Origin of the sequence: Pedobacter sp. BMA, from assembly GCF_001027745.1 — a bacterium.
Classification (GTDB): Bacteria; Bacteroidota; Bacteroidia; order Sphingobacteriales; family Sphingobacteriaceae; genus Pedobacter.
This window is the reverse complement of record NZ_LECU01000006.1, coordinates 692,059-749,729: the sequence shown is the minus strand read 5'-3', so window position 1 is coordinate 749,729 and position 57,671 is coordinate 692,059. Positions and strand designations below refer to the sequence as shown.

46 protein-coding genes and 3 tRNA genes (1 of these 49 running past the window's edge) are annotated in these 57,671 nt (G+C 40.6%); 15 read left to right on the top strand and 34 right to left on the bottom strand.

Features of this window, described 5'->3' with window-relative positions; genetic code table 11:
* Positions 1-944: the end of a carbamoyl-phosphate synthase large subunit gene (gene carB, locus AB669_RS15315; RefSeq protein WP_047800148.1), read on the top strand. Its footprint begins 1,894 nt before the window's first position; only the last 944 of its 2,838 coding nucleotides appear in the window; its start codon lies beyond the left edge, outside the window; the stop codon is at positions 942-944.
* A gap of 104 nt (positions 945-1,048) precedes the next feature.
* On the opposite strand, the gene AB669_RS15310 is transcribed toward carB, so the two are convergent.
* The 3 genes from AB669_RS15310 to AB669_RS15300 form a co-directional block, all read right to left on the bottom strand.
* Entirely contained in the window at positions 1,049-2,353 is a 1,305-nt protein-coding gene (locus AB669_RS15310; protein ID WP_047800410.1) for a M20/M25/M40 family metallo-hydrolase, read from the bottom strand.
* 14 nt (positions 2,354-2,367) lie between these two features.
* A complete protein-coding gene (locus tag AB669_RS15305; RefSeq protein ID WP_047800147.1) occupies positions 2,368-4,200 on the bottom strand; it encodes a M61 family metallopeptidase in 1,833 nt (610 codons plus the stop codon).
* A 66-nt stretch (positions 4,201-4,266) separates the two neighbouring features.
* Entirely contained in the window at positions 4,267-5,391 is a 1,125-nt protein-coding gene (locus tag AB669_RS15300) for a DUF4407 domain-containing protein (RefSeq protein WP_047800146.1), read from the bottom strand.
* A 127-nt stretch (positions 5,392-5,518) separates the two neighbouring features.
* On the opposite strand from AB669_RS15300, the gene AB669_RS15295 reads away from it, so the two are divergent.
* Together AB669_RS15295 and AB669_RS22435 are read left to right on the top strand one after the other, a co-directional pair.
* A complete protein-coding gene (locus AB669_RS15295; RefSeq protein ID WP_047800145.1) occupies positions 5,519-5,836 on the top strand; it encodes a rhodanese-like domain-containing protein in 318 nt (105 codons plus the stop codon).
* A gap of 166 nt (positions 5,837-6,002) precedes the next feature.
* Positions 6,003-6,146 carry a hypothetical protein gene (locus AB669_RS22435; protein ID WP_231582697.1) on the top strand — a complete coding sequence of 48 codons (144 nt, stop codon included), beginning with the start codon at positions 6,003-6,005 and terminating at the stop codon, positions 6,144-6,146.
* On the opposite strand, the gene AB669_RS15285 is transcribed toward AB669_RS22435, so the two are convergent.
* On the bottom strand, positions 6,124-7,155 hold the full coding sequence (locus tag AB669_RS15285; RefSeq protein ID WP_047800143.1) for a dipeptide epimerase: 1,032 nt from the start codon (positions 7,153-7,155) through the stop codon (positions 6,124-6,126). The genes AB669_RS22435 and AB669_RS15285 overlap by 23 nt on opposite strands.
* Positions 7,156-7,272: 117 nt before the next feature.
* Between AB669_RS15285 and AB669_RS15280 the strand changes: the two genes are divergently transcribed.
* Positions 7,273-8,409, top strand: coding sequence for a hypothetical protein (locus AB669_RS15280; RefSeq protein WP_047800142.1), 1,137 nt, complete (start codon positions 7,273-7,275; stop codon positions 8,407-8,409).
* Positions 8,410-8,546: 137 nt separating this feature from the next.
* A complete protein-coding gene (locus tag AB669_RS15275) occupies positions 8,547-9,530 on the top strand; it encodes a hypothetical protein (RefSeq protein WP_082120691.1) in 984 nt (327 codons plus the stop codon).
* Here the strand turns inward: AB669_RS15275 and AB669_RS15270 are convergent, their stop codons facing one another.
* The 3 genes from AB669_RS15270 to AB669_RS15260 are packed head-to-tail and all read right to left on the bottom strand — an operon-like array spanning position 9,531 to position 12,643.
* On the bottom strand, positions 9,531-10,145 hold the full coding sequence (locus AB669_RS15270) for a rhomboid family intramembrane serine protease (protein ID WP_047800140.1): 615 nt from the start codon (positions 10,143-10,145) through the stop codon (positions 9,531-9,533).
* A gap of 4 nt (positions 10,146-10,149) precedes the next feature.
* Positions 10,150-11,889, bottom strand: coding sequence for a M14 family metallopeptidase (locus tag AB669_RS15265; RefSeq protein WP_047800139.1), 1,740 nt, complete (start codon positions 11,887-11,889; stop codon positions 10,150-10,152).
* A 28-nt stretch (positions 11,890-11,917) separates the two neighbouring features.
* On the bottom strand, positions 11,918-12,643 hold the full coding sequence (locus AB669_RS15260; RefSeq protein WP_053058427.1) for a hypothetical protein: 726 nt from the start codon (positions 12,641-12,643) through the stop codon (positions 11,918-11,920).
* A gap of 60 nt (positions 12,644-12,703) precedes the next feature.
* Here AB669_RS15260 and pepT point away from each other — a divergent pair, with 60 nt between their 5' ends.
* Both pepT and AB669_RS15250 read left to right on the top strand, forming a co-directional pair.
* Entirely contained in the window at positions 12,704-13,963 is a 1,260-nt protein-coding gene (gene pepT / locus AB669_RS15255; RefSeq protein ID WP_047800138.1) for a peptidase T, read from the top strand.
* A 26-nt stretch (positions 13,964-13,989) separates the two neighbouring features.
* Positions 13,990-14,856, top strand: a complete 867-nt coding sequence (locus AB669_RS15250; RefSeq protein ID WP_047800137.1) for an aldose 1-epimerase family protein — start codon at positions 13,990-13,992, stop codon at positions 14,854-14,856.
* Between the two features lie 406 nt (positions 14,857-15,262).
* Here AB669_RS15250 and AB669_RS15245 read toward each other — a convergent pair whose 3' ends face one another.
* A complete protein-coding gene (locus AB669_RS15245; protein WP_047800136.1) occupies positions 15,263-15,478 on the bottom strand; it encodes a hypothetical protein in 216 nt (71 codons plus the stop codon).
* A gap of 376 nt (positions 15,479-15,854) precedes the next feature.
* Here AB669_RS15245 and AB669_RS15240 point away from each other — a divergent pair, with 376 nt between their 5' ends.
* The gene (locus tag AB669_RS15240) at positions 15,855-16,949 is read left to right on the top strand and encodes an acyltransferase (RefSeq protein WP_047800135.1); all 1,095 of its coding nucleotides are present in this window, start codon (positions 15,855-15,857) and stop codon (positions 16,947-16,949) included.
* Positions 16,950-17,174: 225 nt separating this feature from the next.
* Here the strand turns inward: AB669_RS15240 and AB669_RS22200 are convergent.
* Both AB669_RS22200 and AB669_RS22195 read right to left on the bottom strand, forming a co-directional pair.
* A tRNA-Asp gene (locus tag AB669_RS22200) sits at positions 17,175-17,319 on the bottom strand.
* A 64-nt stretch (positions 17,320-17,383) separates the two neighbouring features.
* Positions 17,384-17,496: transfer RNA gene (locus AB669_RS22195), tRNA-Asp, on the bottom strand.
* A gap of 158 nt (positions 17,497-17,654) precedes the next feature.
* On the opposite strand from AB669_RS22195, the gene AB669_RS15235 reads away from it, so the two are divergent.
* Positions 17,655-18,131 (top strand): Lrp/AsnC ligand binding domain-containing protein, encoded by a 477-nt coding sequence (locus AB669_RS15235; protein WP_047800134.1) that lies wholly within the window; start codon positions 17,655-17,657, stop codon positions 18,129-18,131.
* 38 nt (positions 18,132-18,169) lie between these two features.
* Here AB669_RS15235 and feoB read toward each other — a convergent pair whose 3' ends face one another.
* The 21 genes from feoB to AB669_RS15130 form a co-directional block, all read right to left on the bottom strand.
* Positions 18,170-20,278 carry a ferrous iron transport protein B gene (gene feoB, locus AB669_RS15230; RefSeq protein WP_082120690.1) on the bottom strand — a complete coding sequence of 703 codons (2,109 nt, stop codon included), beginning with the start codon at positions 20,276-20,278 and terminating at the stop codon, positions 18,170-18,172.
* 10 nt (positions 20,279-20,288) lie between these two features.
* On the bottom strand, positions 20,289-20,504 hold the full coding sequence (locus tag AB669_RS15225) for a FeoA family protein (protein WP_047800133.1): 216 nt from the start codon (positions 20,502-20,504) through the stop codon (positions 20,289-20,291).
* A gap of 184 nt (positions 20,505-20,688) precedes the next feature.
* Positions 20,689-23,463 (bottom strand): TonB-dependent receptor, encoded by a 2,775-nt coding sequence (locus AB669_RS15220; protein ID WP_047800132.1) that lies wholly within the window; start codon positions 23,461-23,463, stop codon positions 20,689-20,691.
* Between the two features lie 166 nt (positions 23,464-23,629).
* Positions 23,630-26,452 (bottom strand): outer membrane beta-barrel protein, encoded by a 2,823-nt coding sequence (locus AB669_RS15215; RefSeq protein ID WP_047800131.1) that lies wholly within the window; start codon positions 26,450-26,452, stop codon positions 23,630-23,632.
* Positions 26,453-26,706: 254 nt separating this feature from the next.
* Positions 26,707-27,105, bottom strand: a complete 399-nt coding sequence (locus AB669_RS15210; RefSeq protein ID WP_047800407.1) for a VanZ family protein — start codon at positions 27,103-27,105, stop codon at positions 26,707-26,709.
* Positions 27,106-27,115: 10 nt separating this feature from the next.
* Entirely contained in the window at positions 27,116-27,496 is a 381-nt protein-coding gene (gcvH, locus tag AB669_RS15205) for a glycine cleavage system protein GcvH (RefSeq protein ID WP_047800130.1), read from the bottom strand.
* A 420-nt stretch (positions 27,497-27,916) separates the two neighbouring features.
* Positions 27,917-29,371 carry an ATP-binding protein gene (locus tag AB669_RS15200; protein WP_047800129.1) on the bottom strand — a complete coding sequence of 485 codons (1,455 nt, stop codon included), beginning with the start codon at positions 29,369-29,371 and terminating at the stop codon, positions 27,917-27,919.
* A gap of 200 nt (positions 29,372-29,571) precedes the next feature.
* Complete coding sequence (sprA, locus tag AB669_RS15195) at positions 29,572-36,750, bottom strand: cell surface protein SprA (protein ID WP_047800128.1); 7,179 nt, start codon at positions 36,748-36,750, stop codon at positions 29,572-29,574.
* A gap of 11 nt (positions 36,751-36,761) precedes the next feature.
* Positions 36,762-37,346, bottom strand: coding sequence for a Holliday junction branch migration protein RuvA (gene ruvA / locus AB669_RS15190; protein ID WP_047800127.1), 585 nt, complete (start codon positions 37,344-37,346; stop codon positions 36,762-36,764).
* A 6-nt stretch (positions 37,347-37,352) separates the two neighbouring features.
* The gene (locus tag AB669_RS15185; RefSeq protein ID WP_047800126.1) at positions 37,353-39,674 is read right to left on the bottom strand and encodes an NADP-dependent malic enzyme; all 2,322 of its coding nucleotides are present in this window, start codon (positions 39,672-39,674) and stop codon (positions 37,353-37,355) included.
* Positions 39,675-39,802: 128 nt separating this feature from the next.
* Positions 39,803-41,203: a lytic transglycosylase domain-containing protein gene (locus tag AB669_RS15180; RefSeq protein WP_047800125.1), complete on the bottom strand. Its 1,401-nt coding sequence runs from the start codon at positions 41,201-41,203 to the stop codon at positions 39,803-39,805.
* A gap of 100 nt (positions 41,204-41,303) precedes the next feature.
* A complete protein-coding gene (gene gatA / locus AB669_RS15175) occupies positions 41,304-42,722 on the bottom strand; it encodes an Asp-tRNA(Asn)/Glu-tRNA(Gln) amidotransferase subunit GatA (RefSeq protein ID WP_047800124.1) in 1,419 nt (472 codons plus the stop codon).
* A gap of 17 nt (positions 42,723-42,739) precedes the next feature.
* Positions 42,740-42,940, bottom strand: a complete 201-nt coding sequence (locus AB669_RS15170) for a twin-arginine translocase TatA/TatE family subunit (RefSeq protein ID WP_197082411.1) — start codon at positions 42,938-42,940, stop codon at positions 42,740-42,742.
* Between the two features lie 11 nt (positions 42,941-42,951).
* Positions 42,952-43,293 (bottom strand): twin-arginine translocase TatA/TatE family subunit, encoded by a 342-nt coding sequence (locus AB669_RS15165; protein ID WP_047800123.1) that lies wholly within the window; start codon positions 43,291-43,293, stop codon positions 42,952-42,954.
* A 47-nt stretch (positions 43,294-43,340) separates the two neighbouring features.
* Positions 43,341-44,648 carry a murein hydrolase activator EnvC gene (locus tag AB669_RS15160; protein WP_047800122.1) on the bottom strand — a complete coding sequence of 436 codons (1,308 nt, stop codon included), beginning with the start codon at positions 44,646-44,648 and terminating at the stop codon, positions 43,341-43,343.
* Between the two features lie 256 nt (positions 44,649-44,904).
* Positions 44,905-45,699 carry a DUF4292 domain-containing protein gene (locus tag AB669_RS15155; protein ID WP_047800121.1) on the bottom strand — a complete coding sequence of 265 codons (795 nt, stop codon included), beginning with the start codon at positions 45,697-45,699 and terminating at the stop codon, positions 44,905-44,907.
* Positions 45,677-47,368: a lipopolysaccharide assembly protein LapB gene (locus AB669_RS15150; protein WP_047800120.1), complete on the bottom strand. Its 1,692-nt coding sequence runs from the start codon at positions 47,366-47,368 to the stop codon at positions 45,677-45,679. The genes AB669_RS15155 and AB669_RS15150 overlap by 23 nt, the downstream gene beginning before the upstream one ends.
* A 20-nt stretch (positions 47,369-47,388) precedes the next feature.
* Positions 47,389-48,876, bottom strand: a complete 1,488-nt coding sequence (locus AB669_RS15145) for an oligosaccharide flippase family protein (RefSeq protein ID WP_082120689.1) — start codon at positions 48,874-48,876, stop codon at positions 47,389-47,391.
* A 36-nt stretch (positions 48,877-48,912) separates the two neighbouring features.
* Positions 48,913-49,197, bottom strand: a complete 285-nt coding sequence (locus tag AB669_RS15140) for an acylphosphatase (protein WP_047800119.1) — start codon at positions 49,195-49,197, stop codon at positions 48,913-48,915.
* Positions 49,198-49,366: 169 nt separating this feature from the next.
* Positions 49,367-50,533, bottom strand: a complete 1,167-nt coding sequence (locus tag AB669_RS15135; protein ID WP_047800118.1) for an amidohydrolase family protein — start codon at positions 50,531-50,533, stop codon at positions 49,367-49,369.
* A gap of 113 nt (positions 50,534-50,646) precedes the next feature.
* Positions 50,647-50,719, bottom strand: a tRNA-Thr gene (locus AB669_RS15130).
* Between the two features lie 247 nt (positions 50,720-50,966).
* Here AB669_RS15130 and AB669_RS15125 point away from each other — a divergent pair.
* From AB669_RS15125 to AB669_RS15105, 5 genes are all read left to right on the top strand, one after another.
* On the top strand, positions 50,967-51,281 hold the full coding sequence (locus AB669_RS15125; RefSeq protein WP_047800117.1) for a hypothetical protein: 315 nt from the start codon (positions 50,967-50,969) through the stop codon (positions 51,279-51,281).
* Positions 51,282-51,398: 117 nt separating this feature from the next.
* Positions 51,399-51,713, top strand: a complete 315-nt coding sequence (locus AB669_RS15120) for a hypothetical protein (RefSeq protein WP_047800116.1) — start codon at positions 51,399-51,401, stop codon at positions 51,711-51,713.
* 68 nt (positions 51,714-51,781) lie between these two features.
* Positions 51,782-53,113 (top strand): sigma-54 dependent transcriptional regulator, encoded by a 1,332-nt coding sequence (locus tag AB669_RS15115; RefSeq protein WP_047800115.1) that lies wholly within the window; start codon positions 51,782-51,784, stop codon positions 53,111-53,113.
* Between the two features lie 55 nt (positions 53,114-53,168).
* Positions 53,169-54,089, top strand: coding sequence for a ribosome small subunit-dependent GTPase A (gene rsgA, locus AB669_RS15110; protein WP_047800114.1), 921 nt, complete (start codon positions 53,169-53,171; stop codon positions 54,087-54,089).
* 41 nt (positions 54,090-54,130) lie between these two features.
* Positions 54,131-55,084 (top strand): Smr/MutS family protein, encoded by a 954-nt coding sequence (locus AB669_RS15105; RefSeq protein WP_047800113.1) that lies wholly within the window; start codon positions 54,131-54,133, stop codon positions 55,082-55,084.
* Positions 55,085-55,140: 56 nt separating this feature from the next.
* On the opposite strand, the gene AB669_RS15100 is transcribed toward AB669_RS15105, so the two are convergent.
* From AB669_RS15100 to AB669_RS15090, 3 genes are all read right to left on the bottom strand, one after another.
* Entirely contained in the window at positions 55,141-55,827 is a 687-nt protein-coding gene (locus tag AB669_RS15100; protein WP_047800112.1) for a hypothetical protein, read from the bottom strand.
* A 4-nt stretch (positions 55,828-55,831) separates the two neighbouring features.
* The gene (locus AB669_RS15095; RefSeq protein ID WP_047800111.1) at positions 55,832-56,338 is read right to left on the bottom strand and encodes a hypothetical protein; all 507 of its coding nucleotides are present in this window, start codon (positions 56,336-56,338) and stop codon (positions 55,832-55,834) included.
* Positions 56,339-56,405: 67 nt separating this feature from the next.
* A complete protein-coding gene (locus AB669_RS15090) occupies positions 56,406-57,137 on the bottom strand; it encodes an intradiol ring-cleavage dioxygenase (RefSeq protein ID WP_047800110.1) in 732 nt (243 codons plus the stop codon).
* A gap of 219 nt (positions 57,138-57,356) precedes the next feature.
* Between AB669_RS15090 and AB669_RS15085 the strand changes: the two genes are divergently transcribed.
* A complete protein-coding gene (locus AB669_RS15085; RefSeq protein ID WP_047800109.1) occupies positions 57,357-57,656 on the top strand; it encodes a hypothetical protein in 300 nt (99 codons plus the stop codon).
* Positions 57,657-57,671 lie beyond the last annotated feature (15 nt).

Here is a 57,671-nt window from a genome sequence, read left to right as displayed (position 1 = left end):
AAATCATCGATCTGGAAAAACCAGAAGGTGTGATTGTTCAGTTAGGCGGTCAAACAGCCCTTAAAATGGCCGAAAAGTTAACCGAAAAAGGGATCAAAATCATTGGTACATCTTTCGAAAACATGGATATTGCTGAAGATCGTGGTCGTTTCTCAGACTTACTAAAAGAGCTGAACATTCCATATCCAAAATATGGTGTAGCAGAAAATGCTGAAGAAGCAATTGTGGTTGCGAACGAAGTGGGTTATCCGGTATTGGTTCGTCCAAGTTACGTATTGGGTGGTCAGGGCATGAGCATTGTCATTAACGATGAAGACCTTGAAAAAGCAGTAGTTAAGTTATTAGGTGATTTACCTGGAAACCGCGTATTAATTGATCACTTTTTAGACAGGGCTGAAGAAGCTGAGTCTGATTCCATCTCTGATGGTGATGATGTTCACATTGTAGGTATGATGGAACACATCGAGCCTGCAGGGATACACTCAGGAGACTCCTTCGCAGTACTACCAACCTTTAGCTTACCCGAAACGGTAACCAAAGCAATGGAAGAATATTCGATCAAAATCGCAAAAGCTTTAAATGTAAGAGGTTTATTGAACATTCAGTTCGCCATTAAAGATGAGAAGGTGTATGTAATCGAAGCCAATCCAAGGGCATCCCGTACAGTTCCTTTCATTGCAAAAGCTTACGATGTTCCTTATATCAATATCGCAGCTAAAATTATGTTAGGGGTGGCAAAATTGAAAGATTTCACCATCGAACGTAAATTGCAGGGATATGCAATTAAAGAACCTGTATTCTCTTATGAGAAATTCCCTGAAGTGACAAAGGAATTAGGCCCTGAGATGAAATCAACTGGTGAAGCGATCCGTTTCATCAAAGATCTCGAAGATCCTTACTTCCGTAAGCTTTATAAAGACAAATCGATGTATTTAAGCAAGTAACCTGCTTACAAACACTCAACAAATAGTAAAGGCCGGTGCAAATGCACCGGCCTTCTTTGTATAATATACTTTTTGATATTAAACCCGTTTAGCCTAATCTGCTATTACTTTAATTTAGGGATTCGCGTTGGCGTATCAGTGCCATTCACTATAGTAGTTGCACTCTTGGCAATAGCCTTTATGGTAGATAAAATATTTTCAACATCTAAAGAACTGTATTCATCCTTAACTGTATGGTATAATTTATCAATATCAATTTTATCGGTACTGATGGTATGGGCCGGAACACCTAAAGCAGCTAACGTCGCATTATCGCTTCTGTAAAATAAGTTTTGCTCAGGATAAGGATCCGGATGAAAAGTGAATTCTGTTCCGGCAAGGTTCTTTTGTAATATCTGTCCGAAGTCAGATCTTTCATACCCTGTTATAAAGGCTGTATTCTTGCCAAATTTCGAATCTTTACCAATCATTTCGATGTTGAACATGGCTACAACCTCATCGGGATTCAATTTCTCTGAGAAATATTTCGCACCAAAGCCACCAATTTCCTCTGCAGTGAAAGCAACAAAAATCAGCGTACGTTCGTTATTTTTTTGTGCCTTATAATATTTGGCAAGGGCAATCATGGCCGTAGTACCTGATGCATCATCATCAGCTCCGTTTGCAATGCTATCTCCCTCTACGCTTTTCAACACACCCAGGTGATCATAGTGCCCGGAGAAAACCACCAGCTCTTTTGCTTTCAACTTACCGGGAATCATTCCGGCAACATTAAAAAGCGGCATTTTTTTGATGCCCGCAGTAAATTCTGCATTAAAACTTGTGGCAGAAGGTATTCCTAAAACAAAAACCTGAACAGCCTGCTTGCCAGGCTCCATATCTTTTGCATCAACTATTCCGGCCCTGTTGAAACGTCCCTTGTAACGGTTAAAATATTCAGTAAACTTTTCATCTACCAGAATCAATTGGTTTTTAGTCGAGCCCATTACCGCCCGGAGCTGTTCAACAAAAGGCTTTTCCGGATCAAACCTGATCACAGCAGTATTTGACTGGTTTAACGTTACTTTCTCTGCATTTACACCGGTAGCAAAAATCTTTTCTGTTGGTATTGCCTGACCATCAATTTTTACACTACTGCTTTGTGGCGTAATCTGATACTTGTAAAAAGTCTGACGGAAAGTCTTCTCGCCCGTTAAAGGTTTTAAACCAATCTGTTGAAATTCCGATTCGATGAAGGTTGCAGCCTTATCAATACCAGGTGTGAACGTGGCGCGTCCCTGCATGTCATCAGCACTAAGTGTTTTAATCAGGTGATCAGTATATGCTCTGGTGATGATTTTATCAATATTTTGCGCCCTCAGCTGCAAACCCGCCATCCCGACAAGCGTAAATAGGAATAGTTTTTTCATTGTTGTATGTTCTGTTATTTTGATTTTATTTGCGAGTTTAACCAATTATCCCTGAAACTTTGCATAGCCGGTGTTACTGTTCCTCCGGTTTTCTCTATCGTTACGATTTCCAGCCCCGGGTCTTCGGCAAAAGTTAACCTGGTTGATTTCGATTCACCACGATAAAGATAAGTAACATCAACAACGTCGCCGGGTTTGAAATCTGCTGAAGCAGCGTTCAGGGTTGCCAGATCTTTAACTTCTTTACCACCCATTGTTAGGATCACATCGTCAGCATCCAGTCCTGCCTGGTAAGCTGGAGAGCCCACTAAAGTTTGCGGCAAACTTACTTTCCCACCTTCAACGGTTACACGCCCAAAGCCTGTATATGCTTTACCCGGATTTGCCTTGCGCAAAACGAAACCCGCATTTAACAATAATTTTGCATAGTCGTTTTTTTCCGTTCCGTAAATGTACCTGCCGAAAAAGTCTTTCGCAAAAGCGGTACTTTTTGTCAATTCACCAAGCGTTTTTTCCAGGTCGGGTACCGTATAAGCGATTTCAGGTTTGCCATAGGCTTTCCAAAGCGCCCTCATGTAATCGTCGAGCGTAAGTTTAAATTCCGAACGCAACCGAAGATCAAGCGCTAAAGCAGTGGCAGCACCATAAGTATAATAGGAAAGAAATATATTGTTTTTATTGGTTTGGTCTATTGCAACCCCTGCGTCGGCGAAAACCGCATACCTGCTTGCCTGAATCGGAGAATATCGGTTGGCGCCGGGTGAATTGAGCACTGCGTTTACCATTCCGTTAAAAGCCTGAACCGCATTGTCTATCGTCTTTAAGCCCGATCGCGTTAATAATAAACCACCATAATACTGTGTAAAACCTTCAGCCAGCCAAAGCTCATCACTGATATTGGAGTGTTCAAAGTTGAAGGGCTCCAAAGTTTTCGGCCGCAAGCGTTCTACATTCCAGCTATGGAAATATTCGTGGGAAAAGGTGCCCAGCAAATTGCCTTCGTAGCCTGCTATTTTAGGTGTTCGCTGAACGATTGACGTCGAATTGCGATGTTCCATACCATCTCCCGCATTCGCCGGATACACGTCATCAAGAAAGTAATAATGGCCATAATCGTAAACAGGAAATTCACCCCATACCGCGTAATGTTCTGCAACCATTTTCTTCAGCATTTCGGCATATTGGTTAATGGTTTCCTGACTATCATCAGAATGGGTAATCAAATGAATGGTCTGCACTTTTCCATCCCTATTTTCAACGTCCCAGCTTGCAGTTTTATAATCAGCAATTTCTGTTGGGCTATCCATAAAATACTGGAGATTGGCCGCATAAAAAGTATTGTTGCCCATTGGTTTAAGCTGTGTGGCTACCTTCCAGTTTTTTTTCCCCTCATAGTTGAACTTAACCAGGCGCGCACGTGCATCCAAGCCAAGCGGAAATGCAAACGTGGCAGGGATATTCATATGTGCATGGGTTTCATCGAAACCGGCATAGGTACCATCTATCCAATTGCCAAATAAAGTATAAGTAACTTTAACCGTATTGCCATGATCAGGAATTTCATAAACATCACCAGCTGGTTGCTTCAGTGCCAGAGCCTTCCCGTTTGGGTCAAATGCCTTAAAATTGTATACATTTTTCCCGAATTCGTGTGTAGCATAGCGTCCCGGGGAGGAGCGGCTCATCCTCACCTTTAAAGCCCCTGCCGGCACCCTCGGTATCACCATAGTAATTTCAGCCTCGTGGTGGATGGCATTTGGAAAGGAGACGGTGTAACTAATTTCATCCTGACCAAAGCAGGCGAATGACAGCACGCTGAATAAAGCGGTGCCTAAAAATTTCTTCATGGAACTAAAATTACAAATAAATCAGGATACATTTCTATCATCCAGCACTCCGGAAGTGTCTTAAGGTTATTCTTCACCCCGGTTATAGCGTTCCAGATCGCGATATGCCTTTCCTTTAATGATTTCTTTCTGCTTGGTTGACTCCGAGTCTACCCTCGTCTCGTGGATTTGATCGGCAACCTCAAAATGAAAATCCTTATCTTTTTTAGATAAGTAAACCGAAACCTCATCCCCATCAGATAAGGCAAAATCGTATGGTCCGCGGGGACTCATCAGCTTGACGAAAACAGGTAAACATTCAAAGAAAATAAACAACAGGCCGATAAAAGTAACCGCAATAGCCGTATTGTTATCACTTGAACCATCTACGTTAAACTTCAACTGACCCAGTGCCCAGTTGCGGTCCGCAAATCCCGCCACATCAGCCAGGCTGTCGAGTTGCTTTTTGGTATACAGCTTTTCGTTAAACAGGTCATCAAATTCCTTGCGCTTGTCGACAAAGGTCTCTGATTTGGCAATACCGGCTTTTAATGAATCCAGCTCCGTTTCGCGCTGCTTAATTTCTGCCTCCTTTCGTTTGGCATAGGGTCCGTAGCCCATGACACCTGACGTTTCAGTAGTTTTATTACCAAATATTTCAAAGTTAAGTTTTTGTCTGTCTGCCTTGATTCCTTTTTCCAGCGAGTCGCGCGTGGCTTTCTGTTGGTTTAAACGACCAAATTCAACCTGGTATTTGTTTTCAAAGGCCTTATTTAAAGTGTCAATTTTTGCCCGCTGTCCGTTCAGATAGCTCACCTTCAGGCGTTCCTTAATTTCCTTATCAAAAATCTTGAGCTCAATTGGCCTGGAGATCACCATACCAATCATAATCGCCAGTAAAATACGTGGGGTGGCCTGTAAAAGCTGCTTATTGGTACTGGCACTTTTATTAATGCTCGATACAATGTAGCGGTCCATATTAAATATGGCGGCACCCCATAAAAAGCCGAAAACAATTGCAAATATTACAGCCAGATTGTCGCCCTTGAAAACGAAATACATGGCATAGCCGCCAGAAAGGGCAGCAAATAAGCCTGTAAAAAAGATAGTAGCGCCAATGCCGGTATATTTATTCTGCTCTGTAGGATACTTTTCCAGTGTAGGGATATGTGCGCCAGAACAAAACCAGAAAAAACGGTTAAGTTTGTCCATTTTAAGAATTTATAGTTAAACGCCTAAGCATTAAAGTTGTTACAGTTTAGCGCAAAATTATATGTCTTTTTTTTGATCATTTCCGTAAACTTGATTTTCCTATATTTGCATAAACACAAAAATCAAAATGAAAGAGATATCGGTACAAGAACTAAAAGAGAAAATCGACAATAAAGAAGATTTTCAACTAATCGATGTTCGTGAGACATTCGAATATGAAGTTTCTAACCTGGATGGAGAGAATATTCCATTGGGCGGAATTTTAATTGAGGCTGATAAAGTTTCAAAAGACAAACCCGTAATTATCCAGTGCCGTAGTGGTAAAAGGAGCGCTGCTGCTGTGATGCAATTGGAAGCACAGTATGGCTACGACAATTTATATAACTTAAAAGGTGGGATTTTAGCGTGGCAGGAAGCTTTTGATCCGAACATGCCGGTTTATTAAATTTTGAATGAGTGAATTTTGAATGATTGAATGCAGTAATCCATTCACCTGACCAATCATTCAAAATTCAATCACTCCATCATTCTTTCATCACGCATTCAATTCAAAAACTTTGGGTAAAAAATTCGCTTTAAATATCTTTTATAACCTCGCCATTATACTTTCTGTGCTAGGGGTAGTCTGGTGCTACAACAATGCTAAATACCTTCCCGGAGGTTTTTTAATCGGTGTAGCCTGCTGTTTATTTTATTTTAAATATCAGCTTACCAAAGACATCAGGAAATCTTTTAAAGGAAAAGATCCGAAGTAATACCTTCGAGCCCTAAACCGGGGCTGTCATTCAGGACATACTTACCATTCTCAAAAACAGGATTGGCAAAAGGGTTATTTACGGTTAACCAGGGTCCGTCCAGATCTGCCCAGTTACATAATGGCGCCAGCGCCGCAGCCGCCAGCGTTGCGCAGCTCGTTTCACTCATACAGCCAATTAAAACTTTCATACCAAAGGAGCGGGCTTTTAGTATCATTTGATTGCCCTCATACATCCCACAGCTTTTCATCAGCTTAATGTTAATCCCATGATAAGCACCTTTCAAGCGCTCCATATCGCCCAAACGCTGCACGGCCTCATCTGCGAGTAAGGGAACCGGACTGCGTTGTGTAAGCCAGGCATTCCCCTCCAGATCATTTTTATCCATAGGCTGCTCTATCAAAACCACCCCCTGATCATGTAACCAGTAAATCAGGTCTATCGCCTTAATGCGGTCGCTCCAGCCTTGATTTGCATCAACATATAAAGGTACATTGGTCATGCTCCTGATGGTTTGGATAATTTCACGGTCGTTATCCCTACCCAGCTTTACCTTTATTACTTTGAAGTCTGCAGCATCCTTCAGTTTTTCCCTGATCACTTCAGCCGTGTCTATACCGATGGTATAGGAAGTAACGGGCATTTTTGCAAGGTCAGCACCATAAATTTCATAACATGGTTTGCGCTGTATTTTTCCGTTAATATCGTTCAGCGCAATATCTATGGCGGCTTTTATAGCTGGCTGGCCTGGCGCAACAGTGTCCAGATAACTGATGATCTCATCAAAATTGAAAGGATATTTAAAAGGGCTTAAATCCACATTGCTTATAAAGGCTGCAGCGCTTTCGTAGCTCTCGCCCATATATGGAACCATAGATGCTTCCCCATAACCAATTACATCTTCATATTGAATTTTCAACAGCATTAAAGGCGTACTCGTTCTGGTAAACTTTGAAATAGAAAAAGGATGTTTTAGAATCAATTCAAAAGGCTTGCAACTAATTTTCATATCTGATCGTCTAATAATAAAATCAAGGTGGTGATAGCCTTGCAAAAGTACAGTTAAAACCAATCAATGAATGAATAAATTGCACTATATTCATCCCTTGAATAAATTCGCTCAGCCATGAAAACGATTTCAAAACTCCGGTATTTTCTTTATTTATGCTACATTATTTTAGCCGGGTGTACCACGGGTAAAAATGCTTTGCAAAAAGGAGATTATGATGCTTCTGTAGCCAAAGCCGTAAGCCGTTTACAAAATTCACCAAAAAATGCAGAAGCCCAGCAGGTTTTAAAAACAGCGTATGAGTTTGCCATTCAGGATCACCTTCGCAAAATAGATGAAGCTAAATTATCAAACGATTTATTCAGATGGGAGCAGATCATGTACGATTATCAAAAACTCAACCAGCTGGCCGATGATATCAATACCTGCCCCGCGTGCTTAACCATTGTACCCAATCCGGCGAAATATATAAAAGAAGTTGCGGATAGCAGGTATAATGCTGCGGCGGCAAGATATAGTTCGGGAACAGGCTTCCTGAATGAAAACACACGGTCATCGGCTAAAAAAGCTTATTACGAATTTGAAAAAGTCCAAAACCTGCAACCCAATTATAAAGATGTAAAAGCTAAATTGGATGAGGCCTATTGGGCGGCTGTAACGCGCGTAGTGGTGCAACCTATCCTGGTAAACAGGGGCCCTTATAAATTGAGTGCCGATTACTTCCAGCAGCAGATTGATGGTTTTATAGGCAACTATTCGAGAAACAAGTTTGTGATTTTCTATTCCGAAGACCAGGCAACCGATCAGAAAATTGTTCCCGACCAGGTACTGAGCCTGAATTTTGACGATTTTGTTGTTGGCCAGACCTACGTGAAAGAAAGGGTTGAAAAAATCAAACGCGACAGTGTGGTGATTGGCGAAACACGCGAGCGTAAACCCATTTATGGAACCGTGAAAGCAACGCTGAGCATATTTGATAAAAATATCTCTTCCTCCGGATTATTGGATATGACCATTATGGATTGGCAGAGCAAAAAAGTTATCCGCCAGCAAAAGTTTCCGGGAACCTATGTATGGAGGGATAGCTGGGCCAGCTACAAAGGCGACGACCGTGCTTTAGATAAAAATCAGCTGGTACTCACCAGAAGAAAAGAATCCCTGCCCCCGCCACCAAATGTATTGTTCCTGGAATTCACAAAGCCTATTTACAGTCAGCTGGTCGACCAGATAGGCTACTTCTACAACAATTATTAAAATCAGACAGCCTAGAAATCCCCGCAGCGTTTTGATCTCGCTGCAGGGATTCAAAATAGCTTAGGCTATCGCCACAATAATTCCTTCGGTAATCCCAGCGTTAAAATAAATCATGCTTAACCAGCCCTTAAAATATAATGGCTAATATTGTACCGATGAATACCGGCTTATACAATCCCTTCCAAAAGTTTGATTTTTTATATAAAAAATGCTTCTTAAGTGGCAACACCTTCAATACGCCTGTCATACAGGCACCACTGATTCCTAAATGGCTGCTGGAGCAATCTGGTTTGACCGGCGAAGAGCAAATTCAATTTTTGGATGAAAGTATCCGTTCCTATAACACACTTGTGATTCCTGTGAACAGCGAGGTGAATGAGCAGTTTATTAACCCGCTGGAAGAAAAGATTGAGCATGCCTTTGCCAAAGGTTATGCAGCGGTTGCTGCTTTGTCTGAGCGTGATCTTTTCAACTGGATCGGTAAATTTCTCTATGGCTTTGTGTATATCGAAATGCATTCTGCCTTACGGAATGAAATGACTGCCGATGGACTAAACATGTCGCAATCTCTGATGATGAAATTTGCCAATCTGAATTTCATGCTGCAAAGCCTCTATACCAGTATCGAATTTGAGGAATTTACCCCCTGGTCTATCACAGTAGTAAAACTGGAAAATACAGAAACCCCTTTTAGCTTCCGCGATGAAATCAATACACTGACCTTTTCACTAAAGTTTAAAGATTTTGGTATTGTTGCCTGCCTGCAAGACAATGGAACCAATAAGCGTTATCATCATCAGATCATTGAAGAGATTGCAGAAAAAGCGCTTACCGCCGAACAGTTTGAGGAACTTACAGCCAGATTCTACTATTCAGCCTACCTCTTTAACCGTTTGCCTGAATATACCTTTATGCCGGTTGAAGGAACTACCTATATCGAGGCCATGCCGCTGAGAGGAAATATGAGCAAACCGCTGTTTGATGTATGGCAACACAAAGTTTACGCTCAGGTGTTGGAAAACTTCTGGAAACCATGGGGCTATGTTAAGTTCGAGATCATTAAAGATCTCGAAAACCCGATGAGCTTTTTCGAAAACCCTTGCCTGCCTGCTGCAGGATAACTATCGTCCGTTCATTATGGCAGCAATAAAATTCTGCAAAATACCAGGCACAAAGATGATGGTAAATATCAATCCTGTTAATGCCCCAAAAAAGTGAGCATCATGATTGATACCGTCTCGTGAGTTGCGGGAGGCATAGGCACAATAAATCAGATAAAGAAAGCCGAAAACAACAGCAGGTATCCCTATCGGAATGAACATGATGTAGAGTTTAGTCATCGGACTAAATAAGATGAAGCTAAAAAGCACCGCACTGATGGCCCCCGATGCGCCGAGGCTATTATAATTAAAGTTTTCCCTGTGTCTGAAAATCGTAGGCAAATCACTCAATATCAAAGAAAGAAAATATAACAGTCCGAATTGCCAGCTACCCAGCAACCTTTCCAGCGTAAAGGCAAAAGCCACAAAAGTGAACATGTTGAAGAAAAGGTGCATCCAGTCTTTATGGATCAGCCCACTGGTAATGATTGTCCATACGTTACGGCCTCTCGAAACCGTGAAAGGATGCAGCATAAACTTGCCATAAAGCGATTGATCGTAAAACGCGTACAAACTGGTTACTATAGTAAAAACAAAAATCAGTGAGGCTACAGGAGCAATATTGAAGTATTCCATGGGTTTATTTTAAATCGAGTTTCACATCTGTTAACAAACGTGCAACCGGATATCTGTTGTGTGTTTTTTCGTAATAATCAGAATTTTTATAGACAAAATCAAGTTGAGCAGCAGCGTTTCCGGCAAATTCTTTATCTGTGGATTTCTTTGCTTCTAACCGTGTTTTTAAACCGGGATTGTTTTGGAGTAACTGAGCGGCTGTATCTTCAAATACATAAGCAGAATAATGTTCTTTCTGATCCAGAATGGAATCGAAAAAGTTCCAGTTAAAAAACGAATCTGTTGCCTGGGGCTCCAGCGTCTCAACAATATAACGGTTTGTAGACTGGTTAACGTAAACCACAATATCACCCGCATAGTATTGGAGCGTTTGCAAGGTAGGGCTCAGCTTTACCCCCGAATGCAGATAATGCCCCTCATAAGGTCTGGATCCGGTTTTTAGATCACTGATATAATAACTTTCAACCGGAATTTTCGAATCTGTTTTCAACTCAAACATTTTCACATGGTTAAGCCTCAACAGATCTGTTACCTTATCCCAGGCCTTGGGAATAATGTAGGCAACAGGCTTTTGGATGATGATACCCGGTTCAAATTTATTCCATTCTTTAATGGTTTTCGTATAGGGTTTTGTCCGGTCGTAATACAAACGATCTGCTCCGCTTACCGCACTGGGTTTTTGTCCGTCTTCGTACCCTTTAAAAGAGATATCATTAACCTCCGACTTGTTCAGTTTCCAGTCTAAAGGAAAGGCCATTTGCTTCGCCACATCCTCATCTGCTTTTTGCTTATTGGCGATGATCAACCTGGAATCGCGTTGAACAATATTAATATAACTCTGTAACAGCTTATAGGTCGCATCCACACGCAACTGGTAAGATTTCAACATATGCGTTTCCGGCATAAATCCAATAGTGTTGTGCAGGGTGGTGTAGCCAGTCGAATATCTTGGCGACTCGATAAAACCAGTTATTCCTGTTTCAGGAGTTTCACCAATCGAATTTACGTAAGGAATCATCGGATAGCCTTTCTTGTCCATTGCGGCATACAAACCCGGAACCAATGTCTGGGTAAGGTATCCGGACAGAATGGCGTTTAACTTATCTTTCTGCGTCGGAATCAGCGTCATCACATATTGATAGTCGGCACCATTACTGGTATGCGTATCTACAAATATTTCCGGCTGCCAGGTATTGAAAATGTGTTGAAATGTAGCCGAATTCTTTGAATCTGTTTTGATAAAATCCCTGTTGAGGTCTAAATTTTTACTATTGCCCCTAAACCCATATGCTACCGGGCCATTCTGGTTTGCCCTTGATGTAGCGGTTCGGTTAAAACTGCCGTCGATATTATAAAGCGGGATGATACAGATTACCACATCCTTTGGCAGTTTGTCGGCTTTTAACAAATCCCTGGCCAGCATCATTGATGCATCTATGCCTTCAGGCTCTCCCGGATGAATCCCGTTATTGATCAGTAAAATGCTCTTCTTGCTTTTCCGGAGACTGGCCGGATCGAAAACCTGACTGTTCGATAGAACCAACAGGTGCAATGGCTTCCCAAAATCTGTTGCGCCATAGCTCAGTAGTCTTGCTTTTGGATAAGATTTAGCCAGGTGTTGATAATAGCTTATTGCAGCATCATAAGTAGCAGTTTCTGTTTTCCCACTCTTTTCAAATGACGTTTCTTGCGACCAAGCGTGAAGCGTCAATAGAATCAGGCCCAGCATGAAAAAATTTCTCATGCGGTAAATATAAGGATTGTGTTTGCGATTAAAGGGTTTTACGGTAGGCTTTAATTGTACCAAACATGTACCTAAACCCTATCGTATAAGCATTGAAGATATCGGGAGAATAGTTTTTGAACTTATTGCTCGGGTCATCATAACCATCCAGTCCCTCTCCAAAAGTGTAGTTTGCCTGGGCATTAATGTTGATGATATAGCGCTGATAACCATAGCCATCCGTAATAAAATAATTGAAACCAACATTGATGGGTACATGCAGATTAACACTTTTATCTTTACCAGGAAAGGTATAGCCAGGATCATTAGAAAAACTTGGCCTTTGCCGAACTACATCAGTAACTTTATTGTTAATGAAGCCCACGCCCAAACCAAAATATAACCCTCTTAAATTGTATAAAAACTCACTCTTATCGTAATACACATACTCGCCCATCATCACCTTGGCATTTAAGGTAACGCTGGTGTATTTTGTAACAAACTGCCTGTTATAAGGATCGGTATGAATGTCTCCCCCCTGAACCATTCCGTATTGTCCATCCAGTCCAAGCGTAACATAGGGGGTTAAATTGTATTCAAATACACCATAAGTGGTATAGCCTATACTTCCTTCGTAAACGTCGGTGTAGGATTTATTTATTCCGCCGCCAAATCCATATGAATATTTGAAATAGTTAGATTGCGCAAACGTGAAATTGGCAACGAAAATGAAGGTCACGGGCAGGAAAGACTTTTTCAAACGGCTTAAAATCATATCGTTTTTTTAACAAAAATAATATGTTTATTCAATATCTATAACTTTTACCTTTGAATTATGAACAAATACACCTGCTTTAACAACTCTTTAGCGAAGCGTTTTATAAAATATGCGAAGATCGACACACAGTCCGATCCTCAATCATCGACTTGTCCATCTACAGAAAAACAGAAAAATCTGGGGAGGCTTTTAGTTCAGGAATTACAGGAAATGGGCATTTCTGATGCAGAAATAGACATTAATGGTTATGTATATGGTACAATCCCAGCTAACAGTGATAAAAAATTACCGGTTATATTTTTCTGCTCCCATATGGATACCTCTCCTGACTGCAGCGGGGAAAATGTTAAACCGATTATTCATGACAATTATCAAGGCCAGGACATCATCCTTCCGGATGACGGCAAAGTTGTTTTAAAATTGTCTGAACATAAAGACCTGCAGTATCAAATCGGAAACGATATCATCACAGCTAGTGGTACCACATTACTGGGTGCAGACAATAAGGCTGGCCTGGCTGAGATTATGGAAGCGGTCAGGTTTTTTATGGAAAGCCCGGAGGTAAAACATGGTACAATCAAAGTGCTTTTTACGCCTGATGAAGAGATTGGTCGCGGCGTTGATCAGGTAGATTTGCAGAAACTGGGCGCAGATTTTGGCTATACCATTGATGGCGAAACTTTAGGTTCAATTGAAGATGAAACCTTTTCTGCCGATGGCGCATTCCTGATCATCGACGGGGTAAGCACACACCCGGGCTTTGCAAAAGGAAAGATGGAAAGTGCCATTAAAGTTATCTCAGAAGTCATTGACACACTCCCCAAAGATACCTTAAGCCCTGAAACCACCAGTCAAAAGGAAGGCTTTATCCACCCCGTAAGTATTTCGGGGCAAGTGGAGCAGGCTGAAGCACATTTCATTATCAGGGATTTTACAGATGAAAGGCTGAAGGCACACGGAGCGCACCTGAAAACGATTGTCGAATCTGTAATGGCAAAATATCCCGGCTCAAGTTACGACCTCAAGATTTCCCCGCAATACCGAAACATGAAACAGATATTGGATCAACACCCACAAATTGTGGCATACGGAGTGGAAGCTATCGAGCGGGCAGGCGTTGTTGCCAAAAAACAAAGCATCCGCGGCGGAACCGACGGCTCGAGATTATCTTTTATGGGCTTGCCCTGCCCGAATATTTTCGCTGGCGAACATGCCTTTCATAGTAAACAGGAATGGGTAAGTGTACAGGATATGGAAAAAGCCGTGCAAACCATTATCAATATTGCCTGTATATGGGAAGAGCGTGGTGAGTTTTAAATGGAATTTGTTATTTTTAGCACCTCATGATCACCATCGAAAACGATTACTTAAGGGTAAATCTGGCTGCCAAAGGCGCCGAACTACAAGGCCTTTTTAGCAAGGAAACAAATATTGAATACCTGTGGAATGCCGATTCTAAATACTGGGGAAAACACAGTCCGGTATTATTCCCTATTGTAGGCTCTTTAAAAAACGACAGCTTTATTTATAATGGAAAAAACTATGCATTGCCAAGGCATGGTTTTGCAAGGGATCATGTTTTTAGCGTTGAAAAAATAAGCGAAACCGAAGCAGTCTTTACCCTATCTCAATCGGAAGATACTTTAAAGATTTATCCTTTCTACTTCGAGTTAAAATTGAGATATAGGCTAATTGACCGGAAACTCAATTTAACCTACGAAGTAATCAACAATGGGACTGACGAGCTATTATTTTCTCTTGGTGCTCACCCTGCATTTGCAGTACCTAATACACCTGACACGACCTATAGTGACTACTATTTAGCCTTTAACAGCGATGATAAATTAACCTACTGGGAACTGAACGATGGCCTGGTAGCCAATACCACAAGCAATATCGAACTTAATGGCCACAAACTGGAGCTCAGGCATGAACTCTTCTACAACGATGCCTTGGTGTTTAAAACATTGCAAAGTAACTGTATCAGCCTGCTAAATACCAAAAATGACTTTGGCTTACATTTCCATTTTGAAGATTTCCCTTTCTTTGGCATCTGGGCGGCAAAAGATGCACCATTTGTTTGTCTGGAACCATGGTGCGGGGTGGCAGATGGTGTTGATCACAATCAGGAACTTCGTCACAAGGAAGGCATCATTAAATTAAGTCCCAACGAAAACTGGTTGCGCTTCTGGGAAGTAGAGTGCTTCTAAAGGTAACATTTCAATTTCTTAAAAAACACGGTAAAATTGAGCCTGTTTTACAGTAGGTGAAAAGGCATAACCGTTTAGTTTTTACCCAGTGCTCACCCAGTGCTCACCCAGTGCTTACCCAGTGGTTACCCAGTCAGCAACTGTTTAAGCACTGGGTAAGTTGTGTTTGATTTCACTTTAAGATTTGTGTGAGTATGCCCGATATCTTTTTTCTGGCTTACGCTTATCTTTAAAGAAGACAAGTCCAACTGATGATGCATTTTTGCAGTCATACACAAGAAATTAAAATAGCTAAGAAACTATGAGGCAAGTCGTAGGAACAGCAAACAGGAAAATTTGAATGAAATCTGCAGCTGGCAGCAAGATGTTGAAATCCGGATAAAGTGGAAATCCCGCAGGAAAAGGCTTAGTCGCCTGTTGGGGTATTGCGGTTTGGATATTTATTTACAGAAAAAATGATCCCTGACCGGGTGGTGATGGAGTAGAGTTTACCTTTGGAAGAAATGAGTGTCTCGATGTGTACAATGATATCGGTATAGCCACCTCCATCTGTTATCGCATCACCAATCTTGAGCTCGTCCAGTTTGCTTTCTTCTACATAGGGGTTTATGACTTTGATCATGATTTTCTTAAATAATAACTAAAAATAATCAAAGGCTCCCCGAACATGGCATCAAAAGATTTAAAATTGATAAATATCAAGTTCAAATAAATTTATGTTAGAATTACTGATACAAAGACCAGGGTATTTTTACCTTTTAATTGGAACAGGACTATAAAACACTTACATTTAGATCGTTATACTTGAATCAACGGGACGATTTAGATTAACACAAAAAAGCCTTTCCAAAAGAAAGGCTTTTTCTATAGCAAAAAATTTTTAAGACCGCGTTTAGCAACAGGCACTTTTGGTTTGTAACAACCATACTCCATTCCTGGAATAATCTTCACATTTTTTTTATCCTTGCAGTAAAGCCATAAAACGGCTTACTCTACCGATGAACACAATTTCCTATCGCAACAATGATACCCGGCAACACTTCGCCGTTCTTGATGGTTTACGTGGTGTAGCGGCCTTGTCGGTTGTCATTTTCCATTTCATGGAAATTATTTTTACCGACTGGACAAAGAATTTCATTGGCCATGGTTTTCTGGCTGTAGATTTCTTTTTCTGTCTCTCGGGATTTGTAATCGGGTACGCTTATGACAACAGAATGGAAAAGCTTGGAATAACAGAATTTTTCAAAGCGAGGGTCATCAGGCTGCATCCGCTGGTAGTTGTTGGATCATTTTTAGGGCTTTTGACATTTTTATTTGATCCTTTTTCTACTGCAGCTTCAGGTTATAGCCTCGGCCGGATCATAATCCTATTTATCAGTTCATTATTATTGATTCCTTTTCCTGTGATGGAAGATCGTGCATTTAATCTATTTGGATTAAACGCCCCGTCATGGTCTCTTTTCTGGGAGTATATTGCCAATATTTTATATGCTTTTATTTTTTGCCGCTTGTCCAGAAAATACCTGACCGGTCTGTTCATCATCGCAACAATAGTCCTGTTTTACGTAAGCTACACTACGGGCTCACTGATGGGTGGCTGGAGTGGTGCTACCTTCTGGGAAGGTGGAGCCAGAATTTTTTATTCTTTCCTGGCCGGGTTATTAGTATACCGTTCGTCATGGATCATCAAAAACAAACTGGGCTTTATTGTATCAGCCATCCTTTTATTTCTTGCCTTTATCATGCCGTTTATTTCAATCAGCTGGATTACGGAAACACTGGTGGTGTTCCTTTACTTTCCGTTCCTGGTTGCACTTGGAGCAGGAACTGATGTAACAGAAGGTATAAAAAAATGCTGTAACCTGATTGGTAAAATTTCCTATCCGCTTTATATGACGCATTATGGAGCTTTATGGATATTCGGAAATTATTACAACACCTATAAACCAACGGGTAACCAACTCGTGCTGATTGTTGCTATTTCAGTAATGTTACTGGTACTCATCGCCTACCTGGTGATGATATGGATAGACCAACCACTCAGGAAATACCTTCAAAAAAGATGGTTGGATACTGAAACCACGAATCTTTAAATTTTTTTAAAAAATTAAAAACAATTCAAACCGACTTGCGTTTAGTATATAGTTTGTTTGGTTTAGTTTTATCGGTGGATACTTATAAGACATTCATTTTAGCCTCATAGAGATATGGGGCTTTCTCATTTTTAAACATTTCTGTTTCTGCAAAATGGCCTGAAAATAAAAAGAGCAACCTATCCAGGATTGCTCAATTAACTAACTTATTATTCATAAAAAATGCTGTTGGGGAAGGAGTCGAACCTTCAAGGGGTAGTTAGCTACAGTTCAAAAAATTAATTTGTGGTCAACCCAATAAACTGCGTTTGTCCCATTATTCCCCACCACCGAGACAAGGAGGCGTGTCTGCCAATTTCACCACCCAACATTTAAATTAACAGTTTCCAATTAATGGTCTTACTTTTTGAATAAAACGTATATTGTGACTGCAATGGCTGTAGGGGAAGGAATCGAACCTCCAAGGAGTGGTTAGCCATTGCTGGTATTCCCATTATTCTCCGCCACCGAGACAAGGAGGTGTGTCTGCCTGTTTCACCACCCTACAGTATGTTAAGCAAATCTGTTAAAGAACGTTCCCTTTTTGTTAATTGCTTGATACAAATGTAAAGGAACTATAAATACCTTGCAAATATTTTAAACATTTAATTTTATTTTTATAATATTGATAAATATTTGTAAATTCGCTTATCATAATTCAAAAATATGCTTAAAAAAGACAATTCCAATTTAGAAATTGACAACCTCGATATCGATATATTAAAGCAATTGATGCAGGATGCCACAAAGCCTTATACAGAAATAGCAAAAGATCTGATTGTTTCGGGCGGTACAATACACGTTAGAATGAAGAAACTGCAGGAAATGGGCATTATTAAAGGTTCACACCTGATCATCGACCCACAGAAAGCAGGATACGATATTTGTGCTTTCCTGGGTATTTATTTAGAGAAGGGTATTCAGTACAAAGATGCAGTTGCCCAGCTAAACAAGATCAAGGAAGTTGTTGAATTACATTATACCACCGGATCGTACAGTATGTTCGCTAAAATTATTTGTCGCGATACTAATCACCTCCGCCATGTATTAAATGAAGAAATTCAGGCGGTAAACGGAATTCAACGCACGGAAACCTTAATTTCCCTGGAAGAAAGTATTAAACGACAGATTGAGCTGGGCTAGGTACATACCGACCCAATTCACAGATGATGCTATGGTGCCTACTTCAACAACTGGTATGCGATTAATGCGGCGAAGTAGGCCATGGCTGTCATGTAAACAATTTGAATAACCGGCCATTTCCAGCCTTTGGTTTCCCTGTAAACAATCGCCACGGTGCTCATGCATTGCATAGCAAAAGCATAAAACAACATCAGGGATATTCCTGTTGCAAAAGTATATACCGGTAAGCCTGTTCGTGAGTGAACAGAGGCCGACATACGCTCGCGGATGGTTGATGTATCTTCATCACCCCCATCAACACTATAAATGGTTGCCATGGTACCTACAAAGGCTTCACGGGCAGCAAATGAGGTAATTAATCCAATGCCGATTTTCCAGTCGTAGCCCAACGGACGAATGGCAGGCTCAATCCACCGACCCAGTATGCCTACATAAGAATTTTCTAATTTTTCGGTAGCAATCAGCGTATTGATATGTTCCGGGTTCTTTGTGGTATCTGCTAATGCACTTTCGTATTTCTTTTCAATATTCTCAAAACGGTTTCCGGGCCCGAAAGATGCCATTACCCAGAGGATAATGGATATTGCAATGATGACCTTACCTGCCTCGAAGACAAAAGTTTTCGACTTCTCATACATGGTATAAAAAACGTTCTTCCAGCGTGGCATGCGGTAAACAGGAAGCTCCATAATAAAATAGGCACGCTCTTTGGTTTTAATGATAAACTTCATTATCCAGGCGACAATAACCGCAGCAATTACACCAACCAGATACATCACCATCAGGGCAAGTCCCTGCATGTTAAATATACCCCAGACATTTTCAGATGGAATAATTAAAGAAATGATGAGGATATATACAGGTAAACGCGCAGAGCAACTCACCAGCGGCGTTACCATGATGGTAATCATCCTGTCTTTCCAGTTTTCGATGTTACGGGCAGCCATAATGGATGGCACTGCACAGGCTAAGCCACCAATCATCGGAACAACCGACTTCCCGCTCAGGCCAACTTTGCTCATAATCTTATCCATCATGAAAGTCACCCTTGCCATATAACCGGTATCTTCCAGAATGGAGATAAATGCAAACAATATGGCAATTTGAGGGATAAACACAAAGATTCCACCTAAACCGGCAATTACGCCATCCAGAGCTAAATCTGTCAGCATGCCCGCAGGCAGATATTCATGCCCCAGATCGGTGATATAACCAAAACTGCTTTCTATCAAATCCATCGGATACGATGACCAGGCGAAAATGGCGTTAAATATGACAAAGAGAATAAGTAAAAATATGGCAAAGCCCCAGATTTTATGGGTTAAAATACCATCAAGCTTATCACTGAATACAAACTTCTTGGCTGTTCCGCTATCTGATACCACACCCGACAATACTGAAGACAGGTGTTTATAACGGGCTATGGTTTCTGCAGCCTGAATCTTCGAGGATTCAAACTGATGGGATTGTTCAATCTCCTCAATTTCCTGCTGCTCCTGTTCAGTAAAGAAAGTCAGGTATTCGTGCTGGTGCAAAACCTGCAACGCATAATAATCGTTATCAGAATTCAGCTTTGATTTAATTGCATTAATTGCAGCGGGTGCCAAACTGCTCACATCAACATCCTGAAACTGGGTAGCAATTTTGTTGGCGTTGGAAATGGCTTGTTTCAGCTTATCCATGCCGATGTTATTTCGGGCAGATATGGATACCACCTGAACACCCAGCTTTCCCGCCAGTTTATCCAGATCAACTTCTATACCCTGTTTCTCTGCCAGATCGATCATATTCAATGCCAGGATCATCGGAATTCCGAGATCAGCAACCTGCGAATATAAAAGCATGTTGCGCTTCAGGTTTGATGCATCTACAACCAGGACAATAAGATCGGGGTGACTGCTGTTCTGTTCATCAGCCAATACCTGAAAAACGATACTTTCATCACTGCTTTTCGGATAGAGACTATAAGTTCCGGGTAAATCAATTATTTCAGCGTCCTTGCCATTAACAAGCTTCATATAGCCTGTCTTTTTATCGACAGTAATACCCGGGAAATTTCCTATTTTCTGATTTAACCCTGTTAAACGATTAAAAAGCGTAGACTTACCTGTATTGGGATTACCAACTAATGCGACTTTAATATCCAAACCAGCTTATTTATTGTATGATAATTACCTCAGCTTCGCTTTTACGCAAACAAAGCTGATAACCTGCCACACGAATCGCCATTGGATCACCAAGTGGAGCAAAGCGCTCCACCTCCACAACTTCGCCAGGCAAACAACCCATTTCCATGAGTTTAACCGACATGTCAAGATCTGTGAAGGCAACTATTGTCCCTTTTTCCCCTACTTTTAGATGCGATAGTTTCATCTGATGCCTTTGATTTAAGTAACCATTTTACAGTGGATCCGATTCGATTATCAGGCCCTGCTGATCCATGTGCTGATTGGGGCGCAAGTTAGCCTTTCTTTAGATTTATTCCAAATAAGAGCGCCCTTTCAGTATCCAAATTTCGGTAAATTTTACTTAAAAAGGTTGATATAGCTATAATTTTCTAATTTCTCGACCTGCCGCCGCCGAAGCCGCCACCGCCGAATCCACGGTCTCTACCCCCGCCTTCCTGATTACCCCGGATCATATTACGGCCGCCCATCCGGTTTAAGGAGTAGGTAAAAGAAAACATGAAGTAACGCTTCAAAACATTAAAACTTTCATCACGGATGGTATTGTTGTTTGCAGTACGGCTTACGCCCTGGTTTTCGTTCAGTAAGTCGTTCACTGCAGCTTTGAAAGCACCCCTGTTTTTGAAAAGCTGTTTACTGATGAAAGAGTTAATAAGTGTAAAATGCGTATCAAAATCTGCTCCTCTTCCAGTATTCTGATTGTAATCGGCATCAACCGACCATCGGATGTCCCCCGGAAAAAGATAACTTACACTTACGTTGGGACTAAAAGTATAATATCGGGTATTGGAATTTGGCTGTACGGAATAGGTAGCACGGTTTACAGATCCGCTCACACCTGCAGTTAGATCGAGTTTCTCCAGGTTGGAAACCAAACGGTAACCGTTATTAACTGACCAGCTGTTGGTTATATTTTTAAGCGAGTTGGTGAAATTCACATCCCGATCGTAATTTCCGCCTATATTAATGTGAAAGTTAAGTTTGTTTTCTTCCATGATGGGTAAGCTCAGGGAGGAGGTAATGTTACCAGAATAAACACCGTTCACATTAACAGGAAGAATGGCAAGCTTACCCTGATCGTCGCCACTTTGGATCAGGCTGCTGCTGTTTGCAATACGATTTGAGGTTTGTGTAAGGTTTAGGTTGACAAACAATGACCGGTTTTTACCGGCAGTAAAAGTATTATAGGCTACCCTAAGGGTGTTATTAAATTCAGGTTTCAGATCGGGGTTACCAACGGGAATACTTTGTGTATTGGTATTGTTTGGAATAGGCTGTAACTGTTGTATGGTTGGCTGGTTGGTGCTTCCCCTATAATTAAACACCAATCGTTTGCTGTTGCTGAAATTGTACCGGAACATGGCAGAAGGCGTGTAGTTGAATACATTCTGTCTGAGTATATAACCGCGGCTGATATTGTTATTGGTCCGGTCTGTGTTCTGCACGGCTATACCCACATTCCAGTTATATTTCTTTTCGTTGGTGTTGAAGCTAAACCCGGCATTATTGGTTAGTATGGTATTTTCATAAACGTTACTGTAAGTCTGATCGAGAAGATCATATTGCAAAGTAGCCGGATTGTAGTTATAGGTATAACGATCTGATGTATTGTGATTATAGCCATTCTGATAGTTGAACTCCAGGCTTAATGTTTTACTGATTGGTTCTGTATACACCAGCCTGGTACTTTGGCTCAGCGATTCACTTTCCTGATCATTAAACTGGTTGGTTAATTTGGGTGTAGTGACATTACCGCTGTCGATTCTTGTCTCCGGATTATTATTGTAATTTTCGGAGTCATTGTTATTAATGTTGGTATTCAGGTTCAGCGACAAGGTACGGCCACGTCGCATGAACTTTTTACGCAGCAGGATATTATTGCTTATGGATGGAGCAGTGCTATGATTTGTTAGGGTTTGTGAGCCGTCAATCATGTAGCGCTTATAATCCCGGTTATAGCGGCTAATGTTCAGGCTTTCATTATTGGTATAGCTTAGGTTGGGTTGAATACGCAGAGAGGTTAAAGAATCCAGTTTGGTATCAACCATAAAATTTAAGCGGTGATTTAACCGATCAGAGGTATTCACTTGTTTGTTGTCGAAGATAGTGGTTACATTTCCCAGGAGATTTTGGGTAACACTGTTTCGTTCGATCAGATTATCTGATTTATTTACAAAGTAGCTAAAGTTAACCTCGGTTTGATCGGCATAAACATCCACAAAGTTAATTCCGCCAGCTTTGGTATCCGTGATACCGCCACGGCCTCCATTATTTCCACCATTGCCACCGCCGAGGCCGCCGCCAAAATTCTGTTTATTTACATTGTTAAATTGTGCGACTACACTGATTTTACGGTCCTGATTAAAACGATTCATGTTGGCATTAATATCATAGCGGTCATCTGAGCCATAACCCGCTGTCGAATTCCCGAAATAGCCATTCTTGCGGTCCTTCCTGGTGGTGATGTTGATGATTTTAGTACGCGAACCGTCATCAATCCCTGTAAATTGTGCCTGATCTGATAGCTCATCAATGATCTGGATTTTATCGATCATATCAGCAGGGAGATTTTTAGTGGCAAGCAAAGGGTCATTACTAAAAAATTCCTTCCCATCTACCCTCACTTTGGTAATGGTTTCCCCTTGTGCTTTTATTGCGCCCGCCTTATCCACCTCAACCCCCGGCAGCTTTTTCAATAAATCTTCTACTACAGCATTTTCAATAACTTTAAAAGAACTTGCATTAAATTCGAGTGTGTCTTTCTTGACCACAATAGGCGGTATTTCCGCTTTGATTTCGACTGTCTGTAAATCGATAGCTGCCCCTTCGAGCACCACATCCCCCAATTCAATATCAGTTTTATCAGCAGAAATAGTGAAATCCTTAGTGGTATTTTTTAATCCGAGAAAAGCAGCATACAGGCGATAAGTACCTGGCTTTAACCCTTTGTATATAAATTTTCCATCTTCACCAGTACTCATCGCACCAACGGTTACAGAATCTGAAAGATTCTTAATGGCAATTGATGCGTAATCAATTGGTTTTTTGTCTTTTGACTGAATGACCCGGCCGCTTACATTACCTGTTTTTTGAGCGTAGGCAAATGCAGAACATAAAATAAGTATAAGCGTAAAAATTCTCCTCATCTGGTTAGCTTGCTGATTATTATTAAAGACTCACAGAAGGTTTAAAAGTTTATTCGGCTTAAGTAACAAATGAAATACATAAATGTCATTTATACATTTATTAAAATCACAAAAAAAAAGGTCCTGATTTTTTGAATCAGGACCTTGAAGTATTTTTTAGAATTGCCTACATTCTTTGGCGCTGACCGCCTCCGTTGCCCATTCCAGGCATCTGCACGTCGCCACTCATGGTTTTCCCTCCAATACGCGTTAAAGAGTATGTAAATGAAAGCATATAATAACGTTTTAATACATTGTAGTTCACATCAGAGATGGATGTGCCGGATGTTGTTCTGGTAATTCCTGTATTTTGATTTAATGCATCATTTACAGAGAATTTGAATGTTCCCCTGTTTTTGAAAAACTGACGGCTTAAATAAGGATTGATCAGCGTATACTCTCTGTTGAATAAATCGCCACCACCCAGGTTACGATAATATTCTACTGTTGTTGCAATCCTGAAATTTCCGGGCAGCACATAGCTGACATCAAAATTAGGATTAATAGTATAATATTCTGTGTTAGCCGAAGATTGTGCAGAATAAGTAGAATGCGTAAAACTTCCTGTAATACCGCCCGTTAAATCAAATTTATCAACATTGGTTACCAGCTTGTAACCATTTGAAATGGTATAACTGTTAGTGATATTTTTAACTGCAGCAGTACTGCCAACCGGGATGATGAAGTTAACATTACGGGCGTAATTTGCACCGCCGGTAATGTTAAGATTTAGTTTACGCTCTGGCAATAATGGCAATGACCAGGTAGCACTTCCATCACCTGAAAATACCCCGTCAACGTTCACATAGCTTATGGCCTGCTTACCAAAATTCTTATCATTCTGGTCGGTAATTAATGATACGTTGTTACTGATATTGTTAGATGTCTGACTTAAATCTAATCTGGCAAAGAAAAAGCGGCCTTTTTCAATATTGAAATTATTGAAGTTTACCCTTAACCTGTTATTAAATGCTGGTTTTAAATTAGGGTTACCTGTATACACAGATTGTGTATTGGTATTATCAGGGATTGGCTGAATCTGATCAATTGTTGGCTGGTTGGTAGACCCGCGGTAGTTGATGAATAATCGCTTACGGTTACTGAAATTATACCTGAACTGCGCAGATGGTGTAAGATTGATAAAGTTCTGAGTGCGTACGTCTCCGGTAGTCAGGTTCGTGTTTACCCTGTTGGTTTGCTGTGCAGCCAAACCGATATTCCAGTTGTACTTCTTTTCCGTAGTAGTAAAACTGAACCCAGCGGCATTGGTTAGCGTACGGTTATTATAAATATTTGAATAGGTATTGTCAACCAGATCATACTGTAATGTAACCGGATTGAAATTAAACACATCTCTTTGCGAATCACTGTCTGAATAACCATTCTGATAGTTAAATTCAACACTCAGGGTTTTATTAATTGGTTCGGTATACACCACTCTGGTGGTGTTGTTTATCGAATGACTACTGGTGTTATTAAGCTGATCTGTTAAAGATTGTTTGGTAGTTGTACCTACCGTGGTAGTGTCAGAAATATAATTCAGGTTTCTTGCGTCATTATCATTTATGCTCGTACTTAAGTTCAGAGAAAGGGTACGTCCGCGGCGCTTAAAGCTTTTACGCACCAATAAGTTATTGGTAAAAGCGGGGGTAGATGAATTGGTATTGTAACGCTGTAAACCATTGGTTAATGAGGTTACGTAATCACGATTATAAGTAGTTAAGCTGTTGGCATTTGTTTCGGTGTAGGTAAAATTAGGTTGGATTTTTATTGACAGAGAGGGGTCTATCTTCGTATCGACCATAAAATTAAAGCGGTGATTTGTTTTCTCTGTAGTCCTGTCCAAAACTTCATTCACCCTACGGGTCGTATTTCCAAATAAATCCTGATTGTTCGAGGTTTGCAGTAAATCAGAAGTCGCATCATTAAAGAAATAACTGGCCTGAAATTGTGTTCCATCTTTGTAAGTATCGGCAAAGTTTAAACCTGCAGCATTGGTCTTCGTTATTCCACCGGTATTAGAAGTGCTGTTGTTGCTGTTTCCACCACGGCCGCCGCCGCCGCCCCCGCCACCAAAACCATTTCCAACACCGCCACCTTGCCCGAAATTTTGTTTATTGATATTATTAAACTGACCAATAAAGCTGATTTGCCGGTCTTCATCGAACTTGTTTACGTTTAAACTGGCATCGTAACGGTCATCTGATCCGTAACCTACGGTACTGTTTCCAAAATAGCCGTGTTTCATGCCCGCTTTGGTGGTGATGTTTAAGATTTTATTTCTGGTTCCATCGTCAATGCCAGTAAATTGTGCCTGCTCAGAAAGCTCGTCAATCACCTGGATCTTGTCCACCATATCTGCCGGCAGGTTTTTAGTGGCCAGCAATGGGTCGTTACCAAAAAACTCTTTACCATCCACCTTTACTTTAGTAATGGTCTCACCCTGTGCTTTCACACTACCGTCTTTGGCGACTTCAACACCTGGCAGTTTTTGAAGCAAGTCTTCCACCACAGCATTTTCACGTACTTTAATCGATTTTGCATCAAACTCCAGGGTATCTTTTTTCACAACGATGGGAATACTTGCTGTAACATTTACTGTGCTCAGATCCACGCCATCATCGGCCATGGCAATTTCGCCTGCATTAACTGCGGCTTTGGCCACTTCTATATCTTTAGTAGCCGTTTTTAAACCAAGAAAGGCAGCATAAATCCGGTATTTTCCCGGAGCAATGGCCTTAAAACTAAATGTCCCGTCTGCAGCGGTCTGACCAGAGCCTACTACGCTGGAGTCTTTCAGACTCTTGATGGCAATGGTTGCGAAGTCGACCGGCTTCTTATCTTTCGCGTTGATTACCTTACCGCTAACCGATCCCGTATTTTGTGCATGGGCAAAGTAGCCGCAAAATATAAGAACAAGTAATACTGCTCTTTGAACGTTCTTTTTCATTAAAAAAAATTAGATATAATTACAAAACTATCCTATCAGACTAGGCGAAAGCCCAAAGGTTTGTTAACGATTGTTAAAAGTAAGGTAACATTTTAAATACAGCAAAATACCTGTTACCAGAACCTGGAAGAATAATTGGAGAAACAGATTAGCGCTGAGACGGGTAATTTCTATAATACACTTTTGGGCAGTTACAGCTTTTTTTGAATATACTGCAGCTGCTTAAGCAAATTACCACTAACAGGCCAAATAAACTAATCTTTACTTTCATTGAAATTTAATTTATGGAGCAGAACATAACTGAATACAGCCATGCACGCACCTAACATATCGCAACCGAAGTCCCACCACTCGGCAGATCTGTAGGTAAAAACCTTCCATTGTAACAACTCGATTCCGCCACCAATTATTGCATTGATGCAAAGAATTTTAAATATGGTGAGTGTGCGAAAAGCAAATGTATGCTGGTACCTGATTTTACCATAGAAGAGTAATACCGACAAAACAAAGAAAAAACCCAGGTGGGTCATTTTATCGAATCCCTTAAAAAAGAAACCCTCTCCTTCGGTATCGGGCATTCTCATATTACAAAGCACTAAAACAACTATGGTCCATAGTAGCGCCCATTTCTGTTGTTTTAGTGCTTTGTACAAAATCTTCTGATTAAGCGCCAACCAATTCCTGATAAGCTTCTGCAGAAAGTAAACCTTCTACCTCAGCCAAATCGCTTAATGAAACTTTAACCATCCATCCTTGTCCGTATGGATCAGAATTTACCAGTTCAGGATTATCATTTAATTCAGCATTGATTTCCAATACTGTTCCAGTTACGGGCATATATAAATCCGATACTGTTTTTACTGCTTCTACAGTTCCGAAAACTTCTTCTTTAGCCACTTCTGAACCTACTGAGTTGATATCAACGTAAACAATATCACCCAATTCGCGTTGTGCGAAGTCTGTGATACCTATAAAAGCTTCGTTACCTTCAACTTTAACCCACTCGTGGTCTTTGGTGTATTTCAATTCTGATGGAAAATTCATTATATTTTAACTTATTGATTATGAATAATTTGTGTTAGTTTTTTTTATCGTGCTACACACATAGTCGCAAATACTGTATTATCTACGTGGATGTGTGTTGATGTCATGCCCTCAAAAATACAATTTAGTTTAACCATTAGCAAAGGCTGAAAAATAACTTTTACCAATTCATCTGATTGAATAGATATGATATTCTAAAATATGGCTAACCAAAATGCTTAAGATCGGTGAGCTCCTAACTATATTACTTATGATTGGCAAGAAATATTTTCTTATGGCTAACCTATACTGGTAGTAACCGTATTCTTCAATTATTTAAACAAAAAGGATTTGATCACATAAAAATACAATTTAAAAAACTGATTATCAATGTAATGCAATAGTTAAAATTCTTTCGATCACATAACCATCACATAAAATTCAGACCCAATATGGCACATATTTCGCAAATTTCTTAGACCTATTATCTGCGTCATAATCTTTTATCAATTCCGAAGCTAACGCTTCTGCAATTATCCTTGAAGCGGTGGAGTAATTATGTTCCTCAATACCAAATCTCTCCCTCAAACTTTGGTTTGTCATAATATCTCCAGACACATATTTTAAACATGCATGAAGATAGCATGCCCTAACTTTGTCTCCTTTGTCCATTTGCCTAAGGGTTTTGGGTCCATACATAATTATTCTGGTATAGTTGTCCCCCACTATGACCTCGTGGGCTGGTAGTTGATTGAATTCGCACTCAAAAACGACCTTATCTATTCCACTTCCTCTTTCTTCGCAAATATTTAATCTTCTCATAAATTTCGCTAGTACTTCATTCCTACTTTCAGGGCTATGATCGACAAATCTTAGTGGGTCAATCAGAGGCCGCCCAGGATTGGTTATTTCTATTCTGTTATTAAAAACCTCAACCATAGGCGAGGAACCTGTAATGGAAAAATCTTGATGAATAATTGCATTGGCTATTAATTCACGTAAAGCTAGTATGGGATATAAAGTAACCTGACGTCTAAGAGCAGCATCGATGATTTCATTAGATGGTAGGTTTTCACTAAAATACTTTATCAATCCCTCGAAACCAACTGCATAGCCCCTTTTTCCAACTTGCTCCCTAATCGTTTTAATACGATTGTTACCATCATAAAAAACAACCCGCACGGCTCTCCGAGACAGTGCTTCGAATTTTTCCATATCTTTGGCAAATAACAAAGCTCCCAAATTTGTTATATCGTAGCAAGCGCCGTTCTTTATTACGATCTTATCTTGTAATAGCTTTTCTAAAATTCCTTTCCTATTATCTGGCAATCGAAAATCTATTAAATCAAAAAACCCGGTATAATCTATTAATTTGAGAACTTCGTCATCACTTACATGCTCAAGTGCTATCGCCTTTTCAAATACATAATTATCCTGTTTATTCCAAATTGCCCTTTCTCTTTCGGGATGGTCAATCAAACTTTTCTTATAACTACCTATCCTAATGAATGATACCCCCTTGAAAGTTACCGGTTGATTTCTAGTTGCTAGTATCCTGAAAATTGCAAAGTCTAGGTCGTTGCTTGTAAATTCGAAAATATTAAAATCAATCCTTGGACTTAACTGTGTAGCCAGCCAATTCTCTAACTCTTGATTCCCTATTTTTTTACTTTTTGGTTTGAAAGATGTACCAACTAATCTATGTGTCGCATCCTCAATTCCGTACACAAGAAATCCATACCTTTGCTTGTGGTAACAAGCGCTATTACTCAAAGCAGCGATATATTCCCCTATTTCATGTGGATCACCATTGTTCATTTTAAATTCCACCCATTCAGACTCTTTCGGTAAGGCCTGTAAATCCTTTAATAAAATAGATAGTTCGTGATTAGTCATCTTTTGATCTGGAAGTTTCAAACTGAAGTTATGAAATTATCCCGATAATGCATTAGAAACACCTTATATTCATGTTGTTAAATGGAAATTCCTAAAGGCAGTCTTTTGCCCTTAGGAGTGCCAATATTCTGACCATAACCTGAAATATTTACGATTTGATAGCGGGGGTAATATTCACATAAATCTTCTTAAAAAGCGCCCTAGTTTATCGTAAATCTTAAGCTGAAACCAAAATTACTATACGACGTATTAAAGGTTTGCGAGGTGTAAGGTTTGGTAATATTAGAATCATAGAATAACTTGATATTAAATTTCTGATTCAATACATAATCTACACTTGGCCTAACGGTAATATTCTTTGCTCCTGAAGAAACTTCAGCTTCAGTAACATCAGCACGGTAAATCACAGTTTTATTATCGCGGATGGCAACATCAAGCTTAAAATCCATGTTGTTATCCATTTTAAGGCTTTTGAACCAGCCAAAAGGAAAACGGAATTTATTAGTGCGGTAACCTAATCCCAATACCACATTATTCTCCGAAAGCTGAGCCAGCTGACTATTGGATAAGCTTAAACCCAGTAAGCGCGAACGGTTTAATTCGAACGAAGCAGTTAAATTATTTTTAAAGCGTGTATCAACACCTACAAGCGGTGCGAAATATTCGGAGATGGTAACCTGGGCAAACTGGTACTCAGGGAGGAAATTATTATTTATATCTCTTGTACTGGAGAATCCACCGGTTTCCTGATACCTTAGTAATGAACTGTAGCTGTTAATGTTATATGCCGAACGGTACCCATGTCTGATATCAACGGAAGAAACGTTTTCAGCAATAAAAGGTATCCGGGTTAAACCACTGTAAGTAAGGTTCCAGTTTGGCAATGGAATTCTCGGAAAGGCATTAAGTTTGGATGTAGATGCATCCTTACCCGAGTAGGCAGCCAGGAAGGCAGAGATCAGCACATCCTGACTTTCTTTGCTGTAACCATCAGCATATCCACCGGTAACGCCGCTGGAGTTTGGATTCTGCGCACCCAGTCTTCGGGATATCACAATTCTGTTGGCCATAAACTGATTGAACAGCTGAGAAACCACAGTTGCATTGTTTTCTTTAAAAGAAGTACCAATCGCGATATAAGAAATGCTGTAGTCGCCACTGGTAATGGCACTCAGATTTTGGAACGATGAAGAGCTGGCAACATACCTGAAATTACTGGAGTAGTTACGGTTCTGCGCCTTATTTGCCTTAAGCGTGATTCTTAAATCTTTAAAGGGTTCAATTTGCCCTGTCAACTGAAAGTCTTCACGCAATGTATTTACATACAACTGTGTTTGTAAAGTATCAGTGGTTAGCCATCCGCTGGCCAGTGCTGAGGTACGGATATCCTGCTGACTACCAAAAACGAATCCTAGACCGGGTGCTCCGGTTACGTTATCCAGACCGAGATACTGGGTTTTTGGCAGGTAACCCGGCAGATAAATTCCTTTCGTCTGCACATAGTTTCCACTTACATTTTTTAAACTGGTTACCAGGTTAATGAAGAAGTTCTTTACTTTCCCTTCTGTACTCTCATCACCTGCCTTCCTGATAAAGCCAAATTTATTGTAAAGGCTGGTAAGGGTTAGGGTTGGATTAACCTGAACTGTTCTGGTATTCTGAATCGTATTACCCAAATTGATATTGGGATCTTCCAGGGTTGCAAGTGGCTCAGTTTGCCAGTTAAAAGTTGTACCGTAACGTGTAGTTACCTTCACCCAGTTAAAGCCAGGGATTTTATCGATCGGAAGGTTATAGGTTACATTTAAATTATGTGTGTAATCCGTCGTACGGCCTAATTTTTTCAGGTTCTCCCAAACCGTATCTCTTTTCAACCCTTCCACTCTTCCACTTGGCTCATCAATGATGGAATAATTTGTAGCATTAAAATCCAGCTGCATCGACCGGGTTAAATTCCAGGCAATACCATAGATGCGGCTCATGGTGAAGTTTTTATTAAAAGTAGTGCCGTATCCTGTTTGATACACACCAAGCGTATTATTCGGATCGTTGTTTCTCAACGTATTTTCTGAGTATAAACGATCCACATCAACTCTGAAATTGATAGCGCTTGGCAAAATGCTAAAGTTAAAATCCTTAAGCAAGGCCAGTGTGTTGGTTTTTATAATTTTTTCGAACGGCGCTATCGTTTTGGCTTCTCTTGAATAACTGTACTGAAGCGATGCCCTATAGGTATTCTGTATACTACTCTCATTGATGAAATCGCGATGGTTATATTGGGTATAAGCATAGCTTGCAGCAAAGTTTTCAATATCCCATAACTGTGCGGGCTTACTGTTGTTAGTACGTTCTTTCCTTACATTGGTAAAGTTAATACCTCTTCTCACCGTATAATCCTGTGCGAAGTTTAAAATGGAATCCTTCTTCGCTTTTGTGCCCGCCTTATCCAATGCATTTTTCAGTTCGATATCTGGTGTCCGCGGATTGTACTGTGGCGTAGAAACCTGTTTCGAATAGTTCACGAACATTGGAATTTTAACGCCTGATTTCTGAGGCAGGAATTTCCCAAGTTCCACAGAAGAAGAAACATCAAGCAATACATTATCTGCACGGTTGCGTTCACTTACTTTCGAGTCTATAGAACCAAAACCAATGGTCGACTTACTACCTGAAATATTTACATCTGCAAAATCAGCCAGCTTCAGGTTCAATCTACCGGTTGCAGCCCAGCCGCCTTTTTCATCAAATTCGGTTAATCTTAACTCATTAAACCAAACCAGCACATTCTTTTCCAAACCATCATCATTCCCACTGATCTCCAGATTTCGGAGCGGGTTTTTAACCCCCAGCATATATACCCTTACCTTACTCATATCGGGCTGCCCCTTTACCACAATGGTACGCATACCATCAGTGTAAGTAAAGGGAACATTAATTGGCCAGGGCTGGCCGTTGCTTAACCGTGCGTCATTACGTGCTAGTTTTGCATTCTGGAATAAGGTCAGGTCGATATCCATCCTGTTGGCTTCAGGCCATATGGCATCGGGATCACTCGTTCCCGCAGCGGTAACCTGCAATGGCATTACGTATTCGTAATAGTTATCGATGTTATCCGTTCCGATTCTAAGGAAAGCGGATACGTCATTTGTAGCCAGGGTTTGATTGTTCACCGCTTCTGCGTGGACGTACATTTCCAGATGTTTGTAAGAACGGAAATCGCTGTAAGCGGTTTTGAAAGCCGCCCGGCTGTAACCGTCCTTTAAACTTTTAATCGTAACAGAAAGGGATTGCTCATTTAAACGGGTGTCGCCACGATAGTTGCTATAATCGCGCTCCCTTAAAATTCCCGGAGGGGTAACGTAAGGTATTGGCGAACGTTTTCCGTTCTCTTCAATATTTACAGTAGAAACTTCTATTGTCGAATTGTCTGGGGTAAGCGCAGGTAAAGAGGGATCAGCAATCACCTGAGCTGCTTCATTTTTTGTGTTGAAAGCTCTCCATTCTCCGCGGATCAGCTGCATTTTAGCAAAACGCAAAACGGCAGTATCAGCGAAATTGGTCATGAACATTCTAAAGAAGCGGATCGATTTAAAGTCTTCAATACTTCCTACTTTCTGCTGATAATCCCCAATTGGGATCCTGAACTGATACCAGGTGGCAGGTTGTGTATTTCCATTAGCCAGTTTCACCTGCGAGGTTACTTTATCTGTAATGAAATTCTGGCCAATAACCAGATCGCCGGGACGCATCGATACTTTATATTGAAAATACTCATCGCTCTGGGTCATGTTATTATCCCTGTTGATGTCTTCACCATCCGGAAGTGATGTCGATGCCGAGTTATCCAGACCTAATTCTTCCTGTGATTGCTGGGAAGTTTTAGAGTTACCTTCAGTACCGTTGTATTTTTCGTATCGTTTTAAGATACCCGCATTGATCTGATCCAGGGCAGGCCCTCTGAAATAAGTATAATTATCTGATGACGGATCGGCATCAAGAGCAGTGGAAGCTGTAGAGTTGAGTTGCGCTTTAATCTGCGTGATGGCTGAAGCAAACTGGGTTCTTTCGTCAGCATCAGAAAGTCCGTCTAAACCGACATCCTGTGCTTTACGCGAATCAGCGTTATTGTCAAATGCCTGTACAACCGGTTGCAGTTTTGGAACACGACCCCAGTTGGTCGTATCATATTTTGTCGGATCATTGCCAGCTGGCAAACCGTTTTCCAGTGATTTCCGGCCATCCTTAAGAATATCTTCCGAGATATTACCCAGGTTGAAATACAAATCACCTCCGGCAGAGTTGGGTTTATAAATAAAGGGATCGAGTACCCAGAATTCAATGAAACCAATGTTTAAGGCTTCAAAATCGTTGGTCTCAATCTTCCGCTGAAAACCGCCCCAGTTGTTTTGAGGTTGTAATAAGCTACCATCGGCCCTGAAACCTGTAGTTCGGTAATTATAAGGTCCGCGAACAGTAGGGTAGTAAGCTACATCAAGCGTGGTGATGTTCAAGGCTTGTCCGGTTGCGGTTTCTTTAAACGGGAATACTTCCTGTTCAATTACCTGCCTTACGTAGTGGTTCGAAAGCTCATTTCTGTTATTGCGGATATTTGAAGGTGTGGTGGAAGATGCCGAATTGTAAAAAGTCGGGTCAATATTATAAAAAGCAATTCTTGCCCTGTTATAGCCATAAGCTAAATTATCCACCAGTTGCGATTCAGAGAAAAGCTGTGGTGTTCCGGATAGCTGCCACGCAATGGCACTTTTCAAATCAATTACCGATCTGGATGATTCAAAATCATCTAAATAACTTACCCCGTTTTTACTGCCTGCAAAATTCAATGCGCGCGGGTGTCCGGGAATCAGCTGGGCAAACTCACCGTAAAAGTTCACACTGGACGGTGCTTTGGTAGAGATGAACGGAAGCTTATCTACCATTTTCGTTAAAAACCTGGATGGAGAGCTATAATTGATATCTGCTCCCCAGATGGTATTTGAAATAGGCTCTTCACCGATATTGACTTTCTGGGTCAATGGTTTTTCGGTCAGGTTCATAATGGTTCCACCCAGGTTTAACTTATTGTTCACCCTGTAATCCATACGCGTACCAAAAAGCGAGCGTTGTTGCAGACCAAACAGTTCGTTGTTTTCGGTAGTAATCCTGATCGCCTGCCCTGATATTAATAACGCCTGATTGATGATACTTACCCGGCCACCCTGATAATCAACAGTAAAATCTACACCCTCGGTAAGGGGCATGGTACCGGCAAATACCTTTACTGAACCCTCAGGTACATTTATGGCATTCAAACTGAACTCAGAAGAAATATCAGACTGATAGTTTACCTTGATCACATATCTGTTCTGATTCTGGAACAGCTGTTTAGCAATTGTTTGTGTAGAATCGTATAATGCGGTAAAGGCATACTTATCAATCAGCGCTTGCTCGCTAGGCAAAAAGCGTGCAGCAAGATCCTTTCCGAAAGGCTCAATCACCGGAAATATAATTCTTCCGTTTGCAGGATCGATGGTGATGTAACCTGAATTGGTATTGGTAACGAGCGAAGCGGCTCCCGAACTGTTGGTAGAAAACAAACTGCTGGTGGCAGAATTATTGGCTGTGGAATAGGCACCGAATGCATTATTTGAAGCTACAAAATCGAATATACCATCTGACTTACGCTCATTCTGCTGATTCAAACGATCAAATTCCGTTAAAGCGATCCATTGTTTCGAGGCTGTATTCTGGCCTTCGGTCATTACCGGATTTTCAACACCGGTTTCGTTGTCGATGCGGTAGATATCTAATTTGAAATTCTGGCTGCTGATCTGGTATCCACCAATGTTGTAGATGTTTTTCATCATCAGATCCCAGATCGGAAGGCTGATCTTATTGGTCTCGTTTTTTAATAATTTAGTGTATAAAACCTTTGGGTTGGCCGCGTCGAAAGTGATATCGGTAGAAAATTCCCCTACCTGATATTCTACACCATTATAAGTATAACGATAGGCAACCGCTAAAACCTCGTCTGCATTTAACGGATTATTTAGTGAAACATAACCTAACTGAGGTTGAAACGTAAATTCCCTGTCGGTTAATTTGCGCGCATAGGTAAGCTTTGCAAAGTTGTTTGTACCACCGTTCGCCTGAAAAAAGGAGATTACGTCATTTGAATTGGTTTGTCGTGCTCCGGCGGGCAATCTGGAAAGTAAGTTGTTCGACTGCTGAGAGAAACCTGTAGCGGTAGTTCCTGCAGGAAGCGCGGATGTCCCGCCGGTAAACAATGCCGTATTGTAAGGCTGGTTTTCACCCAAATCCATAAATCCAAGTACATCCCTTGAATCGGTGGTACTACCCGATTTGTTTGTGATCCATACCTCCACCTTAGTAATCTGAACCGGAGAAGTAATTACCGGTGCATTGGCCAGGTTTTTATTGTAGTTATTTCTAAAATACTGGGAAAGGAAATAATGTTTATTGGCTTCGTAACTGTCTATCTGAACGGTAGTGGTGTTCTGCTGAGCACCATTGGAAATATTGAGCTCTCTCGACTGTGATTTCTGCTGGGTATAAACACTGGTTACGTTGAGCTTACCAAATTTCAACTGGGTTTTAACCCCGAACAAGGCCTGTGTACCTGTGATCAAACTGGTATTTAGTGGCAAACTCACATTACCTGCTTCTATTTTCTGAATGATTTCATCCTTACCCCCTGTGTATTCGAGTTTGATCTGATTTTCAAAATCAAATTGTGCTTCGGTATTGTAATTACTCTTAATTTTTAGTTTTGTACCGATGTTCCCTACCAGATCCATTTGAATCCGCTGATTAAAATCAAAGTTGGTTTGTACCCTCTGGCGTTCGTTGAAGAGCGGATTCTCGTTTTTATTAATGCGCCCTAAAAAGGTTAACTCAGCTTCACCGCGTGGCTGTATATCAATTACAGTTCCACCAAATAGTTTTTCGAAAGATTTGCTGTTGATCTGTATTTGCGGAATAATGCCTGTACTACGGTAATCGCTCACCTCTGCATTGGAGATGCTGCGCCAGTTGCCACGTTTAATTTCACTGTTCACCAGGCGCTGGTATTCATCAATGGTTAAGTATTGAGTTTGCAATACATAGCTATCACCTATCAGCTCTTTAACAACATAACGCTTGTTTTTAGCATCATATTCAACAATTCGTTTGAGGTTGGAAGGTAAGGGATTAAAAGGATTGGCAGAGGTTCCCAACCCTAATCGTTCTTTTTCCTGAAGGCCAAAGTTGTTTTTTGATGCAACAGAATCTGTTTTGCCTGTTACCACTTGAGAGAAAGTGTTTTGAGAGGCAATTAAGAATAGTAAGATCAGAAAAAGAAATGTAGAAATTCTCTTCAAAGGCGTTAGATCTATAGTTTTTTTAAAGCTTGTTTAATTAGTTGCTCTACCGAAAGTGTTCCTTCTGTACCCTTTAAAATCTGGTCAATTGTTTTTTCAGCAGTTTGTTTGGCAAATCCGAGCATTACCAAAGCTGATAACGCTTCATCCTTAACAGTATTGTGTTGAGGCATAGAAATTAATGAATCTACTCCCTCTTTTTTGAGTTTATCCTGCAACTCCAGCACGAGGCGTTGTGCGGTCTTTGCGCCCAAACCCTTAATCCGCTGAATAAGTGGCAGATCAGCTTTCACGATTGCGGTTTGAATTTCTTCCGGCGTTATTGAAGATAAAATCATCCGGCCGGTATTTGGACCAATACCTGATACGGATATCAGGTGCAGAAATAAACGGCGTTCGCCTTCTTCGGCGAAGCCGTATAATGTATGAGCGTCTTCCTTAACATATAGCCAGGTATACAATTTACACCTTTCTGTATCGGCAAGAGCGCTGTAAGTATTTAATGAGATGTTTACATGGTAGCCTATACCTCCGGCTTCAATCACAACATATGCCGGATTTTTAAACGTCAATCTACCATCAATATAGGCGTACATGAATTATTATTTCTTAGTTGTTTTCCCAAATATACCTTTTCGTTTCGATGTTTCAATGTCCTCTTTGGCCTGAACATCTACCACTGCAATAGTAACCATATTTACAATCTCTCTTACCGAACTTCCTAACTGAACAATATGAACAGGTTTATTTAAACCCAGGAGAATTGGACCAACAGCTTCGGCGCCACCAAGCTCCTGCAACAGTTTGTAAGCAATATTACCTGACTCTAAATTCGGGAAAATCAGGGTGTTAGCAGGTGCATCAGCCAGGGTGCTGAAAGGGAAATTATCTTTCAACAGTTCATTATTAATGGCAAAGTTCCCTTGCATCTCACCATCAACAACCACTTCAGGGTGATTTTTATGAAGCAAGCGTACCGTTTCACGCACTTTTTCAGGAGTTACCCCATCATTTGATCCAAAGTTGGAATAGGATAGCAATGCAATACGTGGTTTGATGTTGAACTGCTTTACTGATTTTTCAACAAGCAAAGTGATATCCACCAATTCTTCGGCAGTAGGATCTACATTTACGGTAGTATCGCCAAAGAAAACCGGTCCTTTTTTAGTCATCATCATGTACATACCCGCCACACGTTTCACACCAGGCTCTACACCTATTACCTGGAGGGCTGGCTTTATGGTTGCACCATAGTTTTTGGTCAATCCCGAAATCATGGCATCGGCTTCGCCAAACTCTACCATGGAAGCGCCATAGTAGTTACGGTCTCTCAGCAGCTTCACGGCATCGCGCATAGAAGAAACACCCTTACGCTGACGTTTTTTAAACAAAGCCTCTGCATATTGCTGGGTTTTATCCGGATTCTGCATCTGATCAATGATCTCTACGCCTTCCAGCTCCAACCCATGCTCATCGATGATGGCCTGTATTTTATCTTTATTTCCTAGAAGAATTGGAATGGCGATGTTCTCATCTTTGACAATCTGAGCCGCCTTCAGAATTTTGTAGGTATCGGCTTCTGCAAATACCACCCGTTTAGGATCCATTTTGGCTTTGGTCGTAACGGCACGCATGATGGCATCATCTAAACCCAAGCGTTTTCTTAGTTCCTCGTTATAAGCCTCCCAGTTGGTAATCACTTTCCGGGCAACTCCACTTTCGATTGCAGCTTTTGCTACGGCAGTTGACACTTCGGTAATCAGCCTGAAATCGACTGGTTTTGGAATGATGTAATCTTTTCCGAACTTCAGATTTCTGGCATTATAGGCCAGATTAACGGCTTCAGGCACTGATTTTTTTGCGAGTTCAGCAATTGCTTTCACTGCAGCAATTTTCATTTCCTCATTAATCGTGGTGGCACGGACGTCCAATGCACCGCGGAAAATGTAGGGGAATCCCAATACATTATTCACCTGGTTAGGATAATCAGAACGGCCGGTAGCCATAATGATATCCTTGCGGGTTTTAATCGCTAAATCATAAGATATTTCAGGATCTGGATTGGCCATTGCGAACACAATCGGATTCTTGGCCATCCCCATCAGCATTTCTGCAGAGATGACGTTTGCAGCAGAAAGACCAATCAATACATCGGCACCCTTCAAAGCTTCACCAATATTTGAAATATCCTTTCTGGTGGTTGCAAAGCCCATTCTGTTATCGTCCAGATCAGTTCTTTTCACATCAATTAAACCATTGATATCGAACATGACCAGATTTTCTTTCTTTACACCTAAAGACAGGTACATTTTAGAACAGGAAACTGCAGCAGCACCGGCGCCACTTACCACAACCTTAATCTTATCAATTTTCTTTTTCTGCAGCTCACAGGCATTTAATAATGCAGCACCAGAAATAATAGCCGTTCCATGCTGATCGTCGTGCATGACAGGGATATTCATTTCCTGCTTTAAACGCGTTTCAATCTCAAAACATTCAGGAGCTTTGATATCTTCCAGATTGATACCGCCAAAAGTTGGCTCCAGGGCTTTAACGATTTTTACGAAATCATCTACGTTCTGGGTATCCAATTCTAAATCGAACACATCGATATCAGCAAATATTTTAAATAAAAGGCCTTTACCTTCCATTACAGGCTTACCTGCTTCAGGGCCTATGTTTCCAAGACCTAAAACGGCAGATCCATTACTGATCACCGCAACAAGGTTTCCCTTGGCAGTATATTTGTAAACATCTTCAGTGTTGTTGGCTATTTTTAAACAAGGCTCTGCAACTCCCGGAGAGTATGCCAGGGTTAGATCCCTTTGCGATGTTGTAGGTTTAGTAGGTACTACTTGTATTTTTCCCGGACGACCCTGCGAATGGTAATCCAATGCATCTTGCTTTCTATTCGTATTACTCATTAAGTAACTTATTAGTGACGGGGCAAAGGTACAATTCTTTTTATGAGGCTTAAAATAAAAAGGCACCCAAAAAAGTTAAATAAGCAGCACAGCTTTAGCAGGATACGGGCATCCAGTTTTGCGTAACTTTATCCTTTACTAATTTTCAAAACCATTCCCGGCTGCAAAGCGGCTTTACTTAAACCGTTGTCCTTTCTGATACTTTGAACGGTTGCCCCTTCAAATTTTTCGGCAATTCCCGATAGTGTATCACCGGTTTTAACCTTATAACTTAAAAATGCTGCAGGGACTTTCAAAGGTTTTGAATACTTGGCAAACACTTTCAGTTTTTGTCCAGGAACAATCGTTTTACTTTTTAATCCATTCCAAACCCTTAAATCCTGTACTTCTACGCCATATTTATTGGCTACGGAAGTCAGGTTTTGCCCGGAAGCAACCCGATGATAAATGACATTTACAGGAGTTACCGACAGTTTCTTTTTGCGCAAATCACGAACGTCGTCGGTATTTGCCTGCACAACTTTCATATCTACATCCACTTCAGTATTGTAAAGAACATCATAAATACCGGCAAAGTCGGCATCACGAAGCTTAGGCATCACAATCCTTTTGGGCTCATCTTCCGTTCCGTTTACGATTCGTTTTTTATAGGAAGGATTTAATGCATACATGGCTTCTTCCTCCACATTGAGGACTTTTGCAAGAGACGACAAAGACACGAATCGTGAAGTTTGTACGGTATCGGTTTTCAGAAACAGGTTACAAGCCTGAGCTGAAATCTGGTGCCGGCCTGAATAATTCATCACGTAAACTGCTGCGATAAATGCGGGAACGTAATTCCGGGTTTCTTTAGGCAGATACTGCCTGATTTCCCAGAAATCGCTTGAACCTGCTTTTGCCATGGCGCGGGTAACATTTCCTTTTCCGCAATTGTAGGCCGCAATGGCCAATAGCCAATCGCCAAGTTCTTCGTAAGCATCTCTGAAATATGCAGCTGCGGCATAACTGGCCTGAATCGGATCTTTACGTTCGTCAACAAAATTATCCATTTTTAATCCATAGGCCTTGCCTGTACCAAACATAAACTGCCATATTCCTGTCGCACCCACCCTGGAGATGGCATGAGGATTCATCTGCGACTCTACAATAGTGAGGTATTTGATTTCCTGTGGAATATTGAAATCCTTGAGTGCTTTATCAAAAATTGGAAAGTAATAGTTTGACAGGCCCATCATTTTACCAAACATATCTTTTCGCTTTGCGTAGATGTCGATATATTGCTGAACAAATTCGTTATAGGGAAGCGGAACGGTTTTCTTTATTGAATCAAGCCTGAGTTTATAAATATAATTCTGGCTCATCATCAACGGGTTTTCACTAACCAATGGAACCGCCGTAGTATCCGTATTGATGAAAATATTGTTTTGTCCTTTTGGGAGACTGTCGAGTTTTAAAACCTGCTGCGCAGAAGAAGCGGAAATTAATCCAAAGAAGGCACAAATAGAGGTAATGAGTAATTTTTTAATCATGGGCTATTGGTTTAATAAGCTTCGCCACTCTAACGAATTAGAATCAAAAGATGCTGAGCCAGCATGGCGAGGCGTTACATAGCTCGAAAGGAGCTAATGCCTATTTTAAAAATGCCTGAGAAAAAGCCAGAAGCTTATCTTCCTCAAAATGTTTGGCTGTAAATTGAATACTTAACGGTAAACCTTCCGAATTATTGCCCAATGGCAAAGCAATCGCCGGGTTACCAGTTAAGGATGGCAGCACTGTAAAGATATCAGCCATGTACATCACGAGTGCGTCTTGTACATTATCGCCAATTTTAAAGGCAACTGTAGGGGCTACCGGTGATAAAATAAGGTCGTAATGATTAAATAGCGCATCTACCCTCTCGCGAATGAGCCTGCGTACCTGCTGGGCTTTCTGATAATAAGCATCATAGTAACCCGCACTCAAAACAAAGGTGCCTAGTAAAATACGTTTTTTCACTTCTTCACCAAAGCCTTCAGATCTGGATAGTTTATACAGTTCGTTGAGCGAAGTAGCATCCGTGTTGCGGTGTCCGTAATGAACACCATCGTAACGGGAAAGATTAGAGGAAGCCTCTGCTGTAGTTAAGATGTAATATGCGGGAACCAGATAATCAAGCAAATCAAATGAAACATACTCTACAGTATGGCCTTTTGATTTCAAATCATCTATTGATTTTAGTATTGCCGATTTAATTTCAGGATCCAGCGCATCGCTTTCAATCGTTTCTTTTAAGACAGCAATCTTATGGCTTTTGGTATCGTTTATTATTGAAGAATAATCTGGCACTTCTGAAGCTGAAACAGTCGAATCATATTCGTCTGCACCGGCAAGAACCTGTAAAATTACCGCAATATCATCTACAGATGAAGCAATTGGTCCTACCTGATCAAAAGAAGATGCATAGGCAATTACACCGTACCTGGAAATCCGTCCATAAGTTGGTTTTAAGCCAATTTGCCCGCAGAATGCTGCCGGCTGTCTAACCGAACCACCGGTATCAGTCCCGAGTGCTGCCAGGCAAAGATCTGCCTGCACAGCAACCGCCGAACCTCCTGATGAGCCACCGGGAACCAGATCAGGATTTGCAGCGTTTTTAGCAGGTCCGAAGTACGAAGTCTCGTTAGAGCCACCCATTGCAAATTCATCGCAGTTCAGGCGGCCGATAATTACAGCATCTTCCTGCAGCAAACGCTCCACAACAGTAGAAGAATAAGGGGATACAAAACCTTCCAGCATTTTTGATGAGGCTGTAACAATGTGATCTTTATAACAGATATTATCTTTTATACCGATCACCATACCGGCAAGTTTACCTGCGGTACCGTTTTCTATCTTCTGCTGAACCGCCTTTGCCTGAACTTCTGCCGAATAAAAAAACACCTCGTTGAATGCATTGAGGTGTTTATGATCTTCAATCTGCTTAAAATAGTAAGCCAGTAAATCAGGTAAGTTTAAAGCCTTTTGCGAAATGAGTGTTTGAATCTCCTTTAGAGAGCTGTATTTCTTCAAAACTAAAATCTATGAAATTAAACAGTTTTATCACGGTTAGACGGATCTACCTGATCGCCATCAAGACCATCTTTTCCGTCTTTAAATTCTTTAACACCCTTGCCTAAGCCACGCATCAGTTCAGGAATTTTTTTACCACCAAACAATAACAATACCACTACCGCGATAATGATGATTTCAGGTGTTCCAAGCATTGCTGCTATTGTTGTATTTAACATATCTTATTGATTTAAACTTTTTCTTTTTCAGCGTCGGCTGTAGTATTCACCGGAGTGGTACCTGCAACTTTTTCATCAACCGGGGTTTCATCGGTTGGATGATGACGCTCATTATTGTTATTTGCACCTGTTCTGTCTGCTTCTTCCTTATCAATATCCATAGCGTTTATATTTCTATGAATTTCTCTCTTCACACCATCAGATGCATCTTTGAATTCTCTGATCCCTTTTCCCAGTCCGCGGGCCAGTTCGGGCAATTTTTTACCTCCGAATAACAAAAGGACAACTACTAAAATGAGTACGATCTCCGATCCACCCATATTTAAAAACTCTAATAACGTGCCTTGATACATCACTAATCTATTTTATACAAATATAAACATTTTAAAACTGTGTTCTTTTATTTACTGATCCAAGCCTCTGGATTTAAAGGGGTGGAAACCCTTCTGATCTGGAAACTTAAGATCGCATCGTCTCCTGTATTTCCGATCACTCCAATGGTTTGTTTCGTTTCTACTTTATCATTAACGCTTACGCTAACGGACTTTAAGTTGGCGTAAACAGTAAAATATTCACCGTGACTTATCAATACAATGTAACGGCCGTACTGGTTGAAAACCGTAGTCACTTTACCATCAAAAACTGCCCTTACCGCACCCCCTTGAGCCATGGTAATGTAAACCCCTTCATTGTTAATTGAGGCTTTATCAACCATATGCACACCAAAACGTTCCGTAATCGTTCCGGATGCACAAGGCCATGGCAGCCTGCCACGGTTATTTTCAAAACCGGCTGAAAGCTTTGCGTTCTCCGGTGTTGCCGTTAGCGCTTCGCTACTCGTCTTGGATTTGGCAGTAGCAGCTGCCGGCGCGGTTGGCACAGGCCTATTTTCGGCCCTGGCTTTATCAGCAGCTGCTTTGGCAGCGGCGGCTTCCCTTGCCGCAGCAAGCCTTGCTTCTTCTTCAGCTTTCTTCCTTGCTGCTTCAACAGCACGCCTGATGGCGGCAGCAATGGCCACATCCAACTGCTTTTGCTGTTTCCTGCGTTGTGCTATATCCTGTTGAAACTGCTTTTCCTGTTTGCTTAATTTCCCCAATACAGCGGATTGCTCATTTTTGTCTTTACCAAGCTTTTCCCTTTCACGCTCCTGCTCTTTAAGCAAGTTGCTTTTCTCCCTCAGGGTTTTATCTAAAACCTGTATCTTTCCATTCAGATCCTTTTGAGTCGTTTCTATATAACCCGCCTGCTTTTTCCTGTACTGGCTAAACTGCTGCAGGTATTTAATTCTTTTATAAGCCTGATTAAAATCTTTGGCCGCAAAAACAAACATCATCTTATCGTAAGCGTTGCGGTTTCTTTGAGCAAAACGAATCATGGCCGCATATTCCTTTTTCAGATCGCCCAGCTGGCCTTGTAATGTATGTACGGTATTTGTGTTCTGAGAGATTTGGTTATCGAGGTTTTTAATTTCGGAGTTAATTGTCCCGATCTTTTCCTGACGTAAGCGAATCTGGGCATTGATGCCGTTAATCTGCTGTATGGTGAGTTTTTTACCGTTTGCAGTCTTGCTTAAATTCTTTTGGAGCTGCTCAATTTCGCGCTGTATAGCTTCCTTTTTTCTCCTTAACTGAGACTCGGATTGCTGTGCATGTACAGACAGTGCAAATGCGCTTAAAAACAGTATAGATACAAGTTTGTGTAGCTTCATTAAGCCAAAAGTATAAAAATTTTATAGTAAAAAATATTAAAACTGAGATACTAAAGCGATAACGGAATAATCTACAGCCATCTTCATACATTCTTCATTGACTCAGCGGCATGGTTCTGCACCGGTTGCCAGTTAATGAGGCCGGTATATCAAACGCAACTATAGGTTAGCCCGCTATCGCGCCAGTAATGCGGCAGTAATAAATTAATAGGGCAAACATTAGCAAACCCGCTTTGCTGAAATTAAAGATTGTTGTTTATTTAACTAAAGTATAACTCTTTGGAACTTTAAACGGAAATTCAAGTGGAACATTGCCATCAATCTTAACAAACTGCAAACTGATATTGATCTTCTTTGTTCCGGATAGGGTATTAATTTGAAGGGCACTCGGGAAAAGTGATTCGTTTAACTTTTGATAATCCGTGTAAGTTACTTTAAGTGCCTGCCCGTTTTTAGTATCGTTCAGATTGGTTTCTGCAACTTTAAAAAGCGTATTAAAGAGTAAGCGGTAATCCAAATTCTGCTTCGTTCCGGAAACTAACCAGACATTATTCTCCTTTTTAACAGTCGACTGTGCAGTTAAAAACTCGTTTGCTGCGTTTCCAGTTAAAATGGCTTGCAGGGTATTGAAATTCACCTGCTTATTGGTGAAGTTATAGATGTAGCTGAATGGCTTACTGAGATACTGGCTTTTAGCCCGATTCATAATTTTAATACTATCAGGCGTTATTAAAGCCCGTGCGGGTTCATATGCACCTCCAAGCGCCGTGATACTCACCCAGATCACTTCTTTATCCTTTATGCGGAAGTTCATGGTCACATCATTCGCATCACCTGCTATATCGAGGGTAGCCTTTGCTTTAAGGGAGAGCGTATTGAACTTCAGTTGTTTATTGTTTAAGAGCGTTAAGGCTTCAGTTTTTGAATTATCAACCTTGGTTTCGGTTGGCGCGGCAGGTGGTGCTGCAACGATCTCTTTCTTTGGCTTACAGGCTGTTGCAAAAACAATTGACCCCAGTAACAATGCGCTATTTATAGTATTTCTTCTCATTAATCTTTTTATTTAAAACTTCTGATGCGTTTCCGGCATCTTTTGCTTTTATCCATTGTTCAACCGCCGCAGTTCTTTCACCTTTCATGTACAGGATATCGCCGTAATGCTCCAGATAAACACCGTTTTTGGCGCTATTGTTTTGTAGCGCTTTCTCAATCCAGGTTTGAGCAAGGTCGTATTTCTGCTGTTTAAAAAGGATAAATGCGTAAGTATCGTTAACCGACGAATTATTAGACAAGGCATTTGCAGCGGTGCCGGCATATTTCTCAGCTTTCACTAAGTCATCATTCCTCAATGCCAGGTAGTAAGCATAATTGTTCATGATGAGATAATTATCGGGTTCAATTTCTATTGCCTTTTCAAAAGCCATCTTAGCCTGAGAGAAATTATTCTGGTTGATATAGATATCTCCCTGAAGGGCATAAACCTGCGCCTGTAAGCTTTTGTTGTCAACATCCAGTTGAAGCGCCGTTTTTAAATTACTCAAAGCCAGAGGCGGTTTGCCGGTTTTGAACAAAGCATATGCTGCGAAATAGTATAAGCTTGCCTGATTGGGATATAAGGTAAGGGCCTCATCCGAGATCTTTACTGCATCTTCGTAGTGCCCCAGTAAGGTTTGAATGTTGATGATCTGCTCCCAGACAGCGTAAACCTGATCGTTTAGTTTTAAAGCTGCCTGATATTGTTGTAGGGCATCTTTCAGTTTATTCTGCTGATAAAGTACATCTCCGAATAAGGCAAGTGCTTTGGCATCGGATGGGTTTTTCTCGGCCACTAGTTTGCTTAATGCTGTTACATTTGTTGCAACAACGGGTTGATTCAAATTTGGAAACAATGCCGCAATGATCTTAATTTTATCAACTAAGGGCATTTCATTGCTTTCAAATGCGAGTTTTAAGGAAGCAAAAGCCGCGTCATCATTTTTTTGTTTCCTGTAAATATCAGCGAGTGCCAGGTTGATTTCGTAATTTCCGGGCTCAAGCTGCCGGGCCTTCAGAAGAACTTTTGATGCTTCCTGAAGGTTATCCTTTTGTAAAAGCAGCCCTGCAGCATATAAATAGTTTTTAACATCGGCCTGATTTCCTTCAAGCAACTTTACAATGTCGCTTTCGCTGGCACTCCCATTCCCCTGTAGTCTTCTCTGAGCAAGCTGCAATTCCCTGGACTGGCCGAACTTACTTTCAATTTGATTGTACACCGCTTTGGCATCCTCTGCTTTATTGGAGAGGAACAGCGCATTTGCCTTATCGAAATAATAGGCATCGTTTTCCGGGTTAATGCGGATGAGCTGATTGAAAGCTTCTACCAACGCAGGCATGTTGTTGTTACGCTTGTATATCTCCACCAGCAAACGATAATACCATTGATTGTTAGTATTTAAGCTTATGGCTTTTTTAATATTGATCTCCGCTTCCGTTAACTTTTCCATCCGGAGATTGGCATTGGCCAGTTCGAAATACGCCGCATGATTTTTAGGATCAATGCCAACTAACTTATTGAAGTTTGTGGTGGCGTTGCTGTAGTTTTCAGACATTTTCTCACGCAGCCCGGCGAAAAAAAGCTGCTTTACCATGTTGCTGTCTCTATCTGCATTAGATACAACAGGCATTTGAGCGAAAGCTTTTCCACCGAAACTTAATACTGCAAGAAAAATATACTTCTTCATGTTATTAATTTAAACAAACATTAGCGCTTCAATATTTTTACAAGATCATTCCGTTCAAAATATGCTGCCCCGGCAACAAAGGCAATCAGCATGGCATTTCCAATATAAATATTTCTGTTGAAAATGAAAAATGATGAAAACACCAACACAATAGATATGATCAGGTAAGTGAGGATTTTTTTAAGGTTATATGGAATCGGATAATATTTCTGCCCAAGAATATAAGAGATGATCATCATGGTGCCATAGGTAGCCATTGATACCCAGGCAGAGCCCATATAACTAAACTTTGGAATAAGCAAAACATTGAAAACAACTGTGATTACGGCACCCACTAAAGAAATATATAACCCAAACCTGGTTTGATCTGAAAGCCTGTACCAGATGGACAGATTCATGTAGATTCCTAAACAAACATAGCCAACAAGCAGATAAGGCACTGCCGGCAGGCCTACCCAATACTCAGCCAGGTGTTTTGCATCGCGACTGATAAAATATTTTAGTATTTCAATATTTGCGGTAAGTGCAACAAATAATATGGAAAGTGCAATTACAAAATATTCGAGAATTTTGGCATAGGTAACCTTAGCATTTTCATTCTTAGCGTAACTGAAAAAGAATGGCTCTGCACCTAGTCTGAAAGCCATATTGAAGATACTCAAAAAGATAGCCAGTTTACACACTGCGCCATAGATACCTACCTGCGCTTCAGTTGTAAACCTATCCAGAAGAATTTTATCTAAATTTTCATTAATGATAAACGAAAGATTAGCCACCAACACCGGCCAGCTATACGATAGCATTTTCTTAAATAAATCACCGTCAAATTTGAACTGAACTTTCAGAAACTCGGGTACAAGCAACAGAAAGGTAAAACCACTGGCAATCAGATTGGCAATGAAAACATAACCCACCCATTTATCACGGAACCAGGATTGAAAAAAAGATGTCCCGGGAAGATGATGGGAGATAATGAATGGAATTCCATAGATAAAAAACAAACTCAGTAAAACATAACTCAGGATATTGACAAACTTAATGATGCTATACCTGAAAGGTTTTCCATCTGCTCTTATCCTGGCGAAAGGGATTACACAAATTGCATCTGAAAACAATAACCATAAAAAATATTGAACATACCTTTTTTGGTCCTGATAATGCGACATGTTATTATTTAAAAGCCACTTGGTAATGCTTTCCGTAAAAACCAGTCCGGTAAGGAGAAACAGGGTAGAAATGAAAGCAACGATCAGAAAGGAGTTATTGTAAACCTGCTGCTTTTTATCTTCATGTTTATTCAGATACCTGAAAAAGGTAGTTTCCATTCCAAAAGCAAGTATGGCGTTAATCATTGACGCATAGGCATACATCTTAGTAAACACCCCTAATGCACTTGCGCCATAGCTTCTGGTGAAGATTGGGGTTAATATAAAATTGAGCAACCTTGAGGCAATGGTACTGATCCCATATACCATGGTTTGACCAATAAACTTCTTATATACAGACATTGTTGATTTTAATTGTTTGGCTGGTGAATATTGAGATTACCAAAGGAGATTTTTCTTTACCACCTCAAAGTTACGATAGCCTTTAAGCTCGTCATCGTTTATTTCCACTCCATCAACCACCGACTTCTCAGGGCCTTCTTTGCACCAGTCGATAAAAGCATCTAAAATAAATGGCTCGGCTTCAGCCTCAATATATACAGACCCATCCTTTTCATTTTTTACAAAACCCTTAATACCCATTTGATCGGCTACAGCCTTTGTGCTCGCCCTGAAGAATACTCCCTGCACTTTACCGGTAACTTTAATATTGATGTGTTTCATTAAGGGTGTGTCTTTTTTTTTGAAAGTTTTTATTTTATGTTACAAAGTTACTAATCAGGTTTTATAACATCAGGTCATTTGTCAAATATCAAAATTATAACGATAACCCTGTGTGGGGTTAGGTAAATGCCTCAGGAAATTAATAAGCCGACAATCCCGGAAACGTATATTAAATGAGTTTAAGTACTTCATCGCGCTCAATCAGGAAATCTTCTGATAAATGAATTAAGTTGAGACCTGGCGATTTCCCAACCTCAATAGTCCCTAACTGATCCTGCAGGCCTAAAAACTCAGCACCATTTTTCGTTGCCCACGACAATAGTGTTTCAAAACTTACATTTTTCCGTTCCTGCAAAATCTTCATTTCAGATAAAATGTTCAGCTGGTGGTTGCTCGCTAAACTATCTGTTCCAAGCGTAATTTTCAGGTCTTCCGCCATCAGCAGATCAACATCAGGCAAAGCATTTTCGATGTATAGATTGGCCAGCGGGCAAAGACACCAATATAAATCAGGGTGATTTTGTTTAGCAAACTCAACATCGCCTTTTCCGGACATGGTATTGTGAACCAGGAGGGTTTTCTGACTGGTGCTATAGGGTAGCCAGCTTGGCAACGAGGTTTTCCCGGTTGGCTTAAAAAAGGCAATATCTAAACCTAAGAATTCGTAAAGGCCCAGAAAACCTCCTGTTTTGGATTCGAAGAATAAATTCTCGTTTACAGTTTCCTGATTATGTATACTGATAAAAGCATTTTCTTTTTCTGCACAAAGGTTGATGAGCTCAAAGAGCGCCGGAGACACAGAATACGGCGCATGTGGAACAACCGAAGCCGGAAGAGGGGCGAAATCATTCTTGATTCCCATAGCATACTCCATAATGGCGGTTGCCCTTTGGGGATTGAAACCCATGGCTTCCACAAAAGTATGGTAGTAAATCTGGCTTTTCTGCTTGACTGCTTTCGATATCAGTTGATTGGAAATATCTCCAACGGCTACAATGCCATTATCGAACATTTGCTGATCAGCTTGCAACATCGCATTCTGAATTTGCACAGAGTCAGCCTGCCTGCTTTTGATAATGGTTTGTACAAACTCTACCAGGCCTGTATTTTCAGGAACCCGCCCCAGCATGTGCGACAACTCCAGATGACAGTGCGTATTCACAAAGCCCGGCACTATTGCACCGGCATGCCTTAAAACTGATAAACCGAGCGACTCTGCATTTTTTAGCGTTAATAATTGGATTATTCTCCCTTCAGAATCAACAGCAACGACCCCATTCCGTATAGGTGATTGATTTACGGGGAACACCCAGTCGGCAGAAAAGTATTTTACCATATTGCAAATTAAGCGGAATATGAGGTTGCAAAAAAATTATTCTTTTTAAGCCTGCTTAATATGATGCTAAAATGAATTAGATTGAATGTCCGGCTGGACTAAAGATGAAAAAGAGCCTCCTATCGGAATCGAACCAATGACCTACTGATTACAAGTCAGTTGCTCTACCAGCTGAGCTAAGGAGGCTTTTAATCGGGCTGCAATGATAGAAAAAATATTTCTTTTCAAAAAATAATTTGATAAAAAAAGCAATGAAAATGGTAGCGTTATGTAGCCCTTCACCCCAACCTGTGGAGAATCTCCACAACCCATATTTTGTGGCACACAAATAAAATACTCATAATTAGCAATTTACGCAATCGTGTTGCTTTGGCACCATTATGAAACATTAGCAAGTATTGTTACACACATTAAATTTTAAAAGTTATATACTATGAAAAAGTTCATTTTATCAGCTACATTTTTAGCTTTCGCAGGTTTCTCAGCAGTTCAGGCAAGTGAAGTAAAAGATTTAAAATCAGCTGCAATTGTTGCAGTTCAAGATAGCGCAGTAAAAACTCCGGTTAAACTGGAAGAATTGCCAGAGCCTGTAACTACAGCATTAAAATCTGACGCATATAAAGGCTGGACGGCAACTGAAGCGTGGTCGGTTAAAGAAGGTACTAAAGAGTACTATTTAATCAACGTGAAAAAAGAAGCAGAAACTGGCTCAGTAAAAATCGATAAAGACGGTAAACCAGTTCAATAATAAACTGCCCTTAACCAAGGCATAATCAACCTGATGCGTGGCCAACAGGCCACGCATCATTAAATCATAATCACGAAATTGCTAACCACAATTTCATAACATTTAAATAATAAGACGATGAAAAAGTTCATATTATCAGCTGCGTTCTTAGCTATTGCAGGATTCTCAGCAGTACAGGCGAGTGAAGTAAATACAATTAAAAATGCTGCAATCGTTGCAGTTCAGGATAGTGCAGTAAAAACTCCGGTTAAACTGGAGGAGTTACCAGAACCAGTTACAACCGCATTAAAATCTGATGCATATAAAGGCTGGACGGCAACTGAAGCATGGTCAGTGAAAGAAGGTACAAAAGAATACTACCTGATTAATGTTAAAAAAGAAGCAGAAACAGGATCAGTGAAAATTGATAAAGACGGTAAGCCCGTACAATAACCCCAAATATTACATCTACCTAGTATAAGAAAAGCCGGTTTTTAACTGGCTTTTCTTATTTTTGTTGTATGGCGAGAATCCTGATTTTAGAAGACGATACAACTTTTGCGCAGTTACTTGACGGTTTTTTAACTAAAAATGGCCACGAGATTTCTCTTGTAACCAGCATTAAGCAATGTGCTAAATTAATTGAAAATCAGGAATTTGATTTGTGCCTGATCGATTATCGCTTGCCCGATGGAATTGGATTTGAGGTGATTACACATACCCGGAACTTGGGTTTGAGTGTACCGATTATCATTATGACCAGCTTCAACGATGTTCGGACAGCTGTAAAATCCATGCAAATGGGCGCATTCGACTACATCACCAAGCCGGTTAATCCCGATGAACTTTTAATGGTTATTAAAGATTCTTTAAATAAGAAGGATCACAAAACGATAACACCTGACAATGCTGATGAGGATTTTATTAAGGGTAAAAGCGCAATTGCCGACCGCCTGTATGAGCACATTGCATTGGTAGCCCCAACAGACATGTCGGTTATTATTCAGGGAGAAAGTGGTACGGGCAAAGAATTTGCAGCAAGAACATTGCATCAGCAGAGTAAGAGGGCCGACAAACCTTTCGTAGCCATTGATTGTGGCGCATTATCGAAAGATCTGGCAGCCAGTGAACTGTTCGGCCATATGAAGGGCGCATTTACGGGCGCGTTGAACGATAAAAAAGGTCAGTTTGAAGCAGCCAATGGTGGAACTTTATTTTTAGATGAAGTTGGAAACCTGAGTTATGAAGTACAGATAAAATTGTTGCGCGCTTTACAGGAAAGGGTAATACAGCCATTGGGGAGTACCAAACAGGTATCAGTTGATGTGAGGATAGTAACCGCTACAAATGATGACTTAATTAACAGTATATCTGGCGGCGAGTTCAGAGAAGATTTATATCATCGCCTAAACGAGTTTAAAATTCAACTTCCGGCTTTAAGGGAAAGAGGGAGTGATCTGGAACTCTTCATCAACCACTTTATCCGTTTATCCAACCGTGATCTGGATCGTAATGTAAAAAGCATATCGGCCGAAGCCAAATCGCTATTATTAAACTACGACTGGCCTGGTAACCTTCGTGAGCTGAGTAATGTAATCAAACGGATGGTATTATTGACACCAGGAGATGTTGCGCAGCTTAGCGCACTTCCTGATGAAATGACTATTGCAGTTAACCAGCAAACTATGCCTGGAAGTCCATCTGATTTGAAGGCTTTGAATGAAGTAAATGAGAAAGCGCTCATTGCAGAAGCATTGATCAAGGCAAAATATAATAAATCCAAAGCAGCAAAAATGTTGAATATCGACCGGAAGACGTTATATGCTAAGATGGAGCGATATGGCATTGAGTAATAAGTAAACGGATTCCGCTTGCATCTTCCATCGTTTTCATACCTTTGTTCAACATATGCAGGGCTTAGTTATAAAATCTACAGGAAGTTGGTACAGTGTTCTGGCTGATGATGGCGAACGCTATGATTGCCGTATTGTAGGGAAATTCAGAATTAAAGGAATTAAAACCACAAACCCCATTGCCGTTGGCGACCGGGTAAAGTTTGAGCTGGAAAGAGACAGTAATCAGGGCTTAATCAACGAACTGCTGCAACGGAAAAACTACATTATCCGAAAATCCATCAATTTAAGTAAACAAGCCCAGATCCTGGCCGCAAATCTGGATATGGCAATCCTGCTGGTTACACTTGCCTCCCCCAGAACTTCATTGGGATTTATTGATAGATTTCTGGTGACTGCAGAAGCCTATGATGTACCTGCAGTTCTTGTTTTTAACAAACTGGATTTATTTAGTAAAGAGGGATTGGAAATTCTTCAGGAATTTAAAGATATCTACGAAAACATTGGTTATCCATGTTATGAAGTATCAGCACTTAAGGGCATCAATATTCCGATAATTCAGGAATTGATTACAGATAAAATCACCTTGATATCAGGCCACTCGGGAGTGGGAAAATCGAGTCTTATCAATGCTCTTCTACCCGACCGCGATTTGCGGACAGGTGAAGTATCTGACTGGAGTGATAAAGGACAGCATACCACCACCTTTGCAGAAATGTTTGAACTACCGCAGGGTGGCTTTATTGTAGACACGCCAGGCATAAGGGAATTGGGCATTATAGACATTGAAAAAGAAGAACTCGGACATTTCTTTCCCGAAATATTTAAAACATCACACGATTGCCGCTTTAATAACTGCCGGCACATTAATGAACCCGGATGCGCGGTGATGGAAGCTGTTGAAGCGGGCGAAATTGCCGGTTCCAGGTACGACAGTTACCTCAGTATTTACCATAACAACGATACCAGACATTAAGCAGAAAGCTTTTGCATTTTACCCTTGGTTAAAAATTAAATATGAAATTCAAACTTGGAGATTTTGTCCGTTTTGTTGATGAAAAACGAGAAGGTTATGTTACCAGAATTATTGATGCACAAACACTTGGTGTAACCGATGAAGATGGTTTTGAAATTCCGGTTGCGATTAGCAATCTAACCTCAGTTCATGGCTTCGGCGAAACTGCAACAGACCAGGATACACCGAAGCCAGTTCAGGTAAATGCACCATCCATCCACAAATTCGAAAACGGAATCTACGTTGCTGTAGCTACCGATAACAAAGCGGGAAATGTAGTGCATTTTCATTTGGTAAACCAGCTGCCCATGGTGCTGCTGGCAAGCCTGACCAGCGAAAAAAAAGCTAAATATGCCGGACTGTACCATGGCATAGTTCAAACTGGTCAGGCTACTTTAATACATTCAGCTTCGCTGGCTGATTTAGACCTTTGGCCAGAATTTATTTTTCAGATGCTGGTTTTTAGCAAAAATGACATCAAACCTGCTGATCCACTCGTGATACACAAAAAGTTCAGGGCCAAAGATTTCTCTACTGAGCAAAAAGAACTACCATACCTAAAAAATAAGGGCTGGCTTATTCGCCTGGACGATATTGCGCAGGTCACCATCGACCCGCAAAAATTGAAAGAAAGTTTTTATAAATCACCTGCCGAAAAGAAAACCGTAGATATCCCTGCGAAAGAAATCGACCTGCATATTGAAACACTTCGCGATGACCACCATTTTCTGGAGACAGACGAGATATTACAGATTCAGCTTAATCATTTTCAAAATGCACTGGATGCAGCGATTGTCCATCATTTCGATAAAATTATTTTCATCCATGGAACAGGCAACGGAACTTTACGGAACAAAATCCATAAACTGATCAGCATGAATCCACATATCAAAACTTATATGGATGCACAAAAAGAAAAGTTTGGTTACGGAGCAACTGAGATTGTATTTAAATAACAAAATATCAGAGTAATGATGAATTTAAACTTGTTTATTTACAGATAGCAAATCCATCAAAACTCTAAAATTAATATGATAGCGTTATTGCTGAGGGCTTCCAGTTCTACCTGTTCGGTATCCCAAAGCGATAAACTATCTCTGGCATGCAGGAGTCTGCCTTCAATTTCAAATGCACCATCGATAACGATACAAAAGAATTTACTTTGATTATTTTGCATGCTATAGATGGCTTCCTTACGTCCTGCAAAAATACCTGCACTAAGCTTAAAGGGAAGTTTAAAATGCGATATCAACGGGATCAGCTGGTTCGGTTTTTTTTCAAAATCAAAATTAAACAGCATATCACGGGCACGCAGCAAGAACATATCAGTGTTTATGCCGAGTTGTATATAGTTGACCACGTCGTTAGCATAGGGATTACTAATCTCCAATACTTCACCCTTGCCTGAATTAAGGACCTGTACTTGGCCGGTGTCTACTGAAAACTCGTTTCCACCTTGCACAATGTCGATTCCTCCGGTTACCGGAAAGAAAATCTGGTAAGCGTCTTGTTTTGACAGGAAGAAATTGAGCTTTCCTCCCGCTATAGATTCGTCATTGCATAGAAATAAATCCCCATATGGCGCTCTGTGTTCATTATAATACTTTTCAAAATTGAAAGTGCTGTATCTTCTTAATATAGCGGTTTCAGCAAATCCGCGCTGATCGGCCAAAAAGATCTGGCCAGGTATAAGTGCCATAAATTTAACTTAAGTCTTTAATTGAATGAATGCTGATAAATGGCTGCAGCTGGAAAAGATTGGTAAAAATCTCTTCGCCTTCCATGGTTTGTTCCAGAGAAACAAGCAACTGATTGTCGACAGTATCATGCCAAACCATTGGTTTCGAAAAAAAGTTAATGGCGATTTTATGCCTTTCAATATCATTAATATCAGAGTTAATAATCTCAAATTTGAAATTTTCGAAGGTTAGAAACCGCCTGCCTAAATTATCGAGTACATCGGGGATAATACCATTTAACTGACGCAGATATCCTGTAACCGCTGCACTTACCAGAAAATGAAGCTTATCTGCTCCTGGTACATTGATTAATAACTCGGCGAAGGTATTATATTTCAGCTCCTGATTATACAATTGCGATTGCATTTTAAATTCCAGAAAACTGTCTTCATGCACAAATTTGTCCCAGGGATTTGCATTCGAGTCGTCGATTATTTTTCGGTAGCAGAGAATAATTATTTTCTTAGGCATGGCATAAAATTAAAAAAGACGTCAGGAAATCCTAACGTCTGATTGAAAATAAAAAAATATAAGGATATTACGCTTTTACGTTTAGCTTAAAAGTAAGATCGAAACCTGCAGCAAGCGTACCTGTAACTGCAGCAATCTGTACTCCTGTTTTATCGTCACTAAATATATTGTCGGCATTGTTGTAAGTATAACCGGTTAATCCTTTGGAATATCCGTTTACCAATGCAAGCGAGGTACCCGATCCTTCAGGAAAGGCGATTTGGGTAACATTTAATGACGTACCTGCTGCATTGTAAACATGCACATGTATATGTGTTGCGCGCCCGCTGTACCAGCCGGGGAAAATAGATGTAAAAGTTACCAGACCATTTGAATCGGTAGTTTGGCGCCCACGCAGAAAGTGAACAGACTGATAGTTGGTGGATTGCATACTGGTACCGCCATATTCTGAATAATTACCTTCTGCATCACAATGCCAGATATCTACAATTGCACCGGCTAAGGCTGCACAACTATTATTGAGGTTACCAATGGTAATTTTAGCTGTTAACTTATAGCCTGTGCGTCCATCGGTGATATCGCTGCGTACATAAGATGCTGGGCTCTTTGTAGGGAAAGGCCCTTCTGTTTCTGTTGGTGCAACTGTACAGGTACCATTTGTACTTGCCGTTGTACCTGCACTGCCTGATCCCGATGTTGTACCGTCGTCACTAATGCTGCTCTTTTTGCAGGCTTCTATGATTACCGGAGTGGAGACTGCTCCAATCATCAAACTTCTGATGAAATTTTTTCTTTCCATGGCTAGACTGTTTTGTTTCGTTAAATAAATTTAAGAAGAAACCCTGATGTAACGACGATGTGACGATATATGACAGAATTGTATCGTTAAACATTAAATTGTTTAACCTAAAAACGAGAAATGTTAAAGGCATTATGCAGAAGCTGAATTTGAGGTACAGTTTTTGACCGGATGTAATTTCTTTTTATAAAAGATTAAAACTAGCTTTGCCGCAAATTAATGAAACACCTCGTTACCATATCTCTTGTATTCTTTAGCTTAACACACCTGGCAAAAGCCGAGCGCGTTGAAGGGCTTAGGATATTGAATGAATACTGTAATGAGCACAAAATGAGTGTTAATGATACCGGCAGAACCACAGTTCAGCTCAATGATGACCGGAATCCTTATTTGTTATCTTACAGCAAACTTGCTTTAATTGGCACACAGGCACCATTAAAAGTTGCAAAACATGTTTGTGCAGATCAGATAATTGCTGACCTTACCATTCGAAAAAAGCCGAAAAACAACAGTCCATAGTTTTTTGTCAAAAAA

Coding starts and splice junctions, on each gene's coding strand:
- AB669_RS15105 (WP_047800113.1), top strand. CDS start 54,131: ATGAAATTCAAACTTGGAGATTTTGTCCGTTTTGTTGATGAAAAACGA.
- AB669_RS15155 (WP_047800121.1), bottom strand. CDS start 45,699: ATGAGAAGAAATACTATAAATAGCGCATTGTTACTGGGGTCAATTGTT.
- AB669_RS15145 (WP_082120689.1), bottom strand. CDS start 48,876: ATGTCTGTATATAAGAAGTTTATTGGTCAAACCATGGTATATGGGATC.
- AB669_RS15095 (WP_047800111.1), bottom strand. CDS start 56,338: ATGCCTAAGAAAATAATTATTCTCTGCTACCGAAAAATAATCGACGAC.
- AB669_RS15090 (WP_047800110.1), bottom strand. CDS start 57,137: ATGGAAAGAAAAAATTTCATCAGAAGTTTGATGATTGGAGCAGTCTCC.
- AB669_RS15260 (WP_053058427.1), bottom strand. CDS start 12,643: ATGATTTTAAGCCGTTTGAAAAAGTCTTTCCTGCCCGTGACCTTCATT.
- AB669_RS15240 (WP_047800135.1), top strand. CDS start 15,855: ATGAACACAATTTCCTATCGCAACAATGATACCCGGCAACACTTCGCC.
- AB669_RS15215 (WP_047800131.1), bottom strand. CDS start 26,452: ATGAAAAAGAACGTTCAAAGAGCAGTATTACTTGTTCTTATATTTTGC.
- pepT (WP_047800138.1), top strand. CDS start 12,704: ATGAACAAATACACCTGCTTTAACAACTCTTTAGCGAAGCGTTTTATA.
- AB669_RS15135 (WP_047800118.1), bottom strand. CDS start 50,533: ATGGTAAAATACTTTTCTGCCGACTGGGTGTTCCCCGTAAATCAATCA.
- gcvH (WP_047800130.1), bottom strand. CDS start 27,496: ATGAATTTTCCATCAGAATTGAAATACACCAAAGACCACGAGTGGGTT.
- AB669_RS15170 (WP_197082411.1), bottom strand. CDS start 42,940: ATGTTAAATACAACAATAGCAGCAATGCTTGGAACACCTGAAATCATC.
- AB669_RS15250 (WP_047800137.1), top strand. CDS start 13,990: ATGATCACCATCGAAAACGATTACTTAAGGGTAAATCTGGCTGCCAAA.
- AB669_RS15220 (WP_047800132.1), bottom strand. CDS start 23,463: ATGAGGAGAATTTTTACGCTTATACTTATTTTATGTTCTGCATTTGCC.
- AB669_RS15140 (WP_047800119.1), bottom strand. CDS start 49,197: ATGAAACACATCAATATTAAAGTTACCGGTAAAGTGCAGGGAGTATTC.
- AB669_RS15085 (WP_047800109.1), top strand. CDS start 57,357: ATGAAACACCTCGTTACCATATCTCTTGTATTCTTTAGCTTAACACAC.
- AB669_RS15180 (WP_047800125.1), bottom strand. CDS start 41,203: ATGATTAAAAAATTACTCATTACCTCTATTTGTGCCTTCTTTGGATTA.
- AB669_RS15280 (WP_047800142.1), top strand. CDS start 7,273: ATGAAAACGATTTCAAAACTCCGGTATTTTCTTTATTTATGCTACATT.
- AB669_RS15150 (WP_047800120.1), bottom strand. CDS start 47,368: ATGAAGAAGTATATTTTTCTTGCAGTATTAAGTTTCGGTGGAAAAGCT.
- AB669_RS15245 (WP_047800136.1), bottom strand. CDS start 15,478: ATGATCAAAGTCATAAACCCCTATGTAGAAGAAAGCAAACTGGACGAG.
- AB669_RS15300 (WP_047800146.1), bottom strand. CDS start 5,391: ATGGACAAACTTAACCGTTTTTTCTGGTTTTGTTCTGGCGCACATATC.
- AB669_RS15270 (WP_047800140.1), bottom strand. CDS start 10,145: ATGGAATACTTCAATATTGCTCCTGTAGCCTCACTGATTTTTGTTTTT.
- AB669_RS15165 (WP_047800123.1), bottom strand. CDS start 43,293: ATGTATCAAGGCACGTTATTAGAGTTTTTAAATATGGGTGGATCGGAG.
- AB669_RS15160 (WP_047800122.1), bottom strand. CDS start 44,648: ATGAAGCTACACAAACTTGTATCTATACTGTTTTTAAGCGCATTTGCA.
- AB669_RS15115 (WP_047800115.1), top strand. CDS start 51,782: ATGGCGAGAATCCTGATTTTAGAAGACGATACAACTTTTGCGCAGTTA.
- AB669_RS15295 (WP_047800145.1), top strand. CDS start 5,519: ATGAAAGAGATATCGGTACAAGAACTAAAAGAGAAAATCGACAATAAA.
- AB669_RS15200 (WP_047800129.1), bottom strand. CDS start 29,371: ATGACTAATCACGAACTATCTATTTTATTAAAGGATTTACAGGCCTTA.
- ruvA (WP_047800127.1), bottom strand. CDS start 37,346: ATGTACGCCTATATTGATGGTAGATTGACGTTTAAAAATCCGGCATAT.
- AB669_RS15225 (WP_047800133.1), bottom strand. CDS start 20,504: ATGAAACTATCGCATCTAAAAGTAGGGGAAAAAGGGACAATAGTTGCC.
- AB669_RS15310 (WP_047800410.1), bottom strand. CDS start 2,353: ATGAAAAAACTATTCCTATTTACGCTTGTCGGGATGGCGGGTTTGCAG.
- AB669_RS15120 (WP_047800116.1), top strand. CDS start 51,399: ATGAAAAAGTTCATATTATCAGCTGCGTTCTTAGCTATTGCAGGATTC.
- rsgA (WP_047800114.1), top strand. CDS start 53,169: ATGCAGGGCTTAGTTATAAAATCTACAGGAAGTTGGTACAGTGTTCTG.
- AB669_RS15100 (WP_047800112.1), bottom strand. CDS start 55,827: ATGGCACTTATACCTGGCCAGATCTTTTTGGCCGATCAGCGCGGATTT.
- AB669_RS15285 (WP_047800143.1), bottom strand. CDS start 7,155: ATGAAAATTAGTTGCAAGCCTTTTGAATTGATTCTAAAACATCCTTTT.
- AB669_RS15235 (WP_047800134.1), top strand. CDS start 17,655: ATGCTTAAAAAAGACAATTCCAATTTAGAAATTGACAACCTCGATATC.
- AB669_RS15185 (WP_047800126.1), bottom strand. CDS start 39,674: ATGAGTAATACGAATAGAAAGCAAGATGCATTGGATTACCATTCGCAG.
- AB669_RS15275 (WP_082120691.1), top strand. CDS start 8,547: ATGGCTAATATTGTACCGATGAATACCGGCTTATACAATCCCTTCCAA.
- AB669_RS15305 (WP_047800147.1), bottom strand. CDS start 4,200: ATGAAGAAATTTTTAGGCACCGCTTTATTCAGCGTGCTGTCATTCGCC.
- AB669_RS15125 (WP_047800117.1), top strand. CDS start 50,967: ATGAAAAAGTTCATTTTATCAGCTACATTTTTAGCTTTCGCAGGTTTC.
- AB669_RS15265 (WP_047800139.1), bottom strand. CDS start 11,889: ATGAGAAATTTTTTCATGCTGGGCCTGATTCTATTGACGCTTCACGCT.